Source organism: Brevibacillus sp. RS1.1 (assembly GCF_013284365.1).
Lineage (GTDB): Bacteria > Bacillota > Bacilli > Brevibacillales > Brevibacillaceae > Brevibacillus > Brevibacillus brevis_D.
The window spans coordinates 1-57,265 of the sequence record NZ_JABSVA010000017.1 but is presented as its reverse complement, the minus strand read 5'-3'; the positions used below and the strand labels follow the sequence as shown (position 1 = coordinate 57,265).

Sequence of the window (57,265 nt, the reverse complement as noted above, 5' to 3'; positions counted from 1 at the left end):
TTGATCATGCAGATCCAGTTTTCAGGGAATAAAAGAAGCCATCCTTCTCGGATGGCTTTTTTGCAATCATACCTCCAACCACCAAACTCCCGCGCATTCCGGCAAAGTCACTAGCTTCTCCACAACGACTCTGTCCGCAAGTTCATTACCGAAGAAAAACCTTGCTTGCCGTTCTGCTTCTTCCAAGTCTGCAAATTGGTAGTCCAAGCGAATCCATTTGTGAGAGAAGCCGTATTTGTTTTCTAACAAGGAATAATACTGTGTAAGAAATTCTGGTGGATGAGGTGTTTCGTATCCGGTCCCCATCGTCTCCATGATGACGATCATGCCACCAGGACGGAGCGCACGTTTCATCTCCAGAATGATCTGTTCCAGATTGAGCTCGTTGTTGGAAACTTCAGAACTGGTGAGGTAGCAAACCGTCCACCCTGCTACGATGACATCCGCACTGTTATCGTCCGCGGGAATATTTCGATGATCCGCTACGCTGGTTTTCCAATTGGAAAGACCGGCATGCGTCAGCTGTTGTGCATTCACTTCTAGCATAGCGGCGGAAGCATCCAGAGCAAGAATGGACTTGGCATGAGGGGCAAGCACAGAGGTGAGTCTTCCTGAGCCAGCTCCCAGATCGATCACGTCCTGTCCTTTGATAGGGGTGATTTCTTCGATGACAGCAAGCAGACTTGGTTGTCTGGAAATCATCAAATCGTACTGTTCCGCTTGCGTTTTATAAATTTGTTCGTGGTTTGGCATCGTTCATCCTCCAGTTACTTGATCGTACTGGGAAATATGGTAAAGCCTCACGCCACGTGAAGGTCAAGAGATAAAAAAAAGGATTCCGCCTCGCAGTCTTATGAGCGACAGGGGAATCCTTCTTTTTCATTTAGGAACGGACAGAAATTAAGTCTTTCGCCAGCGCTACCATCTGATCATGAAGGGTAGGGTCCAGTTGATTGCTTCCAGTGTGGTACGCGAGATGATAAAAGATTCCTTGATCATAGAACTCCATCTCATGGGCGTTTGTGACGATCAGATTGACTGCGTGATTTTTATCATCATATTTGTAAAAGTTATACACATAAGAGCTGTTTGTCGTGATGATATGGTGATAGAAAGTGATTTCGTCGGTCAATGGCTCAACGCGCATGACGTTCCCAAACGAATCCAGTCCAGAAGCAGATGGTTTCACATGGGCCAAGGGGTTTTCATCTGTCTCTGTCATGCGTAAGATGAAGAAGTTTTCCGTAATAGGGACTTCGTTATTCTGCGTGTATGTCAGCTGTAGCTGGTATCGTGTTTCTTTTTCGGAGCCTGGGGAGAATGAGACGAGATAGGCCATCTCTTTTTCGACAGGAAAAGGCAGCTTCGTTTTATCCATTGACCTGATACGGCTTTGGAAAGACGAAGGCAATAGCGGTGTCAATTCCTGAATACTCATCGGCTGGTAATGCGTCACGTTTTCAGGATCTTGGGTCAGTCTGTGAATTTCGCTCTGGGCAAAAACATCTCCGCCAGCTTTTACGAGACCACTGGAAGAGGAACAACCACCAAGCAATAGAAACAGGCTCACTGCAAGTGAACACACAACTTTTGGTCGAAAAATTCTCAAGGCTTTCCTCCTATTATGCCTCCGCCCCCTTCCTTTGATTGGCGAGACGAAGCATTTTATTCCCGACGTTGATTGCTGCTTGAATAATGTAGCCAGTCGTAAACGAAAGCACGACTGTTCCGTAATAAATCGGGCCATCTAACAGGAAGCTTGCGCTAAGAAACATGCACGCCAGCAAAATTTCTGTCCGTCTGAATGTCCACTTTAATCTTTTCGACATAACCAGTACAAATGCCTCTTGGGGAGCTGTGCACACTTGCGTACACACATACAACCCGATACCGCTGCCGATGCAAATGTTTCCGAGTGCCATGGTCAGAAGCGGCGGCAATGAACGGATAGCAGCCATGAGCCCATTGATGGACCCGATCAAATCGACAAATACGGAGATTAGCACCATAACCAAAATGGCACCGACAGAAATATAACTGCGATCCATGAAAAGAACGATGATGACAAAGGTCAGGTTAATGGCAAACATCCAGAAGCCAATCGATATCCCGAAGTTCTGATGCAGGGCAATAAACAGAGAATCATACGGGCTGAGACCAAAGGATGTAATGGTCGTCATCATGTTGATCCCGAGCGCCAAAATCAATAAGCCTACGATAAATAAGAGATGTTCAAATTTTAAGCGAATCACAAAACACGACTCCTTTCATTCTACATAAGGAGAGCATAAGATGTGGAACGCTTTTCAGAGCAAGCGGAATGTGTTTTGATGTATGTAATAAGTACTGATCCGACGTCGAGGAGTAATCTGAGTGGCTAACATAAGAGAAATCGCGAAATTGGCAGGTGTATCCGTTTCAACCGTTTCCCGTGTACTTAACAACCATCCGTACGTGAACGAGAAAAAACGCGCGGAGATTCTCAAGATTATTGAAGAACAAAATTATGTTCAAAACAGTAATGCGGTCCACCTCTCTACCGGAAAAACGATGGTCATCGGTGTGACATTGCCTCTCGTCAACAACCAATACTACAGCTCCATTATCGAAGGCATAGCAGCAGAAGCAGCCCAGCATCATTACAAGCTGATGGTGTGCCAAACGAATAACAACCCCGAGCAAGAACGCAGCGTTTTACACTTGCTCAAAAATAAAAAAATCGACGGGCTAATCATGTGCTCCAGGTCCAGCTCTTGCGAAACGCTCAATGAATACGCAGGATACGGACCTATCATCACGTGTGAAGCAAATGATACCACATCTGTTTCGAGTGTTCATATCGACCACTATCAAACGTTTCTGATCGGGATGGAGTATCTGATGAAGAAGGGGCATCGCCGAATCGGGTATTGCATCGGCAGAAAAAACAGCTTTAACAGTCAGCATCGTAAGCGTGCCTATTACGAAAAGCTGCGTTCGATTGACGTGACTCCCTCCCCTGAGTGGTCATTTGAAGAATGTTTAACGATCCAGGATGGCAAGGATGTTGTGAGGAAATTGCTGCAAACAGAAGAGCGGCCGACAGCAATGATCGTATCGTGCAATCATATAGCGGCAGGGATCATCAAAGAGGCGAGTAGATTGGGGATTCGCATACCAGAAGACTTAGCCGTAGTCGGTTGCGATGATCAGCCAATCGGAGAATTACTAGAGATCACCACTGTATCCAGCTCCAGTACGTTGATGGGAAAATACGCTTTTGAGATGCTGCATGAGCGGATTTGGACACAGCAGCTGGATGGGAAAAAGGAAGAGAAGGAACTGTCGCCCGAATTGGTAGAGCGATTGACCACATGAGCTTGAAAGATAGCACAGTTGATCAAAAAAACGCTCGGCATCTCCCGCATACTAAAGAAAAAATAGGTGAAGGAAGTCAAAGATGGACACGTACAAGCGGATTCAGGACGCGATTGATTATGTCGAAGAGCATCTTCAGGAAGAAATGAACATCACAGATATTGCTTCCAGGGCTCATTTCTCTGCGTTTCATTTTCAACGTCTGTTTCAGGCAATCTCAGGCTTCAGTGTACAGGAGTACATTCGCAAGCGCAGACTGTCGGAAGCTGCACTGGCACTAAAACAGACAAGTGACAATGTGCTCGAAATTGCCGTGACCTATCAATACCAGTCGCAGGAAGCATTGACTCGCGCTTTCGAGAAGCAGTTCGGCATTACACCTGGAAGATATCGCAAAGAAAATCATTCGCTGCCTTATCTAGCCAAGATGGACTTTTTGACCTTTCGCCAAACGATCAAAGGAGAGATCATGATGAACAAACCAACCATCACGACATTGGATGACATTTCTATCATTGGGCGGAGGTTCCGGACGAGCTTACAGGATGAGCAGCATTTTAAAGACATTCCGGGCTTCTATTATGAATTTGGACGTAATCAAGACTATTTGCGGATTCCGAATAAAGCGGCGGAGGATATGTCGTACGGAATCGCCTGCGAATTTGAAGATGAAGGGAGCTTTTCCTTTGTGATCGGGGAGGCTGTGCATCATGTTCCTGATGAACTGTCCGAAGGCTTTATTTCGCTCGTCTTGCCTGGCGGAAAATACGCGGAATTCAAAGTGACGGGTGATGCCGACCTTGTGCAAAACACACGTCGCTACATTTACGGAACATGGTTACCTCAATCGAATTATGAGAGAGGCGAAGGACCGGATTTTGAAGTGACAGATGTCAGAGGTTCACGCTTTCCTGAGGCGATGAGAGTATCTATTTACATCCCGCTTCTATAGGTGTTTGTTCAGCCGAACGCAATGAATTTTACAGTACTTTCACACGCCATCCATTCCAGCTTTATACCCGTTTGCTACAGTGTAAATGTAAGAGCGAATGTACAGGAGGCGGGTAGGGTGGAAGTGCAGATTGAGCGCGTCGTAAGAGATGATTTTGCTGAAATGATTACGTTGGCAGATATGACATTACCCGATCGAATGAACTTGCATGAGCTGAAAAAGTATATGGAGCTGTTTCCTGAACTGATTTTCAAGGCGACCTACAACGGCCAACTCATCGGTTTTAGCTGCGCCGGCATTGATATGTATCACACGACTGGCTGGCTTCTGTTCAGCAATGTGAGCAAGGAGTTTCAAGGTCAAGGCATCGGCAAGCGGCTAATCGAAGCCAGACTGCAAGCCCTGCGCCAGTTTCCGACACTTCGCACCGTGCAGGTTACGGTGAGTGAAACGAACGCATCCTCTATTCGCGCGCTGTCTGCCTATGGCTTCCGTCTGGCTCATGCTGAGCAGGATTACTACGGGCCGGGCAAGCATCGGAATTTGATGGAGCTGCCTATTTTGCCTATGATTCAACCAGAAAAAATAGAGTCGTCCATCGTGACTACCTAAGTGGATTCACGAAAAAAGCGGAGGAGCTAAAAACTTGCCGCTTTTTTGTTTTTCATATGCTGTATCGATGCTGTAGTGGAGGGAAGAAGTGCATTTCCAGTCTGCGCTTCGACCTACGCCCCGCATGGGGGATTGACTGTACGCTTCGGCATAAATGGCGGGAGCGCTTCAAACGTAGAAGTTTCGATGAAGGATTCCATAAGTGAAGCTGAAATTCCCCGCCATTTATGCCGAAGCTGGGTAGGGCTCCAGAGGCGCTTGGACTGGAAATGCACTTCTTCCAACGTGGCTTTGGTCAAGACCTTGAAAGTGATTCAAGAAGTTGTAGCAAGTTAGCTCCTTTGCACTAACTTACAAAACGATTTAAAAGATGAATAATAACATTGCTATAAAGAAGCCCTGCCACATGTTTGGAAGGAGACCGCCCGAACGAAGAGAGGATATAGGCGACTGGAAAACATGTGGCAGGGCTTCGGTCTCCACAATGGTAGGAAGACAACAATAATTACCCCTTCGTAGCAATCAGCAAAGCCTCCAACACCTGCTGCCCAAACGCAGTAATCTGCGTCCCTTGCTTCTTGACCCCGATCGAGACACACCCAGCGCGGTCCAGCATGGTCAGCTTGTGCCTGATTTGGGCTTCAGTCATGGAGGGGCCACCGTTCATTCTCGCGAGCAGGGCACTGCGTCCAGTACGCTCCTGACGCTTGTAGCAATCGGACAGTACTTGCAGGATCGCTGTGTAATCTACCAAGGAGCCTTGCCTGGACAAATACCGGATTGTATCCTCCAGCGTATCATCCCGGTGAGAGAGAAGTGGTGGAGTAGAGGCATGCCCGGCAAAAAAACGCTCCGGCAAATGAGCCAGCTCCACCTGATTCCCCTCTGCGATAACGACTGCATAGTGAATGAAATTTTCCAGCTCACGAATATTGCCTGGCCAATCGTAACGGAGTAGTTGTTCCGTTACTTCACGGGAGAAGGACAGACGCTGCTTTTTCTTCTGCAAGAAATAATCGATCAGCACCAAAATATCGTCTGGACGATCACGCAAGGGCTGGATGTGCAACGGCAGGACGTTCAGTCTGTAGTACAAATCCTCGCGAAACGTCCCTTTTTTGACCATTTCCATCAAGTTGCAATTGGTAGCCGCGATGACGCGGACATTGACTGGAATGACGCGATAGCCCCCTACACGCATGACCTGCTTTTCTTGGAGAACGCGAAGCAGTGCCGCTTGGATGCTGAGTGGGGCATCCCCAATCTCGTCCAGAAAAATGGTCCCGTTGTGAGCCAGCTCGAATAGCCCCATCTTTCCGCCTTTTCGTGCCCCTGTAAAAGAACCTTCCTCGTACCCGAACAACTCGCTCTCTACCAAGCTCTCGGTCAGCCCTGCAAAATTGACGGGGACGAACGGACCGTCACGACGCGTCGAGTGGTGATGGATGGCTTGGGCAAAAACTTCCTTCCCCGTTCCGTTTTCTCCTGTAATGAGAATCGTAAAGTCGCTTTCGGCCAGTTTGGTCGCCACACGCTTGTTAGCCTGAATGGACGTGCTTTTGCCGATGATATTGTCAAACGAATACTTGGTCATCAGTCCGAGATTGGCACTCTTCGTCCGTATTTCCTGTTCGATCTGTTGTACCTTCGTCACGTCCTGAAAGGTAATGACTGCCCCAAGAAACTGATCATCCAAGAACGTGGGAATCTTGGTAACCAAGAGGTACAAATCGCGGAACTCCAATACCTGCTTCGTTACTTCTGTGTGTGACTCGACTACCTCCAGAATATGAAATTCGGGAATGACCTCCGCTATATTTCGCCCAATGCAAGCTGCTTCAGTCATATGTAAAATTTTCTCCGCTTCTTTGTTTAGCACAGTAATATTCCCTGTGGCATCTGTCCCAATAATGCCTTCATGAACAGCATTTAAAATGGAGCTCAGCTTTTCATTCAGCTTCCGCTCATTATGTACCGAATTGGTCAGCTTGCGCCCGATATGGACGAAATCACTGATGAAGTCAGCCGTATACAGGTTTGCCTTATCTGGAGACAGATCAAGCAGGCGCGAAATATCAAAGATCGTCGTCAAGTCCAAAGGGCGGTGCCCCAATTCAATGACGTTTTCAAAATGAGCAGGAATCAGCTCCCTGAGTCCATGACAGACAGCGACATCTATTTGATCTTTTTCAGGAAGCGGGGTCTCGGTATCGGGTACGTACGGTATAAAAGTCAGATGAGAGAATCCGAGATGAAACAATAGCTCAATCGCGCCGTCTACCATTTCGATGGAGTTGGAAACAAATAGACAGCGTGTTCCTGGAGGTAAATCCATGAGTTGATCCAACTTGTTAATGTCAATCGTGCGCCTTGCTAGCAGCACGGGGATGTCTGACGGAAGAGCTGGCTGATCGTGCAAGAGACTGGTGTCCGAAACGAGAATGAGGTCAACTGCATCGTACACACTCGGGTGAAGCCGTTCTTGCATATGGTTTCGAATGATGTTCAAGCGGTTGCCGAAAAAAGACGTGAGCGTGTTTGCAAACACCAAGCTGATCGTCTCCAGCCGGGTCATCAACAAGATGCATGGGTTCTGTTTTATCATGATGCGACTCCTTTATATTTGCCGAATAGCTTTTAGATTTGGGTGAAAATTTTGGAGCGGATATCTATTAAAAACAACCTATATTATAACCTAAAAAACCAGGATTGTTCAGAAATGCTTAACTTTTATAACAATATGCTTTTGGCACAAATCTTGCTATACATCCGGTAGAGCTAAACGAGATACTAGAAAAGACATCAAGGAGGAGGATGTATCGGATGAATCCGTTCTTATACTTGGACGAGCATCGCGACGAAATAGTGCGAACATACAAAGATTTGCATCAATTGGCGGAGCCGAGCTGGCACGAGGAGAAAACGGCGAGATATTTGCGGGAACGCTTGGAGGCGGCTGGTATTGCCGTCACACGCTTCGAGGGGCACCACGGCTTCTATGCGGAGATTCATGGAGAGAGTGCTGAAATCGTTGCTTTGCGCGCGGATATGGATGCACTCGTGCAGGAAGTAGATGGCGTAGTAAGACCGAATCACTCATGCGGACACGATGCTCATTCGACACTGGCTCTCTACAGTGCCCTGGCTATTCAAGCAAGCGGAGCGGTGCCGCCAAAAACGATGCGCTTTCTATTCCAGCCTGCTGAAGAGAAGATGGGCGGAGCCTTGCAGATGATGAAGGATGGCGCCCTGGAAGGCGTGACAAAGCTGATCGGTGTCCATCTGCGCCCGGAAATGGAAGTCCCGTATGGCAGCGCTGCTCCGGCGATTTTGCATGGATCGTCTAGCTCTCTCAGAGGGACGATTACAGGTCTGCAAGCACACGGAGCACGTCCGGCGCTCGGAAAAAATGTCATCGAAGCCGCTTCGTTTTTGGTTCAAGCGTTGCAAAACATTCGTCTGGAAGACGGGTGCTCTTTTTCCGTGAAGATGACCCAATTGCAGGCAGGGGGAGAAACGGTGAACGTCATCCCTGATCGAGCGACCTTTAGCCTCGATGTACGTGCACAGTCCAATGAAGGCATGGCAGAATTGCGGAGAAAAACCGAGCATGCCATGGCTCAGACAGGGGCTTTGATGGGCATGAATGTGGAGTGGGAATGGTCGGGAGTCACACCGGCTGCGGTCGCCAATGGGAACATGATCCAAGTAGCCAAAAAGGCAATTGGGCAAGTGCTGGGTGAGGACAAAATTGCCGATATATGTGTGACACCAGGTGGAGAGGACTTCCATTTTTACGCGATTCACCGCCCTGAGCTTGCTACCACGATGATTGGTTTGGGGTGTGGTCTAACACCTGTTCTGCATCATCCACAGATGACTTTTCAGACAGATGCCTTGATTTATGGGGCAAAAATCATGACAGCTGCGATTTATGAAGCAGCCCAACATTCTTAGAGAAGCGCTACACACGCAGGGGGTTACCTTATGACAGAGAGCAAGCAACTAAAAAAGAAAAGCTTATTTCGGCTAGACGCCTATGTCCTTTTGTTTTGCATCTTACTTCTATGTGCATTGGCTACCTATGTGGTCCCGACAGGAGAATTTGACCGTGTGAAAAATGGCAATGTGACGACGGTTGTACCGGGTAGCTATCATGCGGTCGAGCCGAATCCTACGGGCTTTATCGAGTTTTTTACCGCGATCCAGACAGGGATGGTCAAAGGCGCACCGATCATCTTCCTCGTTTTGTTCACAGGCGGTGCTTTAGCTGTTTTGGATAAGACAGGTGCACTCAACGCAGCGATTCTGACCATGGTCCGAAAACTGGGAAATAGAGAGTGGCTGCTGGTTATTTTGATTACCTCCGTCTTTTCCATATTGGGTACGTTGGGTGTCATCGTCAACTCCGTCATTGCTTTTGTTCCGCTCGGTATCATGATTGCGAGAGCGATGAAAATGGATGCGATCCTCGGTGTGGCTCTGATTTATCTGGGTGTGTATGCCGGATTCAATACGACAATCGCATTCCCAGGAACGCTGGGCTTGTCCCAACAAATTGCGGAGCTGCCGCTGTTTTCAGGTATCGGCTACCGCACCATCATTTATGTTACATTTGTGATCGTAACCATCCTGTACATCGGGCGTTACGCGCGTAAGGTTCGTCAAAACAAGAGTATCCTGGAGGGTGAGCTCTTTCCTTCTGATAGTGGTGCAACCACGATGGAAGTAGACACGAATAATGTTGATTTTACTACCCGTCATAAATTGATCCTGGCGTTTACGGGGATCGTTCTGATTGGTTTTATCGTCTGCACGATCTTGTTCAAATGGGACGTAAACGAGATGTCCGGAATCTTTATTTTTATTGCGATCGGAGTAGGCTTGCTTAACAAGATGAGCGGCAACGATATCGCCAAAACGTTCTTAAAAGGCTGTCAGGGATTGATTTACGGGGCATTGATCGTCGGTATGGCACGTTCTGTCACGGTCATTTTGGAGGATGGAAAGTTCCTCGATACCATCGTGTACGGGCTTGCTACCATCCTGGAGCCGCTCTCTCCGATGGCAGGGGCGATTGGGATGTTCCTCGGAAGCGCCGGACTGCACTTCTTGATTTCGTCCGGATCAGGTGAAGCCGTTATGCTGATGCCGCTGCTGGCACCATTGGCTGACCTGATGGGCATTACGCGTCAGGTCGCAGTAGAGGCTCTGATGCTCGGAGAAGGTGTGGTTAACTGCATTAACCCAACCTCAGGTGTTCTGATGAGTATTTTGGCGATGAGTGGCATTTCCTACGGCAAGTGGCTGAAGTTCATGCTTCCGCTCACAGCAGTATGGACAGTTCTCTCCATCGTATTTATCGTGATCGGGGTATTGATTAACTGGGGCCCGTATTAATTCTACATGGGATGACAAGGAAGGCTTCGCCAACATGACTTGGCGGAGCTTTTTTTCATGAAAATTGTTCACGTGCATAAAATGTGCAACGATACATTATTTTCGTAGGAGAAAGTGGGGAAGCTCACCATGAGTACGGAAAATCAATCCGCTTTTGATTATCGGAAGTACTGGGAGGATAATTACGCTTCCGGTGGCAATTCTGGACTTGGCTCCTATGGCGTGCTGGCTCTTTTTAAAGCAGAAGTGATCAATGCATATATCAAGGAGCAGCAAGTGAAAAGCGTTATTGAATTTGGCTGTGGGGACGGCAATCAACTTCTCTTTATGAAATATGAAAATTACGTGGGGTTGGACATTTCACCGACTTCGGTACAGATGTGTGCCAGAATGTTTGGCAAGGATTCGTCGAAAAGCTTTTTTTTATACCATCCGAAATCCTTTTACAATCAAGGATACTTAAAAAGTGATCTGGTCGTATGCCTGGATGTGCTGTATCACATTACTGATGAGGAAGACTTCGAGAAAACATTGGATGACATCTTCTCTTGCGCCAATAAACATGTCATTCTCTACACGAAGGTAACAAATGGGACAGAACCCCAGATCGTCGACATGATCAAGGATCGTGACATCTTGCGTTACTTGAAAAAGTACAACGATTTCTCCATTACGCGAAAAATTGAGCAGAAATATCCAGACCTGTCCTCCGCCAGCTTTCTGATTCTAGAAAAAAATCCCCCAACGGCTACATAGCTTTGGGGGGGTTCCTTTCCTCTTATTGACCAATGATGATGCGCTCTTTCGGATAATGGTAGCGTACGATTCGGTCATTGCGCTTCAAGAAGAGGAGCAAATTGATAATCCCGATACGTCCGATCATCATCGTAATAATCAGGATGAGCTTGCCGCCAATGCCCATCTGAGCCGTAATCCCAGTAGACAATCCGGTCGTACCGAAAGCAGAGCAGACCTCGAACAAGACGTACTGGAAAGGTAAATCCTCCAGCCAGACGAGCAGCATGACCGCTGTGAACACCAGGATGATTGCGATGAAAAAGACACTAAAGGAGCGTTGAATGTCCTCATCAACCAGCTCTCTTCCGAACACCTTTACATCCTTGTAGCCACGCATGTTGGCAAAAACAGAGGCAATCAGGACGAAGAACGTCGTGGTCCGTATCCCCCCGCCCACGCTGCTCGGCGAAGCGCCAATGAACATCATCCCGGAGAGCATGATGAGTGTTGTGGTCGACAAGAGGCTGATATCCATCGTAGCCAAGCCGCCGCTTCGCGAGGAGACGGAGTGGAACAATGAATAGAACAGCATTTCATGCCAAGACTTATCGACCAAAAAGTGATTTCGTTCAAAAACGAAAATGAGCAGGGCGCCAATGGCGATCAAGGAAAAGAACGTCAGTGTCGTGATCTTGGTGAAGAGGGAAAAGGTGAAACGCACTTTTGCGCGGCGATAGGAAAAGTACGTTCTCAGCTCCACGAGGACGGGAAAACCGATCGCTCCACAAATAATCAAGATCATCACGATAGTCTGAAACACGTAATCGTGGGTAAAGTCGAGCATGGAGTTTCCGTGCAGGTCAAACCCGGCATTCGTAAAAGCACTGACAGATGCAAAGTAACCGTGGTAAAAAGCGGTGTACCAATCGTCGTAATAGCCGGCGTAAATAAAATGACTACCTAACAGAATGGTCCCCACCAGCTCGATCATGAGCGCAATCACGAGAATGTTGCGCATCAGGTCGACCAGACCGGACAGCGTGGAGCGGTTGTGGTCTGTTGCGATCCAGATGCGCTGTTCCAGGCCGATTTTTTGACCCATGAGGATCCAAATGAACGTGCCGAGTGTCATGATTCCGACCCCACCAACCTGGAAGAGCAACGTAAGAAACAAAATCCCCCACTGGTTGAAAACCTCATGAATCGTAATGACAGTCAGCCCGGTAACGCTGATGGCACTCGCCGCAGTAAACAAAGAGTCAATAAAAGAAAGAGAGGCTCCTGGTAAGTGAAAAAACGGCAATGACAGAAGAAACGCTGAGATCAGGATGAGCCCAACGTAGGCGAACACGATGATTTGAACAGATGTCAATCGACGCTTTTGATTGGATGATAACAAAATAAATGGCCTCCTGAATAAGCTTCATGAGGATAATCATACCAAAAAATGTTCGTAAGCAAAAATACAAAAGATACGTTTGCCCATTGTTCATGAGCCGAATCAATGCTGACAGAATTCTGCCTGCGGTATTTTCGCGGTTGACAATGTATCTGTAATAATGGTAAAGTTCAGAATGTATTTATTGGAAATTCAAAATATTAATGGAAAGGTGGGCTAGTCATGAAAAGAATTGTACGCATGGGTCATTCAAACAAGGGCATACATGACGTAACCCCACCATTGATACGAGCGTAGTATCGTTTTTTTGATCTCGTTAACATGGCGTAGGTTACATTTTTCGTAACTTGCGCCTTTTCTATTTTTGTTGAGGAAAAGGCATGTTGCTCATGGGCGATATGTCTTTTTTTGGCCTCTTTAAAAGGTCACCCAGCCGGGTAAAGAGAGGGGAGAAATACGGATGTTCTCGGTTTTGGCAAAGCTTGATTGGTTTTTCAAGGAGCATTGGAAACGGTATACGGTCGCTATTCTGCTATTGATTCTGGGCGGCTTATTGGAGATTATCCCTCCAAAAATCATCGGGGTGGCTATTGATGAGATTCACCTGGGGACGCTGACTGGCGAGCGGCTAGTATCCATCTTGCTGTTTTTCGGTGTATTGTCTGTCGCGATTTATTGGGTCAATTTTATCTGGATTCGCCAGCTGTTTGGGGGAGCGTTTTTGGCGGAGCGGACGTTACGGTCGAAGCTCATGACACATTTTTTGCGGATGACGCCAACGTTTTATCAGCGCAATCGTACCGGTGATCTGATGGCACGAGCGACAAATGACCTAAAGGCTGTCTCGATGACGACAGGCTTCGGAATTTTGACGATGGTGGATTCGTTATCCTTTACAGGGGCAATTGTGCTGACGATGGGCTTCTTGATCAGTTGGAAGCTGACCTTAGCGGCGATCCTTCCATTGCCGTTCATGGCCTATATCATTAAGCAGTATGGGAAAAAAATTCACGAGCGATTTTCTACCGCACAAACCTCGTTCGGTGAGCTAAACGACCGCGTGCTGGAATCCGTCTCTGGGGTTCGCGTGATTCGAGCTTACGTACAGGAGATGGCGGATCAGGAGCGCTTTCGCCAAAAAACACATGAAGTGTATCAAAAAAATATCGATGTAGCGAGAATCGATTCGCTGATTGAGCCGACTGTCAAAATATTGGTTGGGATCAGTTATATGATCGGCTTGATCTACGGTGGCTACCTCGTGTTCCAAAGAGAACTGACCTTGGGAGAGCTGGTCTCGTTCAACGTCTATCTCGGGATGCTCATTTGGCCGATGTTTGCGATTGGCGAATTGATTAATGTGATGCAAAGAGGAAGTGCCTCGCTGGATCGGGTCAATGAAACCTTGGCGTACGAAGCCGATGTGACGGATCACGACAAACCAGTTCGTGTGGCAGTACCTGAAGTCATTCGGTTCGATTCCGTGACATTCCGCTATCCATCAGCGCAGGTTGACCAACTAGTGGATGTCTCCTTTACCCTTGGGCGGGGTCAGACGCTAGGAATCGTCGGGCGTACGGGAAGCGGGAAATCCACGTTGGTTCGACAACTGCTTCGCGAATATCCGGTAGGACGGGGAGCCATTAGTGTTTCGGGAGAGGCGCTAGAACAGATTAGTCTGGATAACATCAAGAGCTGGATCGGCTATGTACCGCAGGAGCAGATTCTGTTCTCGAAGTCAGTCCGCGAAAACATCCTGTTCGGGAACAACGAGGCAACAGAAGAACAATTACAGGAAGTGTTGAAGCAGGCCGCATTTGCTCGGGATGTTCAGCTATTGCCTGAAGGCTTGCAAACGCTTGTTGGTGAAAAAGGTGTAGCCCTTTCAGGTGGGCAAAAACAGCGGGTTTCGATTGCTCGGGCTCTGTTGGTCAATCCGGAAATTTTGATTCTCGACGATGCCATGTCGGCGGTGGATGGCAAAACCGAGGCGGAGATGATCACGAATATTCGCCGGGAGCGTGCAGGCAAAACAACACTGATCACCACACATCGCTTATCGGCGGTCCAGCATGCAGATTGGATTCTCGTCATAGACGAAGGACGAATCGTCGAGGAAGGTACACATGCACAGCTATTGGAGCTGGGTGGTTGGTATAAAGAACAATTCGAGAAACAGCAGATTGAAGCGACGCTGACAGAAAGCGGGTGAATGAATGACGACAGGGAAAAGGCTAGTCCATTATGCATCCATTTTTAAAAAGACGATCCTCTTGGCGGTATTGATGCTGTCTATCTCAGTTGGGGCAGAACTGACGGGACCGTTTTTGGCGAAAAAAATGATCGATACGCACATCATGGGCATTGAATTCCCTTGGTATGAGACGGCACAGCGTGAGAATTCCGTGTTATACAAAGGGAAGTATTACACCAGGCAGGATCACTTGGTAGCTGGTGAGAGCACAGGTGGGGAAGTTCGTGTTCTGCAGGTGGGGCGCGACTATTATTTCTTGAATCAGGCGATTTCGTATGATGGCCAGCGCTCCGTTGAGGATGGGAAGCTCGTCATTGTCAAAGGTGCGGATCGAGATGAGTACCAGGCTACTCTCTTAAGCAATCAGGAGATATTCGAATTTTTCCGGCCAGAGACAAGCGGCTTGCTCAAACTGGCTGCTCTCTATTTCGGATTATTGGTAGTTGCCTCACTTTTCCATTATGGACAAAAGTTCTTATGGCAAAAATCAGCGAATCAGGTCATCGAGAGACTGCGTATTGACGTGTTCGCGCATATCCAACGATTACCGATTCACTATTTCGATCATCTCCCTGCCGGGAAGGTGGTTGCTCGTGTCACAAACGATACGGAGGCGATCCGTGAGCTGTTTACGAATGTGCTCGGCAACTTTATTACGAGCGGGATTTATTTAATCGGTATTTTCGCAGCGCTGTTCTTGCTTGATATACGACTCGCGCTCGTTTGTCTGGTCATTTTGCCAATCATGGTGGTGTGGATTTACTTGTACCGCAAGTACGCCTCTGGATTCAACCATGTCATTCGGGCACGCATCAGTGACATCAACGGGATGATTAACGAGTCGATCCAAGGGATGCCGATCATTCAGGCGTTTCGCAGGGAAAAGGAAACGATGCGGGAATTCGGCGAGCTGAATGAAGAACTGTTCACCTACCAGAATAAAATGCTGCGGCTCAATGCGACCGCTTCGTTTAACCTGGTTCAGTTCATCCGTAATATCGCATTTGTTTTGTTCATCTGGTATTTCGGCGGAGCCTCCCTGGGGATAGGTACACTGCTCTCACTTGGTGTCCTCTACGCATTCGTCGATTATTTGAATCGCTTGTTCCAGCCGATGACACAGATCGTTAACCAATTGGCGAACCTGGAGCAATCTCTCGTCGCGGCGTCGCGTGTGTTTGAACTACTGGATGAAGAGGGCATCGACGTTGATCCAGCAAAGGTTCCGTGCTATCAGGGGAATGTTCGCTTCGACGATGTTTCCTTTGCCTACAAAGACGACCAATACGTACTGAAAAACATTTCGTTCGAGGCTTGGCCTGGAGAGACAGTGGCACTGGTTGGTCACACGGGTTCGGGAAAAAGCTCGATTATCAATCTGCTACTCCGTTTCTATGATGTAAACAGAGGAGCGATTATGATTGATGGGCGCAATGTGCAGTCGTTTTCCAAACAGCAGCTTCGTCAGCATATGGCTATTGTTTTGCAGGACCCGTTTTTGTTTACAGGAACGATTCGTTCCAATGTGAGTCTGGATGATCCGTCGATTTCGCCGGAAAAAGTGGAGAAGGCTTTGTGTGATGTAGGGGCAGACCAACTGTTCCGCAGTCTTCCGCAAGGATTCGATGAACCCGTTATCGAGAAGGGAAGCACGCTTTCGCTCGGACAGCGTCAGTTGATTTCGTTTGCGCGTGCTCTCGCGTTTGACCCGGCTATCCTCATTCTGGATGAAGCGACCGCCAGCATTGACACGGAAACAGAGGGCATTATTCAGAATGCGCTTGAGGTGTTGAAAAAAGGGAGAACGACCTTCATCATTGCTCATCGCTTGTCTACGATCAAAAATGCAGATCAAATTCTCGTACTGGATCGAGGCAGAATTGTAGAGCGAGGAAAGCATGAAGACTTGATGGAGAAGCAAGGCAAGTACTATCAAATGTATCAATTGCAGCAAGGGAACAAAGAATTGCGGGTGCAAGAGGCAGTAGGTAAGCATGGAAGCGCCGCAGCCCTGACCTAGTTTTTTCTACTCTTTTTGCCTCTTGAACGGTAAGATAGAGCATAGAAGTATGGACTTTTCAGGGGGGGATCATCATGCCACACCTTATCGTTAGAGGCATTCAAGCTGAACAAATGGCTACGATTAGCGAACCGCTTGCAGTGGAGCTTGCTGCACTCTGCCAATGCGGTACAGACAATTTCACAATCGAATGCTTGCATACAACAGGCGTTTTTGGCGGGAAGATCGTGGAGTCGTTTCCTTTTATTGAAGTAGCATGGTTTGAGCGGGGGCAAGAAGCTCGTGACCAGTTTGCCCAGATTGTAACCAAGCATGTCCTATCTCTTGGCATCCCAGAAGTGGAAATGGCATTTGTCGCTTATCAAAAAGAAAGCTATTATGCCAACGGGGAGCATTTCTAAGAGAAGCCGACAGGTGCTGTCGATTTCCCGGGAAAGAATCAAGACATTCGACAAGCGTACAGACAAACAAATGAATGCAAGCATGGAATAAGGGTGTTCCTTCCTGTGGTACGAGGTTTTTCGTACGAGACGGGTGGAACACCTTTTTCATTTTATTCGCAGAACCAAAAATTTCTAAAATAGGTGTCACAAACAAAAGATACCAGTTGTTATTCATAGTGAGAGGAGGGCAAACCGTGGAAAAAACAGAGATAGAGCACCTGCTGATCGAAATAAAAGCGGGTTCTCTTGAGCAATACGAACTCATTATCGATCACTATCAACAACCGATCTTTACATACTGCTATCACATGCTCGGTCATCGCCAAGATGCGGAAGACGCTGTCCAGGAAGTCCTGTTTCGTGCCTACGAGCATCTTGACCAGTATACGTACTCACTGTCATTTTCCGCATGGCTGTACCGGATCGCTTACAACCATTGTGCGAATGTGCTAAAGCGCAGGAAATTAAGCCGCGTGTTGCCCTTTTTGTACAACCGGGATCAGGATGGACGTAATTATGTGGAGGAGAGCATTGACAGCAATTATTTAGGGGAGCCAATCGAACGCATCTGGAAACGGCTGTCCGCCGAAGAACGAACACTTATTTTCCTGCGTGTGCTAGAGGAAAGAGAGTACGAGGAAATATCGGAGCTGATGGACAAAAAGCCAGCAGCCTTGCGCAAACAATTCGAACGCGTTTTGAAAAAGTGCAAACGTTATTTGCCAACGATGGGAGGGGTGCTGAATGATGGACAAAAATCCGTTTAAGCACATGAGAGACATGCTGGTAGCGAAGCCAGTCCCGAAAGTCGATGTCAAACATAAAGTCATGGCAGCAATTCGTGCCAAGGAAAGCAAGGAGGAAAAAGTCGTGAAAAAGAAAATAGGTTTACTAGTCACTGTAGGTATGCTCGTCGGAGCGTCTTCCGTATGGGCGGGAGTAGAAATGATCCAGTTGAAAAATGAGAAGGGTGAAGTAGTGCTAAAGCTTAAACAAATGAGTATGCAAGAACAGCAACAAAAGATGCAACAGCTCCCCCCTGACATAAAGGATCAGATCAAGAATCGAAATGCAGAGATTTTTAAACAGTTGGATACGGGGGAACAAATCGTCAATGGATTAAAACCTGGCGAAGCGGTTGCCATTTATTGGCCGCTGACAAAACTTCAGTTGGAATCAAATCCAAACAGTACTCCGTTTGTAGATGTACGATCCAAGCCTTTTACCTATACAACGTGGAAGGACATGGAACAAAAGGTTGGCCATCTGTTCAAGGTACCGGCAGAGATGGGGACGGATTTCAAGTTTGTAGCAGGTGAAGCGATCTATCTTCCAAGTGACAAGTATGATGAGAAAGCGATGAAAGAGGAACAAGAAAGAAAGAAAAAAGAATACGTGGTACAACCAATTCCATTATCAGACAAGCTTCGTGATGCAGAGATTGAGTACAAGGGCCAAAAAGGAAGTGCTTTCTTAGAAGTTTCCATCCTGGGTGACAACAATAAAAGTGGAGGTACACTTGCGGAGAATTTGGAGAAAGTCATGATTGGCGACAATGAAGCCGTGTACTCCACTTTCGCACCTGAAAATGGGGACACCGTACACTCATTGGATTGGGTGAAAAATGGGACAAAGGTAAACTATAACCTGAGAGCCAAGATGAGTGTGAGTACGGAAGAAGAGTTGCTGAAAATGGCGGAACAAATCAATCAAGCGAAATAATGAGAAATTCCCTCAGAGAAAGTGGCATCCAAAGACGAGTTGATCAAAACACCGAGCAGATCAACGATACGAAATAACCATATTCTTAAAAGAGGAGTACCACAAAGCACAGTTTGGCTTGTGGTACTCCTTTTCTTTCGCTAATTGCTTACATCACGTAGCTTGTTTGCCTTTTTACCCATCAACTGCTTCAAGCCATCCATATTAATCAGGATAATCCCGACAATAATCGTGATTCCCCCTGCTAAAGACAGGAGATATAGCGGCTCATTGTACAGGATAACGCCCAAGCTTAAGGCAATCAACGGAGAGATATAGAGCCATGTGGATGGAAACACAGGGTTGGTTTTGGCCACGAGCCAATAGAAAATGGTATGCCCCATCATGGAACCAACGAAGACCAAGTACAGAAGCGGGAGGATCGCATTCGCCGTAAGCATCGATTCGATATGCACTTGCTCCGTAAATAACGATAAGACAAGCAGCATGGCTCCTCCATACATCATCTGTGCCGCATTCAAAGCGATGGGTGAGGTATCTTGAAACCGTTGGATGACGCTCCGGGAGTATACTGCACCAGCAGAATAAAAGAGTTCCCCGAATATGACTGCGATGCACCCTGTAAGCCAAAGGAGACTGAATGAGACGGTCACACCGGGTAAAATCAGCAAAAAGACACCGACAAAGGCAACCAAGCAACCCATCAAAGCAATACCGGGGGGCTTTTGCCGAGTAATACCGGTCTGAAGCAGCATCACCATGAGAGGGCCTGTTGCAGATAATATCGCTGCAATTCCTGAACTTACATGCTGCTCTGCCCAATACAAGGGGGCAAATGTCCCGAACGTCAAACCGATACCGGTAAGGAGCATTTCTTTATGAAACAGCAGCGAGAGACGCGCCTGTTTTTTCCAGAGCATGAATGAAAACAAAATGACACCTGCCAGAAAGAACCGAAGTCCTCCTGAGAAAAACGGCGGAGCTCCAGCATCGATCCCGACTTTGATTGCCAGAAAAGTCGTTCCGAATATCAAGCACATGACCACATAATTAAGCAGTACCATTATGATTCCTCCCTTTTCCTCATCATAAGGGGAAGGGAATAGAACAGATGAAATAGAATAGAACAGATACGAAAGATCCATCCATTATCATGGGGGAAGGGGGGAGCGGCATGAAAAGGAAGGTTCTTTCAAACAGTCATTCTGATAAGCTGTTCGAACAAGTGTATGACTATCTTCTGGAACGAATCAGACGCGATGAGTGGAGGGCACATGAAAAGCTCCCTTCTGTTCGAACGTTGGCGTTGGAATTGAATGTGCATCGCCTGACGGTTTTTAAAGCATTTCAATTATTAAAGCAAAACCGCCATGTGTACGTGAAGGATAAGTCGGGGTATTATGTACAACCGAGCAGCCTGTTGCCAGTGGAGTCGATGAATGATCCAATCGTTTCTGCCTATGTGCACAAGAGTCATCTTTCGGAAATTCATCAGGTGCAGGCGACCTATCAATTTTCCAAAGCATTGATCGAACCGAATTTATTGCCAAATCATTACTTTTCGGGATACGTGAAGAAAGTGTTTGATCTGTATCCAAAGGTGCTGGGTACCTACTCAACCACACAGGGAGATCAGGAGCTGCGGGAAGCACTGTGCAGCTATTATGTTAGCCGTAATCATTTTCACCTGTCCCCCGATGAGCTGATGATTACATCTGGTTCGCAGGAAGCGATTGATTTGGTTGCCAGAGTACTTGTAAAGCCGCGTGATGTCGTGTTGATTGAGAGACCTACGTACAGTCCGGCCATCGATGTATTCGGAAGACAGGGCGCCAACATGATTTCCATCGAGATTTCGCCGGATGGCTATGATTTGGAGCAGGTTGAACTGTTGATGCAAAAAGAAAAACCACGCCTGTTTTATCTCAATCCGACCTTTCACAATCCGACAGGCTATACGGTTCCCGCTGAACAACGGAAGAGGCTGGTGGAGCTGGCTGCGAAATATCAGTGTCTGATCGTAGAGGATGATCCGTGCCGCGATATTTACTTCGGTGACGAGCCTCCACTGCCGTTTTTTTCTTACGACACGGCAGGCTATGTCATCTATCTGCGCAGCTTTAGCAAGTACATCGGGCCGGGGTTGAGTATTGCGACTGTGGCATGCCGTCCATCTATTATGAATTATTTGATTCAGGCGAAATCACTGTCCGACAGTGGGGCGCCCCTGCTGAATCAAAAAATTTTTTTGCATTATTTCTTCTCCGAACGGATGCAGCAGCATTTGGCGAAGCTACGGATTGCATTGGCCATTCGCCGGGATATTATGGAGGAAGAGCTGTCTGTGACCGACTGGGAGTGGTCCAGTCCACCAGGAGGCTTTAATTTATGGGTGAAGCTGCCTGATTCTGTCCCGATGGATAGTCTTTTGGCGAAATGCATAGAACAATCGATTACGTTTGTGCCCGGTGCGATCTGTGATCCGCTGCGGGAGTTTAGCTCTTGGATACGCATCAGTTTTTCCTATTTGAATGAACACCAGCTGCGCGACGGTTTGCAAAGGCTCGTCAGTACGGTTCGTCAGTTGAACATGTAGGAAAAGGAAGGGCTGGTTTTAATAATCCGTATTTGAAAATATAAAAATTTTAAGAAGTGCGATTTACTGTGTTATACTGAGTCTACCATTTACTGTTCTGTAGCATTCCCTACTCCATTTACGTGAGTAGGGTTTTTTATTTGTGTCTCAGACAACAAAAAAACAGACACCCTTACAGGAGTCTGTTTTTTGTGTTTGGTTAAATTAAACTTTTTGAACGTTAGTAGCTTGTGGTCCGCGTTGGCCTTGTTCTACGTCAAAAGTAACTTTTTGACCTTCGTCAAGGGATTTGAAACCGTCGCCTTGGATAGCAGAGAAGTGAACGAATACGTCTTCTTTACCTTCGCGCTCGATAAAACCAAAACCTTTTTCTGCGTTAAACCATTTTACTGTACCTTGTTCCATTGTTATTGCCTCCTAGTGTGTAACACACATATATTACTATCCTTGCTCTCAGGATCATCTAGACGAAATTTTGCTATCTACGCTATCCGTTGCTTCGAACAAAAATAATTCTCTACTAGCATAACAGGATATTGAAAAGATAGCAAATCATTCGCGTATATTTGATGAAAGAAAATATAAATGAGCCACTATACTAACTCCAACCCGTCCTGATTTCACAAGTTTTTATTCAGATCAGTCAATTCCTTGGCCGTCAGATTTCGCCATTGCCCCAATTTCAAATTCCCCAAGGCAATGTTCATGATGCGTATTCGCTCAAGCTTTCTTACCTGATAACCAAAAGCCTGACACATCCGTCTGATTTGCCGATTGAGCCCTTGCGTTAGCACGATATTGAAGACGCGGTCGCTGACTTTGGTTACTTTGCAAGGCTTGGTAGTCGTTCCGAGAATGCGTACGCCGTTTGCCATTCCATGCAAGAAATTCGCCGTGATGGGCTTGTCTACGGTGACGATGTACTCTTTGTCATGATTGTTCTCAGCACGCAAAATTTTGTTTACGATATCCCCGTCGTTGGTTAACAGGATGAGGCCTTGCGAATCTTTATCCAGACGCCCGATAGGAAAAATCCGCTCGGGGTGATTCACGAAATCGATGATGTTGCCTTTGACGTGCAGTTCAGTGGTACACGTAATTCCGACAGGCTTGTTCAAGGCGATGTAGACATCTTTCTTTTTGACACCGAGCGGCTGTCCATCGATGCGCACGTCATCTCCTGACGCAACCGTACTTCCCAGTTCCGCGAGTTGGCCATTGATCGTCACGCGCTTGGACTCGATTAATTTATCGGCTTCTCTTCGTGAGCAAATGCCGGTTTCACTGATGAACTTATTAATTCGCATGAGACGTTCCTTTCGCTATTACTGCTGCTTTTCCAGTTTTTCAAGTAATTTATTCCGCCAAGGCAGGGCCAATTCCTCCACCTCGAGCATACGCTGTATCGTCCCTTGGGATGGTGCCTTGTCATGGAAGTACAAGTGGTGGATGGAAGCCACACTGACTTGCTTTGGATGAGCAGAGATTAGGGCAATCTCTGAGTCTGGCTTGATCGTCCCTTCCTGCAAAACGCGGAAGAAATAGCCCGTATAGCCCATTTCCACCACGGCTTTGAGCAGTTGGTTATTGTTGTTGCGCTTGTTGATCGTTGCGCAAGGAAATCTGCCTTGTGTCACTTGCAGGATCGTATCACCAAATTGATACACATCCCCGATGCAGACCTGCTCTTCGGTCATGCCAGCGAGCGTGAGATTTTCTCCGAATGCCGCATTGGTCAGAGGTTGGCCGAATAACTTCTCCCAATGGGCATAATGTTCAAAAGGATACGCACAGACGACGCGGTCTGGGCCACCGTGATACTCTGGATTCGCGATATCGTCGTCATCAATTTTCTCGGAACGGACAATGAGCTCGTCAGCTTCTTCCTTCCAAATGCCGGAGAGATATTCCTTGCCGTTGTACATATTATTTTTAGGCAAACCTTTACTAATAGTAACGATTTTTCTGGTCAACTTATGCTCACTCCCAGCCTGTACGATTGCTTCTCTTTTTATCCCCATACTATACCACATTCCCTAATATCCTCCACAGCGGATGGGCATCAGCGAACGCTTCTGGTATGATGATAGAAAGGAATACACAGGAGGCCTCAGTGACATGCAATCATTTGGTGTGGCACTACACACAGATAAATATCAAATAAACATGATGTACGCCCATTGGGTGAACGGAACACACAATCAGAAGGTCGTTTTCGAAGCATTTTTCCGCAAGCTGCCTTTTGGAAACGGATACGCTGTATCTGCCGGATTGGAAAGAATTGTTTCCTATATAAAAAATTTGCGTTTTGAAGAAAGCGATCTCAAGTATTTGAGTGAACAGGAGGAGAACTACGATCCGAAGTTTTTGGAAGAGCTGCGCCAGCTTCGTTTTAAGGGCTCGCTCTACTCTGTGAAAGAAGGAACCGTGGTTTTCCCGAACGAGCCGCTCATTCGCGTAGAGGGGCGTGTCATGGAGGCACAGCTGGTTGAAACGGCCCTGTTGAATTATATGAACTACCAGACGCTGATTGCAACCAAAGCTTCGCGGATTAAAAACGTGGCGGGCAATGATGTTCTTATGGAATTCGGAACGAGAAGGGCGCAGGAGGCAGATGCTGCGCTGTGGGGGACGCGGGCAGCTTATTTGGCTGGCTTTGACGCGACCTCGAACATGCTGGCAGGGAAAATGTTTGGCATTCCGACAAAAGGGACGCACGCTCACTCTTGGGTACAGAGCTTTGAGAGTGAGGAAGAAGCATTTGAGCGCTTCGCAGCAGCTCTACCAGGACAGGTAACCTTGCTGGTCGATACTTACGATACACTCAAAAGCGGCGTGCCGAATGCAATTAAGGTCGGAAAACGCCTGGAGAAACAAGGCAAAAAGCTGACGGCAGTGCGCTTGGACAGTGGCGACTTGACGTATTTGTCCTGCAAGACGCGCGAAATGCTGGATAAAGCAGGCATGACCGATGTGCAAATTGTCGCTTCCAACGATCTCGATGAGCACACGATTATGAACCTGAAAGTACAGGGAGCACGCGTAAATAGCTGGGGAGTTGGAACGCAGCTCATCACGGCAGCGGATCAGCCGACGCTCGGAGGCGTATACAAGCTGGTGGCACGCGAAGGCGCGGACGGAGAATATCAGCCGACCATCAAAATCTCTGGGAATCCGGAAAAAGTCACGACGCCGGGCATTAAAGATATGTACCGATTGATTGATCCGGAAACAGGCAAAGCGATTGCTGACTACATGTGCTTCCCGCATGAAACAACAGTCGAAAAGGGAGCCCCTCTCCATTTGTTCCATCCGAGCCATACGTATTTGAGCAAGCATTTGGAGAACTACCAGGCAAAGTCGCTGCTCGTTCCGGTATTTGTGGATGGGGAACTGATTTATGAACTGCCAACTCTCCAAGAGATTCGCAACTACCATCGTGAGCAACTCAAGCTGTTCTGGCCTGAATACTTGCGCATGTTGAATCCGGAGCATTACCGTCTGCACATCAGCGAAGAGATGTGGGAAACGAAAACCAAGCTGATGAAGGCGTATTTGAAAAAATAAGAGAAAACGTCTGATGTGTCGCGAGGATGCATCAGGCGTTTTTTATTTGTTTACCAAAAATAACACAATAATGTGAAAACAAAGAAAATAAATTGTCTGAATTTACTTTCATCGTATATAATTACTCCATTCATCCTTTAGCTCTGCGCCAAGGTGATGTGAAAAACGCATGTGAAAAGTATTGGGGAGGAAGAGAGATGCTAAATACTGTAGAGAAAGAAAACCTGAATCCATACGAGATTGTGCAGAAACAGATTGACGCTGCAGCGGCATTGTTGGGATTGCGGAGCGATGCTGTTGAAATTTTAAAGCGACCCAAACGAGTATTGGCCGTCAGCTTTCCTGTCAAGATGGATGATGGCAGCGTGCGTGTCTTTGAAGGCTACCGATCTCAGCATAATGATGCGGTAGGACCGACCAAGGGAGGGATTCGCTTTCATCCGGATGTGACGATGGATGAAGTCAAGGCGCTCTCCATGTGGATGTCATTCAAATGTGGCGTGGTTGGTCTTCCTTATGGCGGCGGAAAAGGCGGCGTCATATGTGATCCCCACGAATTCAGCAAAAATGAGCTGGAACGAGTCAGCCGCGGCTTCATGGAAGCTATCGCTGATATTGTCGGACCTGAGACAGACATACCTGCACCCGATGTATATACGACCCCACAAATTATGGGGTGGATGATGGATACGTACAGTCGATTAAAAGGCACCTATTCTCCGGGAGTGATCACTGGAAAACCACTCTCTGTCGGCGGCTCCAAAGGAAGAAACGAAGCGACTGCTCGCGGATGTGTCTTTACCATACTTGAGGCATTAAAAGATTCTGGACGCAAGCCAGAACAAACAACCGTCGCGATCCAAGGCTTTGGCAATGCGGGAAGAATTGCAGCGAGGCTGTTAACAGAGCTGGGCTTCAAAATCGTGGCAGTCAGTGACTCCCGCGGAGGTATTTATGATGCTGCTGGCTTGGATATCGAAAAGGTAGGACAGTTAAAAGACAACGCAACCATTTTGGACTATGTAGGTGGTACGGTCATCTCCAATGAACAGCTATTGGAGCTCGAGGTGGACATTCTGATCCCGGCCGCGTTGGAAAATGTCATCACAGCAGCCAATGCCGACAGCATTCAAGCCAAGTGGATTGCAGAGGCAGCAAACGGACCTACTACACCCGATGCTGACGCCATTTTGCGGGAAAAAGGGATTACCGTGATCCCGGACATTCTCGCCAATGCAGGTGGTGTAACCGTTTCTTATTTTGAATGGGTGCAAAACCTGATGAATTACTACTGGTCCGAGGTTGAGGTAAACGAAAAGCTGCAAACGACCATGATTAACGCCTATCGCGCCGTAAAAGAACTCTCTGATCAATACAAGGTGGACTTGCGCACGGGAGCCTATATGATCTCGCTTTTGCGAATTACGGAGGCAATGGAAGCACGCGGCTGGATTTAAGGGAAGAAACCTCTTGCAATTTGCTTGCAAGGGGATTTTTTTGTTTTCCTTTTCGGGATTAGCAGGAAGGCGAGTATTTTTGTCGAATTTGTCGGATTATTGTTTTTCTACCTGTGTTCAAAGGATGGAAAGGGGGATTTTTATGCCAATCAAATTGCCCGACGAATTGCCTGCAACGGAAATACTCGCCCAGGAAAATATTTTTGTGATGAAGGATAGCCGTGCCTTCACACAGGACATACGACCGCTCAGGATCGTCATTCTCAACCTCATGCCGGTGAAGGAAACAACGGAAACACAGTTGCTCCGCCTCCTGGGGAATACGCCGCTACAGGTGGAAATCGTGCTTTTGCACATGTCCAGTCATACGTCCAAAAATACGTCGGAAGAGCATTTATCGACGTTTTATAAAACGTTTGAGGAGATCCGTGACCAGCGATTTGATGGCATGATCATCACCGGAGCGCCAGTCGAACAGCTCGAGTTCACAGACGTCACGTATTGGCAGGAGCTAACAGAAATTCTCGATTGGAAAATGGAGAACGTCACCTCGACCCTGCATATTTGTTGGGGAGCACAAGCGGGTCTTTACCACCACTTTGGCGTTCCGAAGCATCCTTTGCCAGGAAAAATGTTCGGAATCTTCCCTCACACGCTTAATAAGCAAAATGTGAAGCTGTTCCGCGGATTTGACAACTACTTCCACATTCCGCATTCCAGGCATACCGAAAATCGCAGGGAAGACATCGAGCAAGTGCCTGAACTGGAGATTTTGTCCGAGTCTGATGAAGCAGGGGTTTACATCGTGGCGACCAGGGATGGCAGACAAATTTTCGTGACAGGTCATTCCGAGTACGATCCGACGACCCTGCAAGATGAGTACCAGCGAGATGTGAACAAAGGCTTGGATATTGCTGTTCCGCGTAATTACTATCCAAAGGACGATCCAAGCCGCGAGCCCATCGTCACCTGGCGCGCACATGCGAATCTGATGTTTTCCAACTGGTTAAACTATTACGTTTACCAAGAGACACCGTATGATTTGAATAACGACAAGCGATAGCAACGTAGCAGCCATCCGAGGTGATTCGGATGGTTTTTGCCATTTAGTATTCAAGAAGTACAGTTGTTTAGCCGATATAGAAAATGGTGGAAAATTAGAGAGGAGAGGGATGTGAGCATGAGAAACTGGCAAAAAGGAATGCTCGCTACGGCTGTTACCGTTGGGCTGATCTTTTCCAGCGTCGGCCATGTACCGGCATTGGCGAATTCTGCGACGACAAGTACGCAGAAGAAGATTTCCAAGCTTGTAGTTGATACAAAGACAGTAAAATTGAAAAAAGCGGGGACACAGCAGTTGACTGTCCGCGTGCAATACACGGATAAAACAACGGAGGACGTCACACAACAAGCGGAGTGGACTTCCTCTGACAGTGACATCGCGAGCGTTGACAAGGGCTTGGTCACAGCAGTTAGTTCCGGTAAAACGAGAGTGAAAGCAAGCTTCGAGGGCAAAAGTGTGAATATCCCTGTTGAGATCGATGTGATTTCCAAGCTCACAGCTGACCAGAAGAAACTGGCTCTCAGCGTAGGTGGCACGAAACAAGTAAACGCAACAGCAACTTTCTCTGATAAGTCTACTGGTGATGTAACGGTCCAGGCAGAGTGGGAAAGCGATGATAAGGCAATCGTAACGGTAACGAATGGATTGGTTACGGCAGTAGGCTCGGGCACAGCGAAGGTCAAAGTGAAGTACGGTGGAAAAAGCGTCTCCATTCCAGTAGAGGTAGATGTCGTCTCCAAGCTGGACAGTGATAAGAAAAAGCTGTATCTGCGCCCAGACACTACCCAGTCGGTTACGCTGTTGGCTACCTTGTCTACGAAAGAAAAAGTAGATGTAACAAGCAAAGCCAAGTGGACATCCGACGATGCAAAAGTTGCCACAGTTGAAAACGGAGTCGTGACAACTGTAGGCTCTGGCAAAACGAGAATCAAAGCAACTTACGGTGGAAAGACGATCTCGATCCCTGTAGAATCTGCTGTCATCTCCAAGATGGAATTTGACATGAAAAAGGCCGATCTCAAAGTTGGCGAATCAAAAGACTTGAAGGTATCTGTTATCTATACCGACAAAACCAAGGTTGATGTCACTACCGATGCAGACTGGATCTCCACGAACAGCTCCGTTGTGACTGTAGTGGATGGCAAGATCACGGCTGTAAAAGCAGGTCGTGCAACGATTGCCGCGACGTATAATGGAAAAGTCGTAAAAATACAGGTAACCGTGAAGTAACTCACGCTGGAGGAAAAGCCAGGGCGCGACTGCGTACCTGGCTTTTTCGCATACTCCGGCCTGTGGTAATCTGTAGCTAACGCTTTTGATTGCACGAAGACGGAGGACATCATGGATATTCGACAGCTGCAATACTTTGTGGAAGTAGTCAAACATAAAAACTTTACGAAGGCCGCGCAATCCCTCCACGTCTCTCAGCCTTCTATCAGCAAAATGATCAAAGCATTGGAAGAAGAGCTAGAGGTAGTTCTGCTGGATCGGACGGAGCGGAAAATGGATCTGACAGACGCAGGGGAAATGGTCTACAGCTATGCGACCAAAGTGTTGCAGCTAATGGAAGGCATGGCGTCGTCGATAGCAGAATTGCGAAACGTCGAGCGTGGTCGGGTCAAGCTGGGCATGATGCCAACGGTGGGTTCTTTTCTCTTGCCGAATGTGATTGCCTTGTTTAAAAAGCAATATCCAGGCATCGATATCGAGATGAAGGAATACAGCGCCAAGCTGCTTGAAATCCAAATGGAGCAAGGAAGCATCGATGTGGCCTTAACCGTTCTGCCAACGGATCAGGAGAAATTTGAGGCGGTTCCCTTGCTCGCAGAGGACCTCGTTGCGATTGTTCATCGGGAGCATTGGCTCGCGGGAGTCGATGAGGTGAGCTTGGAACAGCTCAAGGACGAAGCTTTCATTTTGTTTACCGAAGAGTACGCGATGCATGATGTGGTGCGCCATGCGTGCAAGCTGTCCGGCTTTGAACCGAATGTCGCTTACATGAGCTCTTTATGGGATTTTGTCGGAGAGATGGTGGCTACCCAACTGGGGATATCACTCATTCCACGCTCCATCGTGAGACGCTTGAATAACGGACAATTACACACCGTCAACATTTCCTACCCGGTGATTGACTGGCAGTATGCCTTGATTTATCGAAAAGAAGGGTATTTATCGCATGCGACAAAGGCTTTCATATCGTTTGTAGAGAAAATGTACAGCCATAACCAAATGGAATAGAAATGATGATGTTTATGTATTGTACGAATGGAATCGAGACGGCTTAGAATGAAGGTAACTCGTTCAAACAGTGACTTTTTGAACAACCTTTGTAAAGCAACTGGGGTGGTCTCGATGAAAAGATGGTTCTCCATCATCGCACAAGTTTTGCTTTTGTTCGGCTTCACCTGGCTTGGGAAATGGGTGACCTCGTTTTTTCACCTTCCTGTTCCCGGCAGTCTGATCGGACTCGCGCTTTTGTTCATTTGTCTGTATACCGGCTTGATTCGTCTACAGTGGGTGGAAGCAGGAGCGACTCTGTTATTCTCGCAGATGATCCTGTTTTTCGTACCATCGTTGGTCGGGATGATGCAGTATCCATGGTTATTAGGGATAAAAGGATTGCTGGTGCTTGTGGTCGTCGTGAGCGGTTGTGCGCTTGTGATGATTTCGACAGGTGTTGTTGCTGAGCGCATGTTCAATCGTGGAGAGGTGAAACAGCATGATCCTGTGGAAAACATCTAGTGTGCTCCTGACACTCGTTTTCTTCTATGCAGCTAAAAGGTTCAACAAGAAAAGACCGTCTCTGCTATTTTCTCCGGCTATTTTGGCGCCGATTGGCTTGATTTTGTTTTTGCTTTTCGCAGGCATTCCTTATCAGGTGTACAGTGAAGCGACCTCGCTCATTAGTGAGATGATGAGCGTAGTCACAGTAGCGTTTGCGATTCCGCTGTACCGAAATTGGTCGGTGTTAATGGCGCATCGCCGGATGATTTTGACGAGTCTTGCTACGGGTTCCCTCATTGCCATCATTGCAGGTGTTTCCACGACGATGCTCGTTGGATTGGGAAAAGAAGCGGCGATTAGCGTCATTCCTCGCTCAATTACCCTGCCAATTGCGATGAGTGTAACCGAGGCGATTGGCGGTATGCCGACGATGACGGCAGTATTCGGCATGCTGACCAGCTTTGCAGGTGTTTTTTTGGCTCCCACAATCATCAAGAGAATGAGGCTCCGACATCCTGTTTCCATCGGTTTGATGTACGGAATGGGTGCACATGCGTTGGGGATGGTAAAAGCGTTTGAGCGTGGGGAAACAGAAGGAAGCAGTGCGACTTTGGCTGTGATCGCCGGAGCGATGATTACCGTAGTGTGGGCGTTTACCTTGCTACCGGTGATCATGTCGTGGCTGTCTGTGTGAAGGAAGGGGCTGTTAGATAGCCCCTTTTTGTATTACAATAATCGTATAAAAATGAAATTAATTGAATAAAAATACACAAGATAGTGGTGATCAAAAATGAGAATTGAATCATTCTCTTTGCAACAATACGAGGACGTCATTCAGCTATGGCAACGAGCAGGATTACAGCTTTCTTGCTCGGATACACGTGAAGGATTGCGTAAAAAGCTGGAGCGAGACGCAGAGCTTTTCTTGGTGGCAATGAATGAGGAGGAAAGGATGATAGCAGCCGTAATGGGCAGCTATGACGGACGGCGAGGATGGGTGAATCATCTGGCAGTCGATCCGGACTTCCAAGGACAAGACATAGGGAGCAGGCTGATGGATGAGCTGGAAAAGCGGCTGGCGAATATCGGGTGTGAAAAGATTAACCTATTGATCGAGCCGACCAATCATGGTGTACAAGCTTTTTACAATCAGCTTGGGTATGAGCGTGACGAACTAATTTTCATGGAGAAGTGGATTGCTTCTGGTGGAGGATAAAAATGGAAGTGTATCATGACCGCCCAAATGCTGGCGAAAGGTGTATGATAGAGGACAAATAAAAGCTCCATAACTCTTTCAACATGGCAGGAGGCATCATGAGACCGCTGTATATAGTCCTATTACTCTGTACTAGCTTCCTTTGGGGAGGAAATTTTGTTGTCGGTAAATTTCTTGTCGGGCACGCGTCTTCCTTGACGCTGACCAATTTGCGCTGGCTCATTGCTGTTGTTTGCTTGTTGCCCGTTGTTTGGATACGCGAAAAGCGGATTTTTCCAACGCGAGAAGCACTCCTTCCTTTGATCGTGATGGGTGTAACTGGCGTAGCACTTTTTAATTTATTCATGTTCTGGGCACTTGAGCGGACAGATGCGACCAATGTCGGGCTATTGTCCACGCTCAATCCGGTTTCGATCGCGATTTTTTCCTTTTTGCTGATGGGCGATAAAATTCGACCGTTGCAGATTGTCGCGATGCTTGTCTCGTTTACAGGCGTGCTTGTGGTGATGACCAAAGGAGACTTCGCACACTTGTCCCAGTTGCACTTCAACACGGGCGATTTGTGGATGCTCGCCGCTGTCGCCATGTGGGGGATTTACTCCGTATGCGCACGTTGGGCGATGAAGACGGTCTCGCCGATGATGTCCACACTGTACTCGGGGATTTTCGGTGTTGCGCTGATGCTGCCCTTTAATGTCACCACATTTACAATCAGCAACACAGACTGGACGTTCTGGCTGTCGCTGTTCTACGTTGGTGTAATGGCAACCGTCGTCAGCATGGTGTTGTGGAATGTCGGTGTACAAAAGGTCGGCGCAACCTCAGCAGGTATGTTCCTCAATTTCAATCCTATTTTTACAGCCATTCTCGCATTTCTTTTGCTCGGCGAGCGTATGACCATCATCCAATTACTCGGCAGTGTAATCGTCATTGTCGGCTGCTATATGTTCTCGCGTTTAAAGCACGTCTCGACCCCGGCACCACATACAGTCAAGCAAGCACAAGGCTAAAAAGGAAATCCCTCGTCTGGTTAAAAAGGCGGGGGATTTTTTGGTAAATAAGCATTTATAAAAAATAAATTTACCAGAGTGCAAATTAGGCACTCTGCAAATTGCCAAACCCCGCCACAAGCTCTATCAGAGTCGAGGCGGGGTTTAACGGTATAACGTGCTTTTTAACTTCTATGGTTCCTCATTTGCAAACATCTCCAACGTAGCTATAAGAATGTCTTTCTTTTCAATATAGTAGTCTGCATATGGAGAAGCTATTAGATTCATACCTTCAATCATTGTACAAAAATCCAAAACAGGTATAGGGCGTCCGATTCCTAGGGCAGCACCTACTGTCGATAGTAATGCCAGTAAACGAACCGGGTTCCATTCCCATTCCAAGCGTTGAAGAAGTTGGATGGCACTAGAAGCTCTTTTCGTTTGCTCGGGCGTATATACTTCGGGGAATCGCCCATTCGTCTTGTAGGCATGGAAAAACTCGTTGTAGTAAGCTTCTGCTGCCAAATCGATATCTCGGTACATTTCTCTAAAATCCGTATAAGGTTGACTTTCATTCTTCATTACTACCCACACCAACCTTTCTTATAGGATGAAGTCATTGTATCAGAAAAAATTGATAGTAATAGAGTAAAAACAGACCTCAACCCTCACAATTATGTGAGCGGAGAGGTTTGTTTCAGTTTTTACGAAATGAGAATAGTCACTCCTGAGAGTAAGTACATCTGAAGATTTTTCGTGAAAGAACTCCCGCCATATCAAGGATTCCAGTCTATTACTCTATTTTCAATGAGCACAACGTGCAAGTTTTAAAAGGCACCGATCAACACACAAGGCTAGTGAGAAGAAAAAGCACAGGGCTCGTAGACCTTGACAACGCCTACCCAGTCGGAACTACAAAAAGGGGACCACGCTTGTCGAACACTTCTCCCCTGAGAATCTTCCGCCCGTAGGGTGGCTTTGGCTCGACGGTCCCCTTTTTGTAGTGGAGACGTCCAGTGAATCCCCCCTGCTGGCGTGTCAGAGTCGAAGAGAACTGTGCTTTTTCTTCTCCACCACTATGTTGACTCATGGTTTTTCGTCGATCACGTGGACATAGGCTTTCGCATACATATAAGAAGGACAGTGTGTGAAGGGGAGGTTGTATATGATTGTCATAGCGGGGAGACCAGCTAATCCCGCCTCGTTGGCAGCGGAATGGGGATTAAATCCGGTACAGCGTGAAACGGTAGCGATTATGGCACGTAGTGATGAAACATTTGAATATCCAACTCCTGAGCTCCTGCAATTTGAACTGAAAGTGCGTGATCATCTGGTGAGGTCTGCCTTGGCACTGAACGAAAGCGGCCTGGCCTTTTCTACTTTTGAAGAATCTCGTGCCAATCCAGCTTACTGGATTCGAACTGACCAAGGCGGATTCCGCTTGCGACCTGGAGTGCTGCCATCCAGCGGGATTATCAATATTTTTCGAGAGGGTCAAAAATACGCCACGGAGTGTGCTACGGCGATGGTCATTATTATTTATCATGCAGTCCTACAGTCCATTCGTTTACCGGATTTTGAGAGAATGTTTTCGGACATCTTGCTATATGACTGGCGGTACGATCAGGATTTGGACTTGCAAACAATAAGGACAAATACCTTTTTGCCTGGTGATGTGATTTATTTTGCCAATCCTGATTACGATCGTGAGACACCGCAGTGGCAAGGAGAAAATGCAGTAGTGCTCGGAAATGGCTTGTATTACGGGCATGGTGCGGGGATCAAACGAGCGAGTGAGATGGTAGCCTTTTTGAATGAACAACGAAGAGAGGGAGCAATGAGGTCTGCCTATCGGGCCAATCAGGCGACTCGGCCTGGTTTCGCCTACCTGTTTCCCTACGATAATGGTCGTTCTACCATGCAAGTTTTCGGCCATCCCATACAAGCGAGCAGTCGAATTACAGCGCAAATCGGTTCTTTGTCTTGGGAGTGGTAAAACAAACAAAAGCCTCCTGCCAGAAATGCGGCGAGAGGCTTTTTTCACTCATGCTGGACAAGAAAATCGCTTCCAAGAAAACATAGACAGATCAAGGGAAGTAGCTCCCTCTACCAGCAGTTGACTAGTCGCTTCCCCGATCGCACTGGCGAATTTAAAACCGTGCCCGGAAAAGCCTGCTGCAAATACAAGCTGTGGATGTTGAGGATGACGGTCAATGACGAAATGCTCATCCGGTGTCATGGTGTAGATGCATACCTTGCCTTGGCGCAATGGTCCTGCTGCTCCAGGCATATACGCTTCCAAAAAAGAGCGAACACAGCCTTCGTCCGACAAATAGGTGCCAAAGGTACGTTCCAGTTTATCGGGATCGATGGCGTGTCCACCGTCATGGCGTCCGATTTTTACACCGGCGCCATCAAAACTGGGAAATCCGTAGAACATGGAGTCATGAAGGCGAAAGATGAAGGCGGGAAAGCCATCCGCACTGTACTGGCCCTCATCTGCACCAAACCAGGCGACCGTTTTGCGTGTAGGCTTAAGCGGGATGGACAAGCCCAATGAGTCAAGGAGCGAACCATTCCAAGCACCGGCGGATAGCAGGACTTTATCGCCGTGGTAGCTGGCAGATTCCGTATGCACAATGAACCCATTTCCTGCTGGCTCCAACTGCGTGACAGGCGTATTCGTCAACAGCGTAGCTCCTGAGGCAAGGGCAAGCTCTCGATAGGCGCTAATTCCGTTTTCGGAATAAAGCACACCTGAGGTAGGCTCCAGGCAACCGTAGTAATCAGCAGGCAGATGGATTCCTGGCCAGCGTTGCATGACCTCATCGGCAGCGAGTACCTCCAAGGGCAGGGAGTACTGCTCGGCGCTCTCCCGAATTTCATTCAGGAAAGTACAATTCAAGGGTCCAGCGTTCAAAACACCGGTTTTGGCGAAGATCGGTATGCCGGAGGCTTGTTCCAATTCTGACCACAGCTGTTGCGCCCGCAACGCAAGCGGGACGTACTGTTTTCCTTCTCCGTACGCATGGCGAATGATACGGGTATCCCCATGATGGCTGCCCATTGTGTGTGGGGGATCAAAGGCATCAATCATGAGTGTGCGCACGCCCTGCTTCGCCAAATAGTAGCCAGCTGCCATTCCCATCGATCCTGCTCCCACAATAACGACGTCGTAGTTTTGCATCAGAAGTCCTCCATTCCGCTTATTTTTATCTATCTTACAGGAGTTTTCTGAATTGTGGATTTTAATTTTTTGTGTAAAGATCCATTTTTTTGTGTGCAATCAGGTTTATTCCATCAGTTGGGAGGGAAAAGGAGATTACGCTATCATCATATGTCAAGAAAAGTGGTGTTTACGAAATGAAATGGACGATCGGAAAAAAATTGGGTAGTGCGTTCGCGCTAATCCTAGTCATCATGCTGTTTATGGGGATCACGACCATTATCAAGATGGAACAGATGAATCAGAAGATGGTGGAAATGAATACGAATTGGCGCCCAGGTCTGGAAGATATTTTGAAGATCAACATGACATTGGAAATCGTTTACGGACTTACACAAACCATGCTTACGACAGAGAACATGGATGACAAGAACAAGTATGCAAAGCAAGTCGATGACCATTTTGCCTATATTGACGGCTTATTGACCAGCTATGAAAAAACGATTTTCCGTGAAGAGGACCGTAACAATTTTGAAGGATTGAAGCAGTCGCTGAAAAAATTTGAGGAATACAGTCCGCAATACGTGGCAATCGCTAGAAAGGTCGATATCAGAAGGCCAGCTACCGATGCAGACATGGCCGAGCTTGGTCGCATCAAGAAAAAAGCTAGTGAATTGTTTGTAGAACGTAAGAAATATTTGGATGCCATGATGACGTATAACAGTGAGGGAGCACAACGCGCTGGCACAGAAAGCGCGGAACTGTTTGAGTCAGTCAAGCGGGACCTGAATATTATCTTGGTTATCTCTATCATTGCGTGTGTGGCGCTAGCTGTCGTACTGACGTCAAGCATCCGTCGACCGATCTTGCGTTTGATGGAAGAGATGAAAAAAGTGGCTGATGGCGATTTACGTGTGGAGCCATTGGTTGTCAAAACTCGTGACGAGATTTTGGATCTGGCGAATTCGTTCAATGAGATGACTAGCAGTTTAACTACAGTCATTCGTCAGGTAGGCGGAACTTCCGAGCTGGTAGCCTCATCAGCTGAGCAATTGACGGCAAGTGCAGATCAGACGAGCAGGGCCACTGAACAAATTGCTGTTACTGTTCAAGAAGTGGCAGCAGGTGTTGATCGCCAGGTAGCGAGTGTGGAGAATGGGGCGAAATCCATTGATGATATGTCACGAGGAATTCGTCAAATCGCAAATAACGCACAGCAAACGTCCAATATGGTGAGCGAAGTCGCCAACATGGCAGGAGAAGGGAACCAGTCGATTCAGGCAGCGGTTCAACAAATGAATGCGATCCACACCTCCATGCGTGAGCTCGCATCCGTAGTAGATGGTCTGGGCAATCATTCTCAAGCAATTGGAGAGATCATCGAGGTTATTACAGGCATCGCGGATCAGACCAATCTGCTCGCCCTCAATGCAGCGATTGAAGCAGCGCGCGCAGGAGAGCACGGACGTGGATTTGCGGTTGTTGCAGATGAAGTACGGAAGCTGGCAGAGCAATCAGCACAGTCCGCCCAAAAAATCGCGCAGTTGATCAGTACGATTCAGACAGATACAAAAGTCGCGGTCGAATCGATGGAAACAGGCACACGGGAAGTACAAGAAGGAATTCGCGTCGTTCATCGCGCGGGCGAAACCTTCGGTCAAATTCAGAACTCGATTGGCACAGTAGCCGACCAGATTCACGATGTGTCTGCATCTGCCCAGGAAGTGTCCGCCCATTCCGAACAGGTCGTACAAGCGATGGAGCTGGTCAGCGAGGTTTCCGACTTGACTGCTGATGGCACGCAAAACGTTTCCGCTGCTACACAGCAGCAGCTCGCTTCTATGGAGGAAATCGCTTCGTCGGCAACAGCTCTTTCCAATATGGCAGAAGAGCTGCAGCACATGATTCGCCGATTCAAAGTATAGGCATATACCGTGTAAACGAACGCAAAAACGCCAACGTGATTGGCGTTTTTTTCTTTCCATTGTCATTTTTTTAGAAAAAGTTAATCTTTAGGAAATAGTTCATTAAGAACAGGTTTAGTAGGAGTTTATCTCTACGGACTACGATGGATTCAGAGGTTTAACAAGCAATCTAAGCTCAGTACGCAACCGGGCTTAGGTCTATATCTCAATGACTTACCATGGAGGAAGGTGCCAAATGTACAAACTCATCCTCACTGCAATTCCATTCGGAATGCTGCTGACTGGCTGCATGGATGAATCGTCCACAACAGCTCCGGTTGTAACGACCGCACAGCAGCAACAACAACCAGCGACATCACAGCCACAACCTCAACCAGAGAAAAAACGAACTCTATCTCAAGAAGAAGTGAAAGAACTGAACAAAAAACTGCTCTTTGCAGCAGCCGAGGGCAAAACCGATGAAGTCAAGGCTAGCTTGGCAGCAGGGGCTGAGATAAATGCACAGGATGATCGTGGAAGAACAGCGGCGATGGCGGCAACACACGGCAACCATGTGGAAACAGTGAAGGTCCTCATTGAAGCAGGAGCTGACATCAATATTCAGGACGACCAGCAAGATAACCCGTTCTTGTATGCAGGAGCAGAAGGATACCTAGAAATATTGAAGCTGGTTATCGATGCAGATCCAGATACGAAGATTTACAACCGCTTCGGAGGAACACCGTTGATTCCGGCGGCAGAACATGGGTATGTGGAAGTAGCAAAGGAACTTCTTGCCCGGACGGATGTAGACGTCAACCATGTGAACAATCCGGGCTGGACAGCAATGATGGAAGCAATCGTATTGAACGATGGCGGAAAAAAACAACAAGAGATGGTCCAATTGCTAATCGACCACGGTGCTGATGTAAACATCCCGGATAGCGAAGGAAAAACACCTCTATATCGTGCAAAAGAACGGGGTTATCACGAGATTGTACAAATCCTGCAAAAAGCAGGAGCACGCTAATATACGGAGGTAAGCTTACATTCACACTTCGAGCGCAATGGAAATATTCCTCGACTAGAATAAGTCGTAGCAAGATTGATTCTAGTCAAGGGAGGCTATGTTCATGACAAGCCATACGACCATTCAACCGAAGATTTTATATTACGGAACTCCCGTTGTCCTGTTGACGACTGAAAATGAAGATGGTTCAACGAATATCAGTCCCATTTCATCGTCATGGGCGTTAGGAAATTTTGTCATTCTGGGGCTCGGGTTCGGCTCGCATGGATTGGAAAATTTGCGTCAGCGTCCGGAGTGTGTTATCAATTTGCCGGATGCTTCGATGTGGCAGCAAGTGGAAGCGTTGGCTCCGCTAACAGGCCGCAATCCCGTACCTGACTATAAAAGGGAGCTGGGCTTCCGCTATGAAGCGAATAAGTTTCAGGCAGCCAATTTGACTCCTGTTGACTCTGACATCGTTCGTCCAAAGCGAGTGGGAGAATGTCCGCTTCAACTCGAAGCAGTCGTTCGCACCATCCGTTTTCCGGAATATGCCGACATGTTTGCGATCGTGGAGACAGAAGTGCGTCACGTCCATGCAGACAAACAGATTGTACAGAGTTCTCATCACGTGAACCCCCAAGCGTGGAATCCGCTGATCTACAACTTCCGCCATTATTTTGGTCTCGGTGATCAGTTGGGAAAAACATATCGATCAGAAACGTAGAACGTCAAAAACGCCAAGTTTTTGGCGTTTTTGGATTTTGAAATGCAACATATGATATATTAGGTGTTGCCTAATAAAGTTAGTTAGTACCGAAAAAAGAGGGGTGAGTAGATGCTTGTCTGGATGTTGCGAAAAGTAATGGCAGAAAGAGGAGTTTGGACGGGAGCTGCTCTAGCAAGGCTGTTGAAAGAGAAAGCAAATTACAGTCTGTCTCCAGCCTCCATCAGCGCTTTACTAACTAGTCAGCCCAAACAAATGAAAACCGAGACACTTGATGCACTCTGTACAGCTCTAGAGTGTACACCAAATGACTTGTGGGCATATACACCGCCTAATAGAGTGAAGGGAGCATAAAAATATGGCAGTGAAACAGATTTTGCCTTTTGGAGACCCGATTCTGCGCAAAGTAGCCAAGCCAGTGGAAGAGCTGAATGAGAAAACGTTCAAGCTACTGGATGAGATGGCAGAAACCTTATATGCCTCGGACGGCCGTGCTGGCCTTGCTGCACCTCAAATCGGCATTCTTCGCAGGGTGGTTGTCATGGATTGCGGAGATGGATTAATTGAGCTCATTAACCCAGAAATCATCGAAAGAAGTGGCGAACAAATCGGAATGGAGGCTTGCTTATCTTTTCCGGGTTACTATGGCAATGTAAAGAGATCCCAGCATGTAAAAGTAAAGACATGGAACAGACAAGGCGAGGAAATGATCCTTGCGGGAGACGGATTCCTTGCTGTTTGCATGCAGCATGAAATCGATCATTTAGACGGAATTTTATTTGTGGATCATGTTCAGGAAAAATGGCTGTACCATGAAAAAACAAGGCAAAAAGTCGATGTTCTGGAAGTGATCCGCTTAACAAATAAGGCCTAACAAAAAGGCGTGCCGTTCCCATTCGGGAAATAGGATAGTAGAAGGCCGTTTGTTCCGGATATCTGAAGAGCGGCATTATTACGTGGAGGAACATACATGGAACAACTACTGATAGGTAGCTTTCTATCTGCCATGGCTACAGGTGTGGGCGCCTTGCCTATCCTTTTTTTTAAGTCGGTATCACATCGATGGCGGGATATATTGCTGGCGTTTACGGCTGGAATTATGGTGGCTGCCTCGACATTCAGTCTGATCCCACAGGCACTTCAGAGCGCGCCATTTATTATCGTTTGTTTGGGAGTGCTTACCGGAACATTGATGCTTACAGTGTTGGAAAGCATTGTCCCACATATCGATCTGGAGCATACGAGAATCAACATTTCGATGGATTCGCAATCGCTGCTAATCTTGGCCGCGATTACCTTGCACAATATACCAGAGGGCTTGTCCGTGGGCGTGAGCTATTCGAGTGAACAGTCTGGCTTGGGTGGCCTGATATCTTTTGCAATCGGTCTGCAAAATGCCCCAGAAGGCTTCCTGGTTGCTCTCTTCCTGATCAATCAAAAGGTCAGTCGCTTCAAGGCCTTTATGTTAGCAACGCTGACCGGAGCAGTCGAAATCGTCTCCGGGATCTGTGGCTATTACCTGACCGCTGTGGTTCACGGGTTGGTGCCATATGGGCTTTCCTTTGCCGCCGGCGCGATGTTGTTTATCGTTTACAAGGAACTCATTCCCGAAAGTCATGGTGATGGTCATGCTCGTTCCGCTACTTTTTCGTTTATCCTAGGACTTTTGGTCATGATTGGACTAGTTCAGTCGTTCGGATAAGCTGTTTTTTTCGAAAAGCCTCACAAGTGAGCGCAAAAATTCCGAAACCATATATAGATAGATTTCGATTATGGAAGTAGGGAGTGTCACGATGGAAAAGTCTACCTTGATAGGTATAGTTTTAGGTATTGTCGCAGTGGTGGTCGGGATGATCTTGAAGCATGCAAGTCCTATGTCATTACTGAATCCAGCAGCAATTATGATCATCATCGTAGGTACTATTGCTGCCCTTTTCAACGCATTTCCCATGTCGGAAATCAAGCGTATTCCTGCTCTTTTCAAGATAATTTTTAAAGAACAAAAGCTCCCTGAAAAAAGAGAAATGATCGGTCAGTTTATGAACTGGGCTTCCATCGCTCGTCGCGAAGGATTGCTTGCACTGGAAAACACTTCTGATGAGATTGAAGATCCATTTCTGCGTAACGGTATGAAAATGATCATTGATGGTGGAGAACCAGATTTTGTTCGCGATGTTCTGAATGAAGAAATTCACGCCATTGAAGAGCGTCATCAGGCAGGAGCCCTTGTCTTTAGCCAAGCGGGAAGCTACGCTCCTACACTCGGGGTATTGGGTGCGGTTGTCGGTCTGATTGCCGCCTTGGGTAACCTGAGTGACATCGATGCATTGGGTATCTCGATTGCGGCTGCGTTCGTAGCAACCTTGCTCGGTATTTTCACGGGTTACGTATTATGGCACCCGTTCGCGACCAAGCTCAAACGAAAATCAAAGGCAGAAATTGAAATCAAAAAAATCATGGTCGAAGGATTGCTCTCCATTCAAGCGGGTGTATCCCCGACGGCGATTGAGCAAAAGCTGCTGGTTTACATTCCATACCAAGAGCGTGCGGAAATGAAAGAAGAAATGAAGGAAGAGAAGAGGGAGGAAGGAGCTGCGGTAAATGGCTAAGCGACCAAAGAGACATGCTCATCATGAAGAGCATATGGACGAGTCTTGGCTAATTCCATACGCGGACTTGCTTACCCTTCTGCTTGCTTTGTTTATCGTGTTGTTCGCCTCTAGCGAGATGGATGCGAAGAAGTTCGACCAAATGGTTCGGTCCTTCAGCGTTGCAATCAACGGCGGTACGGGAGTCATGAACTACCCAAGCCCGGTACCGCTAGACCCGCAGCTTCAGCAGCAAACCTTGCACAAAGGCGCACAGGAAGCAGAAAAACAGAAGACGGAAGAAGAAAAGCGTCTGGAAGAAGCGGTCCGCAAAGAGACAGAGGACTTGAAAAAGCTACAGACAAAGCTGGACGGATACATTCAGCAAAACAAGCTACAGGACAAGCTCCAGACGAAGCTGACCGATGAAGGTCTGCTGATCACCATTTTGGACAATGCGTTGTTTGACTCCGGTAAAGCTGATCTGAAACCGGAAGCGAGAAAGCTTGCGAGTGAAATGGCAGGGATGCTGGTACCTCACCCGAAAAAAGTGACTGTAACTGGTCATACGGACAATGTGCCGATTCGCCGGGCAGAGTTCCCATCCAACTGGGATCTCAGTGCCAAACGTTCCGTTAACTTCTTGAAGGTGCTTCTGGAAAACAAGAATCTAGACCCGACGAAGTTCAGCGCGACAGGCTTGGGAGAATACCATCCGGTAGCGCCAAATACGACGGATGAAGGCAGAGCGAAAAACAGACGGGTAGAGGTAGCGATCCTGCGTGATCTGGCTTCTCCTCCGAAAAATACTGTGAATCCGTAATAACAAAAAGGATAGCTTCCTCGGGAGGCTATCCTTTTTTGTTTTTGTTTATAGTAGCTGTAGTGGAGGGGAAGAAGCCCATTTCCAGTCTACGCTTCGGCCTACGCCCCGCAAGGGGTTAGACTGTCCGCTCCGAAATAAATGTCGGGAGCGCTTCAAAAGTAGAGTTTCAAAGATGTACTCTCAGAGGTTGAAGCTGAAAACCCCCGCCATATATTTCTCCACTTGGTAGGGCTCCAGAGGCGCTAGGACTGGAAATGTGCTTCTTCCCAAGCAGCTAGTGTTTACTTCTTGAAAGCAGCATTCAAGAGGTCTATTTCTTTTTTTATTAAAAGAAGGTGGAATCCCGAACAGTTCGCAGAGGAAACAGGAGAAAACAGCGAAGATCTTTGGACACACCTACCGAGGCGCAGTGAAAAAAAGAGAAACTGCCTTTAGCGTCCACCTCTGAAACACATCCCGAACAGTCGACTTTGGACGCGGTTTCTCTTTTTTTCACGGAGCCGGGCACCCCCAGCTCCCGCGCAGGTGTTCCAAGAATCTGAGCGTTTTCTCCTGTTTCCTCCCCACCACAGCAGCTAGTCAGAGGACGCCTCCCCCAATTCCAGCTTCAACTGCCCCATCCGCATTTCGCCCCACTCATACATCATTTCCACAATGGGCAGCAGGGTCATCCCCAACTCCGTCATGGAATACTCCACCCGCGGGGGAATCTCCGGGTATACTTCCCGGTGAACAATTCCGTCTTCGATTAGCTCTTTTAACTGATTCGTCAGCATTTTATGAGTGATTTTTGGGAACAGCCGTTGCAGCTCACTGAAGCGATGCGGGCCTTCTACCCCTAAATGCCACAGAATCACGACTTTCCATTTTCCGCTGAACATAGACAAGGTCAGCTCCTTGGAACAGGTGAAATCACCGTTTTTGATTTTTTCCAAGGTTTCTTTCCGCAAATCGGACATAGTTTTCTCCTCACAATTCTATCTTCGGTGCAACAGCTCTAGCAAAGCAAGCACTCTTATTATATCGCGACACGTTCCCCTCCATCATAAACCGTACAGGATGATTTTTCATTGAGTTTTCCGGTTCATCTTGACAGCGTTCATGGAAATGAAGATAATAAAAATAATAACTAAGTAAACAACTCGGAATACTAAAAATAAAAGAGGTGAGTTCTTTGGAACGGATTTTACAAATACCCAGCGACACGATTTCGTTGACGGCTACCCTGCATGAACCTACATGCACAACAGGCAAGATCAGAGTGAAATACCCGTTGGTTGTCATTTGCCATGGCTTTATCGGCAGTCGGATTGGAGTGAACCGCTTGTTTGTAAAAGCTGCCAGAGAATTAGCTTCACACGGTTTTGGCGTACTGCGCTTCGATTACGGAGGCTGCGGGGAAAGCGATGGCGATTATGGAGCTGGTGGTTTGGACGTCTTGCTTGCACAAACACGAGATGTTCTCGACCATGTTTTCACACTGGAACAGGTAGATCAGGAGCGTGTGTGCCTGCTAGGGCATAGTTTGGGTGGTGCGGTCAGTGTGCTGACAGCGAGCCAGGATAAACGAATACACTCCCTCATTCTATGGGCACCGGTAGCACGTCCCTTCGATGATATCGTTCGGATCGTGGGGGAAAAGGAATACAAGGAAGCACTTTCATACGGCAAAACGGATCATTTGGGCTACGGATTGGAGAAGCGCTTTTTTCAGTCGCTCGGTACTGCTCTCCCGCTACGACAAGCCAAGCAGTTTGAGGGAGATGTGTTAATCCTGCATGGCAATCGGGATGACGTCATTGCGGTGGATGCTATGTTTCATTATGAGCGAGAGCTGCATCTGCGGAGACGGGGGGGTTGCGAAACAGAAGTAGTTGTAGGGGGAGATCATACTTTTTCCTCGGCGGACAGCTACAAGCGCTTGATAGCGAGTACGAAGAGCTGGTTGAATCGACTGGTTGAGAAGGAGACGGTTGCCGTATAAGAAAAAGGGATGGCCCTGGTGACGGGCTATCCCTTTTTTGCGATATTGGCTTTGATTTCGTTCAAAAGCCCGCGGCAACCCGCATTCACCAGGTCATACACATACGTGAATCGCCCCGTATAATAAGGGTCTTCCACATTTTGTTCCTGGGCAGAATCGGCAAAGTCGAGCAGGCGGTACACCTTTTTACCGGAAGGCGCCATTTGCTTGAGTGCGGACAAATTTTCCTCATCCATGCAGACGATGTAGTCATACTCCGAGAAGTCCTGTGTGACAATTTGGCGAGCACGCAGTGTGTCATGGGCAATCCCATTCTCGGTCAACACTTTTTGTGTACCTTTGTGCGGAGGTTCACCTGCGTGCCAGCCACCGATCCCCGCTGAATCGATGGAGATTTCCCCTGCCAATCCCTCAGACTCTACGAGATGGCGAAATACGGCTTCGGCCATGGGTGAGCGGCAAATATTGCCCAGACAAACGAACAAAACGGTTGTCATATATACGTTCCTCTCTTCCTGTGTGTGATGCTTCTGTATGTTAGAATACCATAAGGAGGCAATCTTCTATGAAAACATATCTTTACCGCATACGTTTTGTCATGGCTGTCATTGTTGTCACCGTTTTACCGATTATCATTACCGGAATCGTATTGGTAAAATCGGCAGAGCAGGCTTTACTGGCGGAAAAGAAACAAAAGCTAATCGCCATCACGCAGCAGCTGGATTTTGCGCTGTCGAAAGATTTTGACACCATCGTCGTGGAAGCTGGATTAGAAAAGGCGGAAAAAGAGCACAAGCTTCAAGCATTAAACGAGAAAATGCAACCGCTTACAGATCGGATCGCTCTAGCCCATCCGGGAATTGGCGTCGGGTATTATTCCGCAGCTCTCGATTCCATCGTGACGTATGGACCCAGCAATGAAATGAGCTTGTACATAGGACAATCAATTAGCGAAACCCATCCGGGTCGCAGTGTCATGCAGACAAGGCAGACTGATGTAGTAATCGGCGAACAAGTACGCGGCAACATCATGAACGCCATGGTTCCGCTCATTCGAAATGATCAAGTGATCGGCTATGCTTGGGCGAATGAGCTCATGTCTACGATCGATATACAACTCGCGGGAATGAGACAAAGCATTTATGCGATTTTGGGCATTGGCTGTATGATCGCAGCAGCGGCCAGCGGTTTGCTCGTCCATCGCTTTGAAGTGATTTTGTCAGAGATCAAGTCAGGGCTGAAGCGGCTTAGCCAAGACCTTTCCTTTCGCTTGAGGAAAATGGACGGAGAGCCTGGAGAAATTACAGGTGCGATTAACAATCTGGCGAGTGATTTGCAGGCTAGCCGAAGCCGCACGGAGACAATCATGAATAGCATGGACAGTGGAGTCCTCGCGTTGGATCAGAGCGGGCACCTGATTGCATGGAATGAGACAGCGATACATATGATTGGCTTCACGTCCAGTCGAGCAAAGGGGATGCATTACACGGAAGTTTTTACAGAGAGTGAGGCCCTCCTTCATATCCTGTTGGATACGCTGCAAAACGGTCAAGCGATTCGGGATGCGATGTGGCGCCATCAGCATCCGGACAGGGGAGTGCTCTGGTTAAAGGTCAGCTCTTCCATTTGGAAAAATACGACAGAGGAAGTGCTGGGGGCGATCGTCGTGCTGGAGGATCGCACACAATGGCGGAGGATGGAGTCAAGGCTGGCTCAAGCTGAGCGGCTGGCGGTCATAGGTGAGTGGGCGACTAGCATTGCCCATGAGGTACGCAATCCGTTGACGGCTATCAAAGCTTTCGCCCAGATCATCGAGGAGGAATGGCCAAAAGACCATGGCTCTCGGGAATACACAGGGATTATTGTGGAGGAAGTCGAACGTCTGAGCCGTTTTACTGACGAGCTCTTGTTATTTTCTCGTCCCAATGAAGAGTCGAACGTACCTGTGCGTGTGCAAGAGGTAATCCAGCACACGCTCAAGCTGATGGAACATGCCGAGGGCTTCAACGGAGTGAATGTACAGCTTGTTTATAACGAGGATATTCCTGCCGTGATGTCTTCACCAGAGTTGTTAAAGCAGGTGTTTTTAAATATATTGCACAACGCACTGCAAGCAAAGCCTATGGAAGGTCGTATCCAGATTGATATCAAAAACATAAATAATGATGTGCATGTCCAGGTAACGAATGAAGGTCCGCCTATTGCGGAGGAAAATCTGCTGGCTATATTCGAACCGTTTTTCACGACGAAGCAAACAGGTACGGGACTAGGACTGGCGATCTCCCAACGGATTGTGCAAGCATATGGCGGACATATTTTTGCTCAAAATACCCCCGAAGGCGTTTGTTTTACTGTCGTACTACCGATTCGGGCAAAAGGAGGATTGTGATGACGAGCAAAGTGCTGATCGTAGACGACGAGGCCAATGTGAGAAGGGCATTGTCAACTACGCTGCGCAAAATGGGATACGAGCTCCTGGAGGCTGGCAGTGGGGTAGAGGCTTTGGAACAGGTCGAACGCTTTTGCCCGCAAGTCATGCTTTTGGATCTGCGTATGCCTCAATTAGACGGCATGGATACGTTGCGCCGCCTGAACGAGAGAAAGGGAAGGCTCCCGAGAGTCGTGATGATGACTGCCTATGGTTCCGCCAGTGACGTTATGGAGGCAATGAAGCTGGGAGCATTTGATTATGTGCAAAAGCCATTTGACTTGGGGCAGGTCAAACAAGTCGTTGCTCATGCACTCACACAGGGAGAGCTGCTTGAGCAAGGCGAAGTCGGGAAAGTCCTACAGGAAGAGCAAGCGAATCCAAACAGAACCAGCTTGATTGGACTGAGTCCGGCTATGCAAAACGTGTACAAGCTGGTGGGAAAAGTAGCGATATCTAAAGCCACTGTGTTGATTGAAGGGGAGAGCGGAACAGGCAAAGAGCTTATTGCAAGAGCGATCCATTCCAATAGCCCGCGGGCGGACAAGCCACTCATTCCTGTCAATTGCGGCGCGATTCCTGAAAATTTGCTGGAGAGCGAGTTGTTTGGCTATGAACGGGGTGCATTTACAGGAGCCGTTCATCGCAAGCAAGGACTGTTGGAGCTTGCGAATGGAGGTACTTTGTTCCTTGACGAAGTAGGAGAACTGAGCCTTTCTTTGCAGGTAAAACTGCTACGGTTTTTGCAGGATCGTGTATTTATTCGGGTAGGGGGCATCGAGGCTATATCGGTTGACGTTCGCGTGATTGCTGCCACCAATCGTGATTTGCAGGAAAGAATTCGCCAGGAGCTTTTCCGCGAGGATCTCTACTACCGGCTCAATGTCGTTCCGATTCGCATGCCGCCGCTTCGTGAGCGAAAAGAGGACATTCCTCTGCTAATCCGTCACTTTCTCGCTAAATATGGAAAAGAGGCAGGGAAGCATGATCTCTGCTTGTCCGCTGCTGCCACGGAAGCGCTAATCGCCTATCACTGGCCAGGTAATGTGCGTCAGCTGGAGAATACGATCGAACGGGCTGTTGTTTTGACCGGAGGAGCAGTTATCGGTCACGAGCATGTCTTATCCCCCATTCAGGATAACAAGATGAGCGAACAGATCCCAAGCCATGGCAAAATCAGCTATGAAGGAAGAACCATGCGGGAAATCATTGCCCAGGTCGAGCAGGAAGCAATTGCCCATGCCTTACGCAAAGAACGCGGCAACAAGCTACAGACAGCGAAAAGGCTAGGCATATCACGGCGGGCACTTCTCTACAAGCTGCAAATGTACGGATTGGATTCAGCAATAGGGGAAAGAGACTAATCGCCTGAAGTGCGCAAACAAGTGTCATACTGTGCAAAAAGTAGTCAGCATACAGAGCAATTGTTTTGAAAGCGCATTCATTTTCCTTGAAAAACAGATTGGTATCCCTCTTGCTATATCGGAAGGCATACGTACATGAATGCTTTTTGAAAAGGGGATGAAAATGTGTTTCAAGCCTTAACGAATGCTTCGGTCCGCATGGTGCAACGCTATTTGCCAGATGCCTTTTTATTTGCAATCATTTTGACCTTCCTCGTGTTTGTTGCCGGGATCGTCGTCAATGGCAAAACACCGATGGAAATGGTCAACTACTGGGGAGGCGGCTTCTGGAGCCTGCTCAGCTTTACGATGCAAATGGTCTTGATCCTGATTACAGGTCATACGCTAGCCAGTACGAATATTTGTAAGCGTGGCTTGAATGCCTTGGGATCACTGGCAAAGACGCCAGGACAAGCGATTGTACTCGTCACCGTCGTTTCCTGTGTGGCCAACTGGATCAATTGGGGATTTGGGCTTGTCATCAGTGCGCTATTGGCACGTGTTCTTGCCAATCAAGTGGAAAAGGTAGACTACCGATTGCTCGTCGCCAGCGCATATGGCGGATTTGTCGTCTGGCATGGAGGGCTTGCTGGCTCTGTTCCTTTGACGATCGCCACGGAAAAGCATAGCCTGGAAAACCTCATCGGTGTCATTCCGACCTCGGAAACGATGTTTTCACCAATGAATCTGACCATCGTAGCCGCAATCATGATTGTCCTCCCGATTGTGAACAGATTCATGATGCCTGCCGAAAAAGATACAATTGTATTCAAGGGCGAAGGGATCGCGCAACAAGAAATGGCTGCTGCGGATTCAACAATCGACAATACTCCTGCTTCCAAAATGGAAAACAGCCGTTTGATCTCGATTCTTGTTTCAGCACTCGGAATTATTTATTTGATTTACTATTTTGCTGATAAAGGCTTTAAGCTGAATTTGGATGTCGTCATCATGGGCTTCTTGTTTCTAGGCATACTCCTTCATGGGACACCGCGCAAGTTTTTGGATGCCATGAATGAAGCAGTGAAAACCACGACAGGCATCGTCGTGCAGTTTCCGTTTTATGCAGGGATCATTGGGATGATGACGGCTTCAGGACTGGCAGCGAGTGTCTCTCAATGGTTTATCAGCATCTCAACGCCTACTACCTTTCCGCTGTTCACGTTTTGGAGTGCAGGCCTATTGAACATATTCATTCCTTCTGGTGGAGGGCAATGGGCAGTACAGGGACCAATCATGCTGCCTGTTGCCACTGAGCTGGGCGTTTCCCATGCAAAAGTCGCGATGGCCATTGCTTGGGGGGATGCGTGGACGAACCTGATTCAGCCATTCTGGGCATTACCTGTGCTAGCTCTTGCTGGATTGGGTGCGAGGGATATCATGGGCTACTGCTTGATGATGCTGATCGTGACAGGCGCCATTATCAGCTTGGGCTTCTTGCTTTTTTAGCGAAGCGCGCACGTTCATTGCCAATCACGGCGTTTTTTGATATGATGGTGAGAGTTACCCCAAGAAAAGAACTGCATATGTACGGAGTTTTCTAGGGTTCCGCGGTCAGTCATTTGGCCGGTCAGGACCGAGAGAAAACCCACGACCACGGTCGTGTACACGGAGGGATAAAAGCCCGGGAGGAATATCTGTGATGGTATTCACCCGAGGCTTTTTTTGCATTCGGAAAGACTGAGCCATCTTGGATGAGTATGTATTTTGGGGAACGATAAAAACGGATACGTCCGTTGCGAAAAGCGAAAAAGAAAGAGGAGGGAGCCAGAAATGGGGAAATATTGGTTGATGGTTGTCGTAGCAGCAGTATTTGAAGTCATGTGGGTAGCGGGCTTAAAGCACGCCGACGGCTTTTGGTCATGGGCGTTGACCATCCTAGCGATTATTATCAGCTTTGGTGTTTTGGTCTATTCAGGGAAAAACCTGCCGACGAGTACGGTTTATGCGATCTTCGTCGGTTTGGGTACGGCTGGTACCGTTATTAGCGAAATGGTCCTGTTTGGGGAACCGTTCAGTTGGGCGAAAGTAGGCTTGATCGCACTTCTTCTGGGCGGAATCCTTGGGTTGAAGCTGGTCACACCGGATCATGAAGAGAAGCCGAAGAGGGAGGGTGAAGTGGCATGACATGGTTATCCTTAATTTTTGCAGGGTTGTTTGAGGTCGTTGGAGTGATGGGGATTACACAAGTTAACCAAAAGCCTTCGTTCCGCTCGTTTGCGGTTCTGATCGGTGGCTTTTCTCTCAGCTTCTTCCTCTTGTCCTTCGCCATGAAAGAAATCCCTATGGGGACAGCCTATGCGGTTTGGACAGGGATTGGTACGGTAGGAAGCGCTCTGGTCGGGATGTTGTTCTATGGAGAAGCAAAAGACAAGCTGCGAATCTTGTGCATCGCCATGGTGATTATAGCTGTAGCAGGATTGAAATTAGTAGCATAAGGTAGCGGTATCAAGGGTAGGCAGATGTTCCACTTCGGATGTCTGCCTTTTCTTTGTGTATATGTTCCATTTCTCATAAGGAACACTCCTTACGAATAGGGAATAGTAAAGAAAATCGTCTCGTTCAAGGAGGGAATGGCAACACCATGGGCTCTTTCTGGGCAACGCTAAAAAAAGGAAATACGTCCTCGGCGACAGCGGCCTTGGGGAACACAGGGCTTGCTATCGCAAAAGGCTTTGCGGCTGTCTATAGTGGGAGCGGAGCCATGTTTGCGTCGGCAATGCATTCGGTAGCCGATGCGGTCAACCAGTTCTTCGTTTTCTTTGGCAGCGTGCTCGCAGAGAAAAAACCGACACCGAGGTTCCCTACAGGCTTTGGTCGTGTCATTAACCTTTTCTGTATGGTCGCGGTGATCGTCGTAACCATCATGGCCTACGAAACTATTATCAAAGGCTTCCATCTCATTTCCGAGCCAGCAAAATCCAGCCACTTTTGGCTGAATTTCATCATTCTGTCTCTGGCGGTCATTGTGGATGGGTACGTACTCTTAAAAGCGATGTTCGAAATCGTTCATGAAGCGCGAGTGGAAGCGAAAGGCTTTGCTGTCATCCCAGCAGCCTTTCGGAATGTAGGACGTGCCGCTCCGCCGACACGACTTGTCTTTTACGAAGACATCGTAGCGACGCTCGGTGCGTTATTGGCGCTGATTGCCGTTATCGTCACTACATTTACTTCCTTTGCCTTGCTGGACGGGATTGCCACCATTCTGATCGGGATTCTCATGGTGGGTGTGGCATTCAAGGTAGGGTACGACAACATGGTCGGTTTAATTGGTATTGCAGCTCCCAAAGAAATCGAGGATCGGGTAGCCAAGGTCATTTTTGCTGATCCAGATGTGACGGACATCAATAAATTGCGAATTGTACAGGAAGGGCGTTTTTACCATGTGGAGAGCTATGTAGAGCTGCGGACGGGACTGAGCCTTGCCGTGGCGGACGATATTAAATACCGCATTCGCGACAGCTTGCTCACTGACCCGGATATTAGCGATGTGACGATGGGGATTTTGGAGGACAATGGCGAGGACGACTGGAAGCCACTTATGGGGCAGAGAACCACATAGACAAAAAAAGCCCCCACCAGCGATCTAAGCAGGTGCGGGGCTTTGGTTTGTGCTGAGGTGTGATGATTAGGAGACGGTCAACAGTTCTTGTTGCTCCGAATCATCTTTTTCCATATGCGTAATCAGAACGCGTGTGACACGGTGATGATCCATCTGCTTGACGGTGAACAGGTGGTTTTCCCATTCTACTGTTGCACCAACAGCGATGTCTTCTTCCAGCTGGCTGTACAGCCAACCACCAATCGTGTCTACATCTTCGGATTCGAGCTCAAACGGAAGATGGTCATTCAGGTCAGCCAACACGAGCATACCGGATACGGAGAGGCCATTATCCAGCTTCTCAATCTCTGGTCTTTCCTCGTCAAACTCGTCTTGGATATCCCCAACGATTTCTTCCAAAATATCCTCCATCGTCACGAGACCGGCTGTTCCGCCGTACTCATCGATGACAATAGCAAGCTGCGAGCGGTTTTTTTGCATCAGACGCAACACCGTGCTGATTTCCATGGTTTCCGGTACAGTCAGGACAGGGCGGAGCAACGAATCCAGCTCTACGCTTCCCTCTTGCAAGGCAGAGAGGTAAAAGTCTGTCGCATGGACAAAACCAATGATATTGTCCTTGTCCTCAGCTGCAACTGGAAAACGGGTGTGGCGCTGCGAGCGAATAATCTCCAGGTTTTCTTCAAAGGTATTCGTCGTATATAAGCAAACCATATCTATGCGCGGGATCATCGTTTCCCGAGCAACGGTTTCGGAGAAGTCAAAAACTTGTTCCACAAGGTTCAATTCGGTTTGGTCGATATGGCCACTTTGGTGACTTTGGTTGACCAGAAGGCGAATTTCTTCTTCGGTATGCGCCGCTTCATGTTCTGAGATCGCTTCGAGTCCCAGACGTCTCATGAGGGCGTTGGCGGTTCCGTTCAAGAACCAGATTGCAGGGTAAAGCAATTTATAGAAAAACATCAATGGCGCGGCAACCCACAACGAGGTCATTTCTGCTTTTTGAATGGCCAATGATTTCGGAGCCAACTCACCCAAGACAATGTGGAGGAACGTAATAATCGCAAAGGCTACACCAAAAGAAATCGCGGAGATCGCATATTCAGGCAATCCAGAAGATCCAAGCAAAGGCTCCACAATCATATGGGCAATGGCCGGTTCCCCGACCCAACCCAGTCCTAGCGAGGCGAGAGTGATCCCGACCTGGCAGGCAGATAGGTAAGCGTCTAGCTTATGCGTTACTTTTTGGGCATAGACTGCACGTCTGTTACCTTCATTCACCATCTGTGTCAGGCGCGTTTGCCGCACCTTCACGAGTGAGAACTCTGCGGCTACGAAAAAGCCGTTGAGAAAAACAAGAAATATAACAAGCAGTAGGTTGAGCACTATCGGGACGGTGTCCAAGTAAAAAGTCATCCTCTCTGGAATTTTATGAAAGTACTATTTTCTATTTTACTCTGATTGGGTGGAACGTACAAAAGCGATATACCACCATAGAGGGCGTTTCTGCCCTTTTGGTCGGCAAGAGCGACCCTCAGATAACCGTATCGCACGTTTTTGCGCTCGGAGAAGGCCGCAGATAGGCATCCATTTTTGTCAAGCAACGCAGAGTGCAAGCGGTTACCTGTGCAGTATTTGTTGGGCGTAGACGAAAAACGCTGACAGTACAGCAGCGAGACCGAGATAGGCAACTAACACTTTCCACTTCGTAGAGGCAGGTGCATCGTAGTACGTAGTGAGCTGGTGCATTTGCTCATCCAGTTCGGCTAACCTCTCTTGCGCCGCACGCTCTCCATCACGAAGAGTATCAGATGGGATCGGTCGGTTCGGGTCCGAATCGTAATACAGAACAGGCTCTCGTTCCCACAGTCTGAACAGTTCCCATTTTCTGTTCACATACACTTTATCGAGTCGCTTGAAGTCACGCTGGAGGCGTTGTTTGTCCTGCACAAATGGAACGTAAAATTTCTTCAAGTCTTCCTGGTTGATCGCATTTACCTCGGCATTCATTTGCGTGCGAACATCCCATGTCGATTCCAGCGCGGGCCATTTGGCTATGCTTTGCTGGAAGTCTGCAATCCTTTCGCGCTCGTATTGCAGGAGCTTTTGTTGATAGCTGCCACGTAGGCGGTTGTACCACGTAATCAAGCCGATGATGAAAATGATCACAGTAATCGGTCCTGGATTGGCGAACAGCATAACCCCCAGCCCGACTAACCCGATAAACCAAATCTTCGTCGACAATACCGAAACGATGCGACCGCCATCCAGCGGGGAGATGGGCAGCAGGTTAAATAAATTGAGCATGGCGCCCAAATAGATAACCAACCCCCAGAAAGGGTCCTGCGTATACCAATACAACGGAAGGGCAGGCAAGAAAGCAATCATCCCCGCCAAGGGTCCGCCGTAGGCTAAGTACGCCTCCGTTTTTGCATCACGCGGCATGTCCTTCATGGCGATGAAGGCTCCCGCAAAAGGAATAAAGACAGCGGGTGAAGTCGCGATTCCTTTTCGTTTGGCGGCAATCACATGACCCATTTCGTGGACGAAGATCAGATAGACGAGAGCTACGGCGAATTTCCATCCGTAAAAAGCCGCATACGCCCACAAGGTAATTCCCATGGATATAATGGTGGTTCCGAATTTCGAAAACTTCAGTAAGCTAAGTATCCATTTTAAATTGGCAAGTAAGAAAGCACCGATCGCCAAAAGGACTGAACGGCTTTTTTTCATTGTTTTTCCTCCCAGAAGATATAGGCAGATATTCTTTCTTACGAATCAAGCAGATAGAAGTTTCTGTCTAGTTGCCATCTAGACGAGGATTAGTGAAGTGAAAGCCGTACTCGCCATAGAGCGGATCGTAGCTCAGTTGTCCCCCGTCGAAATACCAGAAATCAGTTGGACGAATGACAAATCGCAACCCCTCTACTTCAAACACAGCATCATCGGTGAGGGCCTCATCTTTTTCAATCGCATAAAACATGCCACCGGTCCCGGGGCCGCTTGTTCGTACATATAATCGAAGCGTATCTCCAGGTACAAACCCGGCATAACGTTGATAGGCAAGGGAAAACGCCGGCTCTATCGCAAGTGTGATACTCATGGACTAGCTCCTTTCTGCTACTTGTCTTCCATTGTAACACAAGTCAGAGTAGTGTCCCGAGACTCAAGGTGCAAGCGCAATCCAAAAACACCCGTCCGGTCAGAAGTGCCTCTGCCGAACGGGCTTGCATGAAAAAGCTGGTATTAGTCCCTGCCTTTGCTCACGTCGAGGGTAGGATGCATAAAACGCGCTCTATCTGGTTCTTCTTGATCCTCGAGGAGCTCACGGTTTTCTATCGAGTTCCAGCCAATGTCATTGGTCGGATGTACCCACTCATCCCCTGACATGATGGAGGGGTCGGTTTCTGTGCTCCAGTTGTGTAAGGGAGATTCCTTGGACTCGTACAAGCTGTCACCGATGACGACTCCGAACTCATTGACGAATGGCTTTTGAATCGTACGAGACGAGTTTTTGAAGTCAGGAGCACTGATTTGATGCGGCAGCGTCCCATCGAGGGAAATATCCTTCGTCTGATCGTTCTTTTGCTTCTCGTTATCCATCATCTGGACCTCCTTTTATCCCATAGCATGCATCAGTCACTGACCCCTTATTCGGTTTTGGAAGAGAGCTTGCGCCCAGCCCAAATGAGACCCAACTGCATATGCTAAAAAAGGGGAAGATCGGATGCTAACGAGTGTGATCATTCCCGTCAGAGATACAACCCATCAGCTTCTGTATACCTTGTTTAGCCTGAACTTGCAGTTTGCCAATTTAGAACAATAATGGTGATCGTGCTGGATACCGCTCTAGTTCTGATAACGTCTTGATTCGATTTGAGGGGGATGTGAGATGGGGCTGATCGGCAGTCCGATCTTTTGAGATTACATACGGTGAGGATGGGGTGCTCATGTTGGCGGTCGCCCAGCCAGCCTCCCAAGCAGGTAATCAGGATTGGTTCTCTACAACCGAACGTTAAACTTTTTGATATAGGTCCTTCAATTAAAGGAATCTCGGTCATTCATGCCACGACATCGAAAATCTCAGAATAGGTCAAATCTACTGGGCCAAGTAATTAACATTCAAGCATAAGTAGCGAAAGACGCTTACATAACAAAGATAGCGCGACCCTCTAATGAAATGTATTTGATAATATGTGGAATTTATTGAAAAATAATAATAATATAAACTAATTCACTTGGGGGAGGGAGCGACAATTTGTATAATGTGCGCTCTACGTTAGTAGGTCTTATTTACGGTTTGGTAACTATGTTTTTTTTGAGTTTTATCATTTCTTTTCTCGGAGATTTCGCAGCTGGCGGCATGTCGGCTGGGGGAGCATCGTTTGGGGGATGGTTATGGTTTTTTGCGACATCCCTATTTCCTGTCTCTGTTATTTCTGGTATTTCAGGTTACTTCCAGGCATTCAGGAACATTCGCCTATGGGTATATTGGGTTTTATGTGCTTTTCTAGGTTTTATAATCCCCCTTTTCATGGGGTCAGTTGGTGCTACGCTGATGCTTATTTTAGAGTATGGCTTTGAGCGTGTAATGACCCCGTCAACAGAGATTACAGCGAATGATATCATGCATGACTATTTTAAATTAGCACCCCTATATGCCCTGATAGTACTACCAGTTACGACACCCTTTTTGGCTCTTTGGCTTAAAGGAATGCAAGCTTTTCTAACCTATGTTGAAAATAAGTGGAAAAAGGAGACTTTGTGAGCTGTAAGGATCGAATCTCCTTCGAACCGGCTAGATCATTATGAGCTTCATTTAGTTGGAGCTCTTATTATAAATTAGAGCGTGATGGGGTTCCTTTTTGATGGAGTGACCAATCATCTGAACGGCACTAATGAGGGTAAATTTCGATTTCGATTAGCCCAACCCTACACTTAGAATAAAAACGCATAAAAGGGCCTTTGTAGCTCGTTTGGTAAAGTGTTCAAACATAACCGGTAGCAAAGGGATTTAGCCTAATCAAGACGTTGATCGGGCTATTCGTGTTAATTTTTAAAAAAACATTCCCTTCAATTGCATACTCAAGAATGATTCTCTCTTCCAGTCCCCCTAGACTCATCAAACTTTAGAGAGAGTAAAAATCGCCGAGCATAAT

The 57,265-nt window shown here is 47.6% G+C and carries 55 protein-coding genes and 1 riboswitch; of the genes, 38 read left to right on the top strand and 17 right to left on the bottom strand.

What is annotated here, in order from left to right:
• Positions 1-66: 66 nt before the first annotated feature.
• The 3 genes from HP570_RS27930 to HP570_RS27920 form a co-directional block, all read right to left on the bottom strand.
• On the bottom strand, positions 67-753 hold the full coding sequence (locus HP570_RS27930; RefSeq protein ID WP_173627817.1) for a class I SAM-dependent methyltransferase: 687 nt from the start codon (positions 751-753) through the stop codon (positions 67-69).
• 130 nt (positions 754-883) lie between these two features.
• The gene (locus HP570_RS27925) at positions 884-1,609 is read right to left on the bottom strand and encodes a hypothetical protein (protein ID WP_173627815.1); all 726 of its coding nucleotides are present in this window, start codon (positions 1,607-1,609) and stop codon (positions 884-886) included.
• A 13-nt stretch (positions 1,610-1,622) separates the two neighbouring features.
• Positions 1,623-2,252: a YczE/YyaS/YitT family protein gene (locus HP570_RS27920; protein ID WP_173627814.1), complete on the bottom strand. Its 630-nt coding sequence runs from the start codon at positions 2,250-2,252 to the stop codon at positions 1,623-1,625.
• A 121-nt stretch (positions 2,253-2,373) separates the two neighbouring features.
• On the opposite strand from HP570_RS27920, the gene HP570_RS27915 reads away from it, so the two are divergent.
• From HP570_RS27915 to HP570_RS27905, 3 genes are all read left to right on the top strand, one after another.
• The gene (locus tag HP570_RS27915; RefSeq protein WP_173627813.1) at positions 2,374-3,357 is read left to right on the top strand and encodes a LacI family DNA-binding transcriptional regulator; all 984 of its coding nucleotides are present in this window, start codon (positions 2,374-2,376) and stop codon (positions 3,355-3,357) included.
• Positions 3,358-3,439: 82 nt separating this feature from the next.
• Positions 3,440-4,309 carry an AraC family transcriptional regulator gene (locus HP570_RS27910; protein ID WP_173627812.1) on the top strand — a complete coding sequence of 290 codons (870 nt, stop codon included), beginning with the start codon at positions 3,440-3,442 and terminating at the stop codon, positions 4,307-4,309.
• 117 nt (positions 4,310-4,426) lie between these two features.
• The gene (locus HP570_RS27905) at positions 4,427-4,921 is read left to right on the top strand and encodes a GNAT family N-acetyltransferase (protein ID WP_309139217.1); all 495 of its coding nucleotides are present in this window, start codon (positions 4,427-4,429) and stop codon (positions 4,919-4,921) included.
• Between the two features lie 505 nt (positions 4,922-5,426).
• Here HP570_RS27905 and HP570_RS27900 read toward each other — a convergent pair.
• On the bottom strand, positions 5,427-7,526 hold the full coding sequence (locus HP570_RS27900) for a sigma-54 interaction domain-containing protein (RefSeq protein WP_173627810.1): 2,100 nt from the start codon (positions 7,524-7,526) through the stop codon (positions 5,427-5,429).
• A gap of 218 nt (positions 7,527-7,744) precedes the next feature.
• Here HP570_RS27900 and HP570_RS27895 point away from each other — a divergent pair, with 218 nt between their 5' ends.
• The 3 genes from HP570_RS27895 to HP570_RS27885 all read left to right on the top strand — a co-directional run bounded on the left by HP570_RS27895 (position 7,745) and on the right by HP570_RS27885 (position 11,077).
• Positions 7,745-8,878: a M20 peptidase aminoacylase family protein gene (locus HP570_RS27895; RefSeq protein WP_173627809.1), complete on the top strand. Its 1,134-nt coding sequence runs from the start codon at positions 7,745-7,747 to the stop codon at positions 8,876-8,878.
• A gap of 30 nt (positions 8,879-8,908) precedes the next feature.
• A complete protein-coding gene (locus tag HP570_RS27890) occupies positions 8,909-10,321 on the top strand; it encodes a YfcC family protein (RefSeq protein WP_173627808.1) in 1,413 nt (470 codons plus the stop codon).
• A gap of 129 nt (positions 10,322-10,450) precedes the next feature.
• Positions 10,451-11,077, top strand: a complete 627-nt coding sequence (locus HP570_RS27885) for a class I SAM-dependent methyltransferase (RefSeq protein ID WP_173627807.1) — start codon at positions 10,451-10,453, stop codon at positions 11,075-11,077.
• Between the two features lie 22 nt (positions 11,078-11,099).
• Here HP570_RS27885 and HP570_RS27880 read toward each other — a convergent pair whose 3' ends face one another.
• Positions 11,100-12,458, bottom strand: a complete 1,359-nt coding sequence (locus HP570_RS27880; protein ID WP_173627806.1) for a TrkH family potassium uptake protein — start codon at positions 12,456-12,458, stop codon at positions 11,100-11,102.
• A gap of 460 nt (positions 12,459-12,918) precedes the next feature.
• On the opposite strand from HP570_RS27880, the gene HP570_RS27875 reads away from it, so the two are divergent.
• From HP570_RS27875 to HP570_RS27855, 5 genes are all read left to right on the top strand, one after another.
• A complete protein-coding gene (locus HP570_RS27875; RefSeq protein ID WP_064202382.1) occupies positions 12,919-14,670 on the top strand; it encodes an ABC transporter ATP-binding protein in 1,752 nt (583 codons plus the stop codon).
• 4 nt (positions 14,671-14,674) lie between these two features.
• Positions 14,675-16,732 (top strand): ABC transporter ATP-binding protein, encoded by a 2,058-nt coding sequence (locus tag HP570_RS27870; RefSeq protein ID WP_173627805.1) that lies wholly within the window; start codon positions 14,675-14,677, stop codon positions 16,730-16,732.
• A gap of 74 nt (positions 16,733-16,806) precedes the next feature.
• A complete protein-coding gene (locus HP570_RS27865; RefSeq protein ID WP_173627804.1) occupies positions 16,807-17,133 on the top strand; it encodes a DUF1904 family protein in 327 nt (108 codons plus the stop codon).
• 236 nt (positions 17,134-17,369) lie between these two features.
• Entirely contained in the window at positions 17,370-17,942 is a 573-nt protein-coding gene (locus tag HP570_RS27860; protein ID WP_173627803.1) for an RNA polymerase sigma factor, read from the top strand.
• A complete protein-coding gene (locus tag HP570_RS27855) occupies positions 17,920-18,897 on the top strand; it encodes a DUF4367 domain-containing protein (protein WP_173627802.1) in 978 nt (325 codons plus the stop codon). Before HP570_RS27860 ends, HP570_RS27855 begins: the two co-directional genes overlap by 23 nt.
• A gap of 140 nt (positions 18,898-19,037) precedes the next feature.
• Here HP570_RS27855 and HP570_RS27850 read toward each other — a convergent pair whose 3' ends face one another.
• Positions 19,038-19,961 (bottom strand): DMT family transporter, encoded by a 924-nt coding sequence (locus HP570_RS27850; protein WP_173627801.1) that lies wholly within the window; start codon positions 19,959-19,961, stop codon positions 19,038-19,040.
• 110 nt (positions 19,962-20,071) lie between these two features.
• Here HP570_RS27850 and HP570_RS27845 point away from each other — a divergent pair, with 110 nt between their 5' ends.
• Positions 20,072-21,493, top strand: coding sequence for an aminotransferase-like domain-containing protein (locus tag HP570_RS27845; protein WP_173627800.1), 1,422 nt, complete (start codon positions 20,072-20,074; stop codon positions 21,491-21,493).
• A 204-nt stretch (positions 21,494-21,697) separates the two neighbouring features.
• Here the strand turns inward: HP570_RS27845 and HP570_RS27840 are convergent, their stop codons facing one another.
• From HP570_RS27840 to HP570_RS27830, 3 genes are all read right to left on the bottom strand, one after another.
• Positions 21,698-21,898 carry a cold-shock protein gene (locus HP570_RS27840; RefSeq protein WP_007721941.1) on the bottom strand — a complete coding sequence of 67 codons (201 nt, stop codon included), beginning with the start codon at positions 21,896-21,898 and terminating at the stop codon, positions 21,698-21,700.
• A gap of 215 nt (positions 21,899-22,113) precedes the next feature.
• Positions 22,114-22,800, bottom strand: coding sequence for a 23S rRNA pseudouridine(2604) synthase RluF (rluF, locus tag HP570_RS27835; protein ID WP_012684587.1), 687 nt, complete (start codon positions 22,798-22,800; stop codon positions 22,114-22,116).
• A gap of 18 nt (positions 22,801-22,818) precedes the next feature.
• Positions 22,819-23,526, bottom strand: a complete 708-nt coding sequence (locus HP570_RS27830; RefSeq protein ID WP_254495511.1) for an MOSC domain-containing protein — start codon at positions 23,524-23,526, stop codon at positions 22,819-22,821.
• 85 nt (positions 23,527-23,611) lie between these two features.
• On the opposite strand from HP570_RS27830, the gene HP570_RS27825 reads away from it, so the two are divergent.
• From HP570_RS27825 to HP570_RS27785, 9 genes are all read left to right on the top strand, one after another.
• Positions 23,612-25,060: a nicotinate phosphoribosyltransferase gene (locus HP570_RS27825; RefSeq protein WP_012684589.1), complete on the top strand. Its 1,449-nt coding sequence runs from the start codon at positions 23,612-23,614 to the stop codon at positions 25,058-25,060.
• 197 nt (positions 25,061-25,257) lie between these two features.
• Positions 25,258-26,517 carry a Glu/Leu/Phe/Val family dehydrogenase gene (locus tag HP570_RS27820; protein WP_173606643.1) on the top strand — a complete coding sequence of 420 codons (1,260 nt, stop codon included), beginning with the start codon at positions 25,258-25,260 and terminating at the stop codon, positions 26,515-26,517.
• Positions 26,518-26,659: 142 nt separating this feature from the next.
• Entirely contained in the window at positions 26,660-27,580 is a 921-nt protein-coding gene (gene metA, locus HP570_RS27815) for a homoserine O-acetyltransferase MetA (protein WP_173627799.1), read from the top strand.
• 117 nt (positions 27,581-27,697) lie between these two features.
• Positions 27,698-28,810 (top strand): Ig-like domain-containing protein, encoded by a 1,113-nt coding sequence (locus tag HP570_RS27810; protein WP_173627798.1) that lies wholly within the window; start codon positions 27,698-27,700, stop codon positions 28,808-28,810.
• A gap of 111 nt (positions 28,811-28,921) precedes the next feature.
• Positions 28,922-29,818, top strand: coding sequence for a LysR family transcriptional regulator (locus tag HP570_RS27805; protein WP_016740641.1), 897 nt, complete (start codon positions 28,922-28,924; stop codon positions 29,816-29,818).
• A gap of 114 nt (positions 29,819-29,932) precedes the next feature.
• On the top strand, positions 29,933-30,322 hold the full coding sequence (locus tag HP570_RS27800; RefSeq protein ID WP_012684594.1) for a CidA/LrgA family protein: 390 nt from the start codon (positions 29,933-29,935) through the stop codon (positions 30,320-30,322).
• Positions 30,300-30,998, top strand: coding sequence for an LrgB family protein (locus tag HP570_RS27795; RefSeq protein ID WP_173627797.1), 699 nt, complete (start codon positions 30,300-30,302; stop codon positions 30,996-30,998). Before HP570_RS27800 ends, HP570_RS27795 begins: the two co-directional genes overlap by 23 nt.
• Before the next feature lie 96 nt (positions 30,999-31,094).
• The gene (locus HP570_RS27790) at positions 31,095-31,520 is read left to right on the top strand and encodes a GNAT family acetyltransferase (RefSeq protein WP_173627796.1); all 426 of its coding nucleotides are present in this window, start codon (positions 31,095-31,097) and stop codon (positions 31,518-31,520) included.
• A gap of 98 nt (positions 31,521-31,618) precedes the next feature.
• A complete protein-coding gene (locus tag HP570_RS27785; protein WP_173627795.1) occupies positions 31,619-32,530 on the top strand; it encodes a DMT family transporter in 912 nt (303 codons plus the stop codon).
• 171 nt (positions 32,531-32,701) lie between these two features.
• Here HP570_RS27785 and HP570_RS27780 read toward each other — a convergent pair whose 3' ends face one another.
• A complete protein-coding gene (locus HP570_RS27780; RefSeq protein ID WP_173627794.1) occupies positions 32,702-33,091 on the bottom strand; it encodes a hypothetical protein in 390 nt (129 codons plus the stop codon).
• Positions 33,092-33,674: 583 nt separating this feature from the next.
• On the opposite strand from HP570_RS27780, the gene HP570_RS27775 reads away from it, so the two are divergent.
• Positions 33,675-34,505, top strand: a complete 831-nt coding sequence (locus tag HP570_RS27775) for a protein-glutamine gamma-glutamyltransferase (protein WP_064202368.1) — start codon at positions 33,675-33,677, stop codon at positions 34,503-34,505.
• Between the two features lie 48 nt (positions 34,506-34,553).
• Here HP570_RS27775 and solA read toward each other — a convergent pair whose 3' ends face one another.
• Positions 34,554-35,696: an N-methyl-L-tryptophan oxidase gene (solA, locus tag HP570_RS27770; RefSeq protein ID WP_173627793.1), complete on the bottom strand. Its 1,143-nt coding sequence runs from the start codon at positions 35,694-35,696 to the stop codon at positions 34,554-34,556.
• 176 nt (positions 35,697-35,872) lie between these two features.
• Between solA and HP570_RS27765 the strand changes: the two genes are divergently transcribed.
• From HP570_RS27765 to motB, 8 genes are all read left to right on the top strand, one after another.
• Entirely contained in the window at positions 35,873-37,600 is a 1,728-nt protein-coding gene (locus HP570_RS27765) for a methyl-accepting chemotaxis protein (protein WP_173627792.1), read from the top strand.
• 235 nt (positions 37,601-37,835) lie between these two features.
• Positions 37,836-38,609, top strand: a complete 774-nt coding sequence (locus tag HP570_RS27760; RefSeq protein WP_173627791.1) for an ankyrin repeat domain-containing protein — start codon at positions 37,836-37,838, stop codon at positions 38,607-38,609.
• A 103-nt stretch (positions 38,610-38,712) separates the two neighbouring features.
• The gene (locus HP570_RS27755) at positions 38,713-39,315 is read left to right on the top strand and encodes a flavin reductase family protein (RefSeq protein ID WP_173627790.1); all 603 of its coding nucleotides are present in this window, start codon (positions 38,713-38,715) and stop codon (positions 39,313-39,315) included.
• 111 nt (positions 39,316-39,426) lie between these two features.
• Positions 39,427-39,669 carry a helix-turn-helix domain-containing protein gene (locus HP570_RS27750; RefSeq protein ID WP_012684604.1) on the top strand — a complete coding sequence of 81 codons (243 nt, stop codon included), beginning with the start codon at positions 39,427-39,429 and terminating at the stop codon, positions 39,667-39,669.
• Between the two features lie 4 nt (positions 39,670-39,673).
• Positions 39,674-40,189 carry a peptide deformylase gene (gene def, locus HP570_RS27745; protein ID WP_173627789.1) on the top strand — a complete coding sequence of 172 codons (516 nt, stop codon included), beginning with the start codon at positions 39,674-39,676 and terminating at the stop codon, positions 40,187-40,189.
• A gap of 96 nt (positions 40,190-40,285) precedes the next feature.
• The gene (locus HP570_RS27740) at positions 40,286-41,017 is read left to right on the top strand and encodes a ZIP family metal transporter (RefSeq protein ID WP_173627788.1); all 732 of its coding nucleotides are present in this window, start codon (positions 40,286-40,288) and stop codon (positions 41,015-41,017) included.
• Between the two features lie 91 nt (positions 41,018-41,108).
• Positions 41,109-41,924 (top strand): flagellar motor stator protein MotA, encoded by an 816-nt coding sequence (gene motA / locus HP570_RS27735; RefSeq protein WP_173627787.1) that lies wholly within the window; start codon positions 41,109-41,111, stop codon positions 41,922-41,924.
• Positions 41,917-42,726 carry a flagellar motor protein MotB gene (gene motB, locus HP570_RS27730; protein WP_064202361.1) on the top strand — a complete coding sequence of 270 codons (810 nt, stop codon included), beginning with the start codon at positions 41,917-41,919 and terminating at the stop codon, positions 42,724-42,726. Before motA ends, motB begins: the two co-directional genes overlap by 8 nt.
• Positions 42,727-43,304: 578 nt before the next feature.
• Here motB and HP570_RS27725 read toward each other — a convergent pair.
• Positions 43,305-43,688, bottom strand: coding sequence for a winged helix-turn-helix transcriptional regulator (locus HP570_RS27725; RefSeq protein ID WP_173627786.1), 384 nt, complete (start codon positions 43,686-43,688; stop codon positions 43,305-43,307).
• Between the two features lie 206 nt (positions 43,689-43,894).
• On the opposite strand from HP570_RS27725, the gene HP570_RS27720 reads away from it, so the two are divergent.
• Positions 43,895-44,713 (top strand): alpha/beta hydrolase family protein, encoded by an 819-nt coding sequence (locus HP570_RS27720; RefSeq protein WP_173627785.1) that lies wholly within the window; start codon positions 43,895-43,897, stop codon positions 44,711-44,713.
• Between the two features lie 26 nt (positions 44,714-44,739).
• Here HP570_RS27720 and HP570_RS27715 read toward each other — a convergent pair whose 3' ends face one another.
• Positions 44,740-45,210, bottom strand: coding sequence for a low molecular weight protein-tyrosine-phosphatase (locus HP570_RS27715; protein ID WP_064202359.1), 471 nt, complete (start codon positions 45,208-45,210; stop codon positions 44,740-44,742).
• 68 nt (positions 45,211-45,278) lie between these two features.
• Here HP570_RS27715 and atoS point away from each other — a divergent pair, with 68 nt between their 5' ends.
• From atoS to HP570_RS27685, 6 genes are all read left to right on the top strand, one after another.
• Positions 45,279-47,102, top strand: a complete 1,824-nt coding sequence (gene atoS, locus HP570_RS27710; protein ID WP_173627784.1) for a two-component system sensor histidine kinase AtoS — start codon at positions 45,279-45,281, stop codon at positions 47,100-47,102.
• Positions 47,102-48,505, top strand: a complete 1,404-nt coding sequence (locus tag HP570_RS27705; RefSeq protein WP_173627783.1) for a sigma-54-dependent transcriptional regulator — start codon at positions 47,102-47,104, stop codon at positions 48,503-48,505. The genes atoS and HP570_RS27705 overlap by 1 nt, the downstream gene beginning before the upstream one ends.
• Before the next feature lie 165 nt (positions 48,506-48,670).
• Entirely contained in the window at positions 48,671-49,993 is a 1,323-nt protein-coding gene (locus HP570_RS27700; protein ID WP_173627782.1) for a short-chain fatty acid transporter, read from the top strand.
• A gap of 80 nt (positions 49,994-50,073) precedes the next feature.
• Positions 50,074-50,177: riboswitch (guanidine-I (ykkC/yxkD leader) on the top strand.
• A 140-nt stretch (positions 50,178-50,317) separates the two neighbouring features.
• Positions 50,318-50,671 carry a DMT family transporter gene (locus tag HP570_RS27695; protein ID WP_173627781.1) on the top strand — a complete coding sequence of 118 codons (354 nt, stop codon included), beginning with the start codon at positions 50,318-50,320 and terminating at the stop codon, positions 50,669-50,671.
• The gene (locus HP570_RS27690; RefSeq protein ID WP_016738882.1) at positions 50,668-50,982 is read left to right on the top strand and encodes a DMT family transporter; all 315 of its coding nucleotides are present in this window, start codon (positions 50,668-50,670) and stop codon (positions 50,980-50,982) included. Before HP570_RS27695 ends, HP570_RS27690 begins: the two co-directional genes overlap by 4 nt.
• Before the next feature lie 146 nt (positions 50,983-51,128).
• Positions 51,129-52,106 (top strand): cation diffusion facilitator family transporter, encoded by a 978-nt coding sequence (locus HP570_RS27685; RefSeq protein WP_173627780.1) that lies wholly within the window; start codon positions 51,129-51,131, stop codon positions 52,104-52,106.
• Positions 52,107-52,172: 66 nt separating this feature from the next.
• Here the strand turns inward: HP570_RS27685 and HP570_RS27680 are convergent, their stop codons facing one another.
• From HP570_RS27680 to HP570_RS27665, 4 genes are all read right to left on the bottom strand, one after another.
• Positions 52,173-53,510, bottom strand: a complete 1,338-nt coding sequence (locus HP570_RS27680) for a hemolysin family protein (protein WP_173627779.1) — start codon at positions 53,508-53,510, stop codon at positions 52,173-52,175.
• Between the two features lie 216 nt (positions 53,511-53,726).
• Positions 53,727-54,839 (bottom strand): site-2 protease family protein, encoded by a 1,113-nt coding sequence (locus tag HP570_RS27675; RefSeq protein WP_173627778.1) that lies wholly within the window; start codon positions 54,837-54,839, stop codon positions 53,727-53,729.
• Between the two features lie 67 nt (positions 54,840-54,906).
• Entirely contained in the window at positions 54,907-55,209 is a 303-nt protein-coding gene (locus HP570_RS27670; RefSeq protein WP_173627777.1) for an iron-sulfur cluster biosynthesis family protein, read from the bottom strand.
• Between the two features lie 143 nt (positions 55,210-55,352).
• Positions 55,353-55,709: a DUF3905 domain-containing protein gene (locus HP570_RS27665; protein WP_142498342.1), complete on the bottom strand. Its 357-nt coding sequence runs from the start codon at positions 55,707-55,709 to the stop codon at positions 55,353-55,355.
• Positions 55,710-56,373: 664 nt separating this feature from the next.
• Here HP570_RS27665 and HP570_RS27660 point away from each other — a divergent pair.
• On the top strand, positions 56,374-56,874 hold the full coding sequence (locus tag HP570_RS27660) for a hypothetical protein (RefSeq protein WP_173627818.1): 501 nt from the start codon (positions 56,374-56,376) through the stop codon (positions 56,872-56,874).
• Positions 56,875-57,265: the final 391 nt, after the last annotated feature.

Coding starts and splice junctions, on each gene's coding strand:
- HP570_RS27930 (WP_173627817.1), bottom strand. CDS start 753: ATGCCAAACCACGAACAAATTTATAAAACGCAAGCGGAACAGTACGAT.
- HP570_RS27910 (WP_173627812.1), top strand. CDS start 3,440: ATGGACACGTACAAGCGGATTCAGGACGCGATTGATTATGTCGAAGAG.
- HP570_RS27900 (WP_173627810.1), bottom strand. CDS start 7,526: ATGATAAAACAGAACCCATGCATCTTGTTGATGACCCGGCTGGAGACG.
- HP570_RS27895 (WP_173627809.1), top strand. CDS start 7,745: ATGAATCCGTTCTTATACTTGGACGAGCATCGCGACGAAATAGTGCGA.
- HP570_RS27890 (WP_173627808.1), top strand. CDS start 8,909: ATGACAGAGAGCAAGCAACTAAAAAAGAAAAGCTTATTTCGGCTAGAC.
- HP570_RS27885 (WP_173627807.1), top strand. CDS start 10,451: ATGAGTACGGAAAATCAATCCGCTTTTGATTATCGGAAGTACTGGGAG.
- HP570_RS27875 (WP_064202382.1), top strand. CDS start 12,919: ATGTTCTCGGTTTTGGCAAAGCTTGATTGGTTTTTCAAGGAGCATTGG.
- HP570_RS27870 (WP_173627805.1), top strand. CDS start 14,675: ATGACGACAGGGAAAAGGCTAGTCCATTATGCATCCATTTTTAAAAAG.
- HP570_RS27865 (WP_173627804.1), top strand. CDS start 16,807: ATGCCACACCTTATCGTTAGAGGCATTCAAGCTGAACAAATGGCTACG.
- HP570_RS27855 (WP_173627802.1), top strand. CDS start 17,920: ATGATGGACAAAAATCCGTTTAAGCACATGAGAGACATGCTGGTAGCG.
- HP570_RS27850 (WP_173627801.1), bottom strand. CDS start 19,961: ATGGTACTGCTTAATTATGTGGTCATGTGCTTGATATTCGGAACGACT.
- HP570_RS27845 (WP_173627800.1), top strand. CDS start 20,072: ATGAAAAGGAAGGTTCTTTCAAACAGTCATTCTGATAAGCTGTTCGAA.
- HP570_RS27840 (WP_007721941.1), bottom strand. CDS start 21,898: ATGGAACAAGGTACAGTAAAATGGTTTAACGCAGAAAAAGGTTTTGGT.
- rluF (WP_012684587.1), bottom strand. CDS start 22,800: ATGCGAATTAATAAGTTCATCAGTGAAACCGGCATTTGCTCACGAAGA.
- HP570_RS27830 (WP_254495511.1), bottom strand. CDS start 23,526: ATGTGGTATAGTATGGGGATAAAAAGAGAAGCAATCGTACAGGCTGGG.
- HP570_RS27825 (WP_012684589.1), top strand. CDS start 23,612: ATGCAATCATTTGGTGTGGCACTACACACAGATAAATATCAAATAAAC.
- HP570_RS27820 (WP_173606643.1), top strand. CDS start 25,258: ATGCTAAATACTGTAGAGAAAGAAAACCTGAATCCATACGAGATTGTG.
- metA (WP_173627799.1), top strand. CDS start 26,660: ATGCCAATCAAATTGCCCGACGAATTGCCTGCAACGGAAATACTCGCC.
- HP570_RS27810 (WP_173627798.1), top strand. CDS start 27,698: ATGAGAAACTGGCAAAAAGGAATGCTCGCTACGGCTGTTACCGTTGGG.
- HP570_RS27805 (WP_016740641.1), top strand. CDS start 28,922: ATGGATATTCGACAGCTGCAATACTTTGTGGAAGTAGTCAAACATAAA.
- HP570_RS27800 (WP_012684594.1), top strand. CDS start 29,933: ATGAAAAGATGGTTCTCCATCATCGCACAAGTTTTGCTTTTGTTCGGC.
- HP570_RS27795 (WP_173627797.1), top strand. CDS start 30,300: ATGATCCTGTGGAAAACATCTAGTGTGCTCCTGACACTCGTTTTCTTC.
- HP570_RS27790 (WP_173627796.1), top strand. CDS start 31,095: ATGAGAATTGAATCATTCTCTTTGCAACAATACGAGGACGTCATTCAG.
- HP570_RS27785 (WP_173627795.1), top strand. CDS start 31,619: ATGAGACCGCTGTATATAGTCCTATTACTCTGTACTAGCTTCCTTTGG.
- HP570_RS27780 (WP_173627794.1), bottom strand. CDS start 33,091: ATGAAGAATGAAAGTCAACCTTATACGGATTTTAGAGAAATGTACCGA.
- HP570_RS27775 (WP_064202368.1), top strand. CDS start 33,675: ATGATTGTCATAGCGGGGAGACCAGCTAATCCCGCCTCGTTGGCAGCG.
- solA (WP_173627793.1), bottom strand. CDS start 35,696: ATGCAAAACTACGACGTCGTTATTGTGGGAGCAGGATCGATGGGAATG.
- HP570_RS27765 (WP_173627792.1), top strand. CDS start 35,873: ATGAAATGGACGATCGGAAAAAAATTGGGTAGTGCGTTCGCGCTAATC.
- HP570_RS27760 (WP_173627791.1), top strand. CDS start 37,836: ATGTACAAACTCATCCTCACTGCAATTCCATTCGGAATGCTGCTGACT.
- HP570_RS27755 (WP_173627790.1), top strand. CDS start 38,713: ATGACAAGCCATACGACCATTCAACCGAAGATTTTATATTACGGAACT.
- HP570_RS27750 (WP_012684604.1), top strand. CDS start 39,427: ATGCTTGTCTGGATGTTGCGAAAAGTAATGGCAGAAAGAGGAGTTTGG.
- def (WP_173627789.1), top strand. CDS start 39,674: ATGGCAGTGAAACAGATTTTGCCTTTTGGAGACCCGATTCTGCGCAAA.
- HP570_RS27740 (WP_173627788.1), top strand. CDS start 40,286: ATGGAACAACTACTGATAGGTAGCTTTCTATCTGCCATGGCTACAGGT.
- motA (WP_173627787.1), top strand. CDS start 41,109: ATGGAAAAGTCTACCTTGATAGGTATAGTTTTAGGTATTGTCGCAGTG.
- motB (WP_064202361.1), top strand. CDS start 41,917: ATGGCTAAGCGACCAAAGAGACATGCTCATCATGAAGAGCATATGGAC.
- HP570_RS27725 (WP_173627786.1), bottom strand. CDS start 43,688: ATGTCCGATTTGCGGAAAGAAACCTTGGAAAAAATCAAAAACGGTGAT.
- HP570_RS27715 (WP_064202359.1), bottom strand. CDS start 45,210: ATGACAACCGTTTTGTTCGTTTGTCTGGGCAATATTTGCCGCTCACCC.
- atoS (WP_173627784.1), top strand. CDS start 45,279: ATGAAAACATATCTTTACCGCATACGTTTTGTCATGGCTGTCATTGTT.
- HP570_RS27705 (WP_173627783.1), top strand. CDS start 47,102: ATGACGAGCAAAGTGCTGATCGTAGACGACGAGGCCAATGTGAGAAGG.
- HP570_RS27695 (WP_173627781.1), top strand. CDS start 50,318: ATGGGGAAATATTGGTTGATGGTTGTCGTAGCAGCAGTATTTGAAGTC.
- HP570_RS27690 (WP_016738882.1), top strand. CDS start 50,668: ATGACATGGTTATCCTTAATTTTTGCAGGGTTGTTTGAGGTCGTTGGA.
- HP570_RS27685 (WP_173627780.1), top strand. CDS start 51,129: ATGGGCTCTTTCTGGGCAACGCTAAAAAAAGGAAATACGTCCTCGGCG.
- HP570_RS27675 (WP_173627778.1), bottom strand. CDS start 54,839: ATGAAAAAAAGCCGTTCAGTCCTTTTGGCGATCGGTGCTTTCTTACTT.
- HP570_RS27670 (WP_173627777.1), bottom strand. CDS start 55,209: ATGAGTATCACACTTGCGATAGAGCCGGCGTTTTCCCTTGCCTATCAA.
- HP570_RS27665 (WP_142498342.1), bottom strand. CDS start 55,709: ATGGATAACGAGAAGCAAAAGAACGATCAGACGAAGGATATTTCCCTC.